Source organism: Arthrobacter sp. SPG23 (assembly GCF_000876655.1).
Lineage (GTDB): Bacteria > Actinomycetota > Actinomycetes > Actinomycetales > Micrococcaceae > Arthrobacter.
This window is the reverse complement of sequence record NZ_JYCN01000001.1, coordinates 109,815-166,792: the sequence shown is the minus strand read 5'-3', so window position 1 is coordinate 166,792 and position 56,978 is coordinate 109,815. Positions and strand designations below refer to the sequence as shown.

The 56,978-nt window shown below is 67.4% G+C and carries 50 protein-coding genes, 1 tRNA gene and 2 pseudogenes (1 of these 53 only partly in view); 19 read left to right on the top strand and 34 right to left on the bottom strand.

All coding sequences use genetic code 11. The features are described 5' to 3' along the window. Positions 1-538, top strand: the 3' portion of a protein-coding gene (locus tag TV39_RS00825) for a fumarylacetoacetate hydrolase family protein (protein WP_235347227.1). Its footprint begins 656 nt before the window's first position; only the last 538 of its 1,194 coding nucleotides appear in the window; its start codon lies beyond the left edge, outside the window; its stop codon occupies positions 536-538. Here the strand turns inward: TV39_RS00825 and efeB are convergent. From efeB to TV39_RS00805, 4 genes are all read right to left on the bottom strand, one after another. Beyond that, on the bottom strand, positions 531-1,880 hold the full coding sequence (gene efeB, locus TV39_RS00820) for an iron uptake transporter deferrochelatase/peroxidase subunit (RefSeq protein ID WP_043476925.1): 1,350 nt from the start codon (positions 1,878-1,880) through the stop codon (positions 531-533). The two genes, TV39_RS00825 and efeB, sit on opposite strands and share 8 nt — an antisense overlap. Then, positions 1,877-3,106: an iron uptake system protein EfeO gene (efeO, locus tag TV39_RS00815; protein ID WP_043476923.1), complete on the bottom strand. Its 1,230-nt coding sequence runs from the start codon at positions 3,104-3,106 to the stop codon at positions 1,877-1,879. The genes efeB and efeO overlap by 4 nt, the downstream gene beginning before the upstream one ends. Before the next feature lie 31 nt (positions 3,107-3,137). Further along, on the bottom strand, positions 3,138-3,992 hold the full coding sequence (gene efeU, locus TV39_RS00810) for an iron uptake transporter permease EfeU (protein WP_043476921.1): 855 nt from the start codon (positions 3,990-3,992) through the stop codon (positions 3,138-3,140). A gap of 131 nt (positions 3,993-4,123) precedes the next feature. After that, complete coding sequence (locus tag TV39_RS00805; RefSeq protein WP_043476918.1) at positions 4,124-5,128, bottom strand: LacI family DNA-binding transcriptional regulator; 1,005 nt, start codon at positions 5,126-5,128, stop codon at positions 4,124-4,126. A gap of 148 nt (positions 5,129-5,276) precedes the next feature. Here TV39_RS00805 and TV39_RS00800 point away from each other — a divergent pair, with 148 nt between their 5' ends. Further along, positions 5,277-6,347 carry a family 43 glycosylhydrolase gene (locus TV39_RS00800; protein ID WP_043476915.1) on the top strand — a complete coding sequence of 357 codons (1,071 nt, stop codon included), beginning with the start codon at positions 5,277-5,279 and terminating at the stop codon, positions 6,345-6,347. On the opposite strand, the gene arfA is transcribed toward TV39_RS00800, so the two are convergent. From arfA to TV39_RS00765, 7 genes are all read right to left on the bottom strand, one after another. Beyond that, positions 6,344-7,861 (bottom strand): arabinosylfuranosidase ArfA, encoded by a 1,518-nt coding sequence (gene arfA / locus TV39_RS00795; protein ID WP_043476995.1) that lies wholly within the window; start codon positions 7,859-7,861, stop codon positions 6,344-6,346. The genes TV39_RS00800 and arfA overlap by 4 nt on opposite strands. A gap of 211 nt (positions 7,862-8,072) precedes the next feature. Next, entirely contained in the window at positions 8,073-9,608 is a 1,536-nt protein-coding gene (araA, locus tag TV39_RS00790) for an L-arabinose isomerase (protein WP_043476912.1), read from the bottom strand. A 34-nt stretch (positions 9,609-9,642) separates the two neighbouring features. Then, the gene (locus tag TV39_RS00785; protein ID WP_043476909.1) at positions 9,643-10,323 is read right to left on the bottom strand and encodes an L-ribulose-5-phosphate 4-epimerase; all 681 of its coding nucleotides are present in this window, start codon (positions 10,321-10,323) and stop codon (positions 9,643-9,645) included. Beyond that, a complete protein-coding gene (araB, locus tag TV39_RS00780) occupies positions 10,320-12,092 on the bottom strand; it encodes a ribulokinase (RefSeq protein ID WP_043476906.1) in 1,773 nt (590 codons plus the stop codon). Before araB ends, TV39_RS00785 begins: the two co-directional genes overlap by 4 nt. Positions 12,093-12,216: 124 nt before the next feature. Then, the gene (locus TV39_RS00775) at positions 12,217-12,942 is read right to left on the bottom strand and encodes a class F sortase (protein ID WP_043476894.1); all 726 of its coding nucleotides are present in this window, start codon (positions 12,940-12,942) and stop codon (positions 12,217-12,219) included. Between the two features lie 113 nt (positions 12,943-13,055). After that, complete coding sequence (locus TV39_RS00770) at positions 13,056-13,892, bottom strand: DUF4397 domain-containing protein (RefSeq protein WP_043476892.1); 837 nt, start codon at positions 13,890-13,892, stop codon at positions 13,056-13,058. A 156-nt stretch (positions 13,893-14,048) separates the two neighbouring features. Then, positions 14,049-15,074 (bottom strand): LacI family DNA-binding transcriptional regulator, encoded by a 1,026-nt coding sequence (locus tag TV39_RS00765; RefSeq protein WP_043476890.1) that lies wholly within the window; start codon positions 15,072-15,074, stop codon positions 14,049-14,051. An 88-nt stretch (positions 15,075-15,162) separates the two neighbouring features. Between TV39_RS00765 and TV39_RS00760 the strand changes: the two genes are divergently transcribed. Beyond that, positions 15,163-15,966: a dioxygenase family protein gene (locus tag TV39_RS00760; RefSeq protein WP_043476888.1), complete on the top strand. Its 804-nt coding sequence runs from the start codon at positions 15,163-15,165 to the stop codon at positions 15,964-15,966. Positions 15,967-16,004: 38 nt separating this feature from the next. Here TV39_RS00760 and TV39_RS00755 read toward each other — a convergent pair whose 3' ends face one another. Genes TV39_RS00755 through arsB form a run of 6 tightly spaced genes read right to left on the bottom strand, consistent with a single transcriptional unit; the run spans position 16,005 to position 21,687 of the window. Further along, positions 16,005-17,216, bottom strand: coding sequence for an MFS transporter (locus TV39_RS00755; protein WP_052500447.1), 1,212 nt, complete (start codon positions 17,214-17,216; stop codon positions 16,005-16,007). 2 nt (positions 17,217-17,218) lie between these two features. Beyond that, positions 17,219-17,665, bottom strand: coding sequence for an arsenate-mycothiol transferase ArsC (locus TV39_RS00750; protein WP_043476887.1), 447 nt, complete (start codon positions 17,663-17,665; stop codon positions 17,219-17,221). A gap of 45 nt (positions 17,666-17,710) precedes the next feature. Next, complete coding sequence (locus TV39_RS00745; protein WP_043476885.1) at positions 17,711-19,096, bottom strand: NAD(P)-binding domain-containing protein; 1,386 nt, start codon at positions 19,094-19,096, stop codon at positions 17,711-17,713. A gap of 33 nt (positions 19,097-19,129) precedes the next feature. After that, complete coding sequence (gene trxB / locus TV39_RS00740) at positions 19,130-20,107, bottom strand: thioredoxin-disulfide reductase (protein ID WP_043476986.1); 978 nt, start codon at positions 20,105-20,107, stop codon at positions 19,130-19,132. Positions 20,108-20,143: 36 nt separating this feature from the next. After that, positions 20,144-20,566 carry an arsenate reductase ArsC gene (locus TV39_RS00735; RefSeq protein WP_043476883.1) on the bottom strand — a complete coding sequence of 141 codons (423 nt, stop codon included), beginning with the start codon at positions 20,564-20,566 and terminating at the stop codon, positions 20,144-20,146. A gap of 23 nt (positions 20,567-20,589) precedes the next feature. After that, complete coding sequence (gene arsB / locus TV39_RS00730; protein ID WP_043476882.1) at positions 20,590-21,687, bottom strand: ACR3 family arsenite efflux transporter; 1,098 nt, start codon at positions 21,685-21,687, stop codon at positions 20,590-20,592. A gap of 107 nt (positions 21,688-21,794) precedes the next feature. Between arsB and TV39_RS00725 the strand changes: the two genes are divergently transcribed. Next, positions 21,795-22,145, top strand: a complete 351-nt coding sequence (locus TV39_RS00725) for an ArsR/SmtB family transcription factor (RefSeq protein ID WP_043476880.1) — start codon at positions 21,795-21,797, stop codon at positions 22,143-22,145. Positions 22,146-22,178: 33 nt separating this feature from the next. Continuing rightward, on the top strand, positions 22,179-22,415 hold the full coding sequence (locus tag TV39_RS00720) for a hypothetical protein (RefSeq protein ID WP_043476878.1): 237 nt from the start codon (positions 22,179-22,181) through the stop codon (positions 22,413-22,415). Here TV39_RS00720 and arsA read toward each other — a convergent pair. Both arsA and TV39_RS00710 read right to left on the bottom strand, forming a co-directional pair. Further along, positions 22,396-24,171, bottom strand: a complete 1,776-nt coding sequence (gene arsA, locus TV39_RS00715) for an arsenical pump-driving ATPase (protein ID WP_043476877.1) — start codon at positions 24,169-24,171, stop codon at positions 22,396-22,398. The genes TV39_RS00720 and arsA overlap by 20 nt on opposite strands. Before the next feature lie 116 nt (positions 24,172-24,287). Further along, positions 24,288-24,360 (bottom strand) — tRNA-Lys (locus tag TV39_RS00710). A 241-nt stretch (positions 24,361-24,601) separates the two neighbouring features. On the opposite strand from TV39_RS00710, the gene TV39_RS00705 reads away from it, so the two are divergent. The 3 genes from TV39_RS00705 (at position 24,602) to TV39_RS00695 (ending at position 27,233) form a co-directional block, all read left to right on the top strand. Continuing rightward, positions 24,602-25,261 (top strand): hypothetical protein, encoded by a 660-nt coding sequence (locus TV39_RS00705; RefSeq protein WP_011690079.1) that lies wholly within the window; start codon positions 24,602-24,604, stop codon positions 25,259-25,261. A gap of 336 nt (positions 25,262-25,597) precedes the next feature. Further along, on the top strand, positions 25,598-26,215 hold the full coding sequence (locus tag TV39_RS00700) for a DUF47 domain-containing protein (RefSeq protein WP_043476874.1): 618 nt from the start codon (positions 25,598-25,600) through the stop codon (positions 26,213-26,215). Between the two features lies 1 nt (position 26,216). Then, entirely contained in the window at positions 26,217-27,233 is a 1,017-nt protein-coding gene (locus TV39_RS00695; RefSeq protein WP_043476871.1) for an inorganic phosphate transporter, read from the top strand. 70 nt (positions 27,234-27,303) lie between these two features. Here the strand turns inward: TV39_RS00695 and pstB are convergent, their stop codons facing one another. From pstB to pstS, 4 genes are all read right to left on the bottom strand, one after another. Continuing rightward, on the bottom strand, positions 27,304-28,083 hold the full coding sequence (pstB, locus tag TV39_RS00690) for a phosphate ABC transporter ATP-binding protein PstB (protein ID WP_011690076.1): 780 nt from the start codon (positions 28,081-28,083) through the stop codon (positions 27,304-27,306). A 46-nt stretch (positions 28,084-28,129) separates the two neighbouring features. Further along, on the bottom strand, positions 28,130-29,239 hold the full coding sequence (gene pstA / locus TV39_RS00685; protein ID WP_043476869.1) for a phosphate ABC transporter permease PstA: 1,110 nt from the start codon (positions 29,237-29,239) through the stop codon (positions 28,130-28,132). Further along, a complete protein-coding gene (gene pstC / locus TV39_RS00680; protein WP_043476868.1) occupies positions 29,240-30,172 on the bottom strand; it encodes a phosphate ABC transporter permease subunit PstC in 933 nt (310 codons plus the stop codon). A 194-nt stretch (positions 30,173-30,366) separates the two neighbouring features. Beyond that, positions 30,367-31,488 carry a phosphate ABC transporter substrate-binding protein PstS gene (pstS, locus tag TV39_RS00675; RefSeq protein ID WP_043476867.1) on the bottom strand — a complete coding sequence of 374 codons (1,122 nt, stop codon included), beginning with the start codon at positions 31,486-31,488 and terminating at the stop codon, positions 30,367-30,369. Positions 31,489-31,723: 235 nt separating this feature from the next. Here pstS and TV39_RS00670 point away from each other — a divergent pair, with 235 nt between their 5' ends. Then, positions 31,724-32,851, top strand: a complete 1,128-nt coding sequence (locus tag TV39_RS00670) for an FUSC family protein (RefSeq protein ID WP_043476865.1) — start codon at positions 31,724-31,726, stop codon at positions 32,849-32,851. A gap of 85 nt (positions 32,852-32,936) precedes the next feature. Then, positions 32,937-34,310: a DNA repair protein RadA gene (gene radA, locus TV39_RS00665; protein WP_043476862.1), complete on the top strand. Its 1,374-nt coding sequence runs from the start codon at positions 32,937-32,939 to the stop codon at positions 34,308-34,310. Positions 34,311-34,313: 3 nt separating this feature from the next. Here the strand turns inward: radA and TV39_RS00660 are convergent, their stop codons facing one another. Next, positions 34,314-35,075 (bottom strand): SDR family NAD(P)-dependent oxidoreductase, encoded by a 762-nt coding sequence (locus tag TV39_RS00660; RefSeq protein ID WP_043476859.1) that lies wholly within the window; start codon positions 35,073-35,075, stop codon positions 34,314-34,316. Positions 35,076-35,235: 160 nt separating this feature from the next. Here TV39_RS00660 and TV39_RS00655 point away from each other — a divergent pair, with 160 nt between their 5' ends. The 4 genes and pseudogenes from TV39_RS00655 to TV39_RS00640 all read left to right on the top strand — a co-directional run bounded on the left by TV39_RS00655 (position 35,236) and on the right by TV39_RS00640 (position 40,091). Next, the gene (locus TV39_RS00655) at positions 35,236-35,556 is read left to right on the top strand and encodes an SHOCT domain-containing protein (RefSeq protein ID WP_043476845.1); all 321 of its coding nucleotides are present in this window, start codon (positions 35,236-35,238) and stop codon (positions 35,554-35,556) included. A 125-nt stretch (positions 35,557-35,681) separates the two neighbouring features. After that, positions 35,682-37,178, top strand: a complete 1,497-nt coding sequence (locus TV39_RS00650) for a multicopper oxidase family protein (protein ID WP_043476983.1) — start codon at positions 35,682-35,684, stop codon at positions 37,176-37,178. An 80-nt stretch (positions 37,179-37,258) separates the two neighbouring features. Next, positions 37,259-39,434, top strand: a pseudogene (locus tag TV39_RS00645) (heavy metal translocating P-type ATPase). A 15-nt stretch (positions 39,435-39,449) separates the two neighbouring features. After that, positions 39,450-40,091, top strand: coding sequence for a class I SAM-dependent methyltransferase (locus TV39_RS00640; protein ID WP_043476842.1), 642 nt, complete (start codon positions 39,450-39,452; stop codon positions 40,089-40,091). 97 nt (positions 40,092-40,188) lie between these two features. Here TV39_RS00640 and TV39_RS00635 read toward each other — a convergent pair whose 3' ends face one another. Both TV39_RS00635 and TV39_RS00630 read right to left on the bottom strand, forming a co-directional pair. Beyond that, positions 40,189-41,427: a fatty acid desaturase family protein gene (locus TV39_RS00635; RefSeq protein ID WP_235347223.1), complete on the bottom strand. Its 1,239-nt coding sequence runs from the start codon at positions 41,425-41,427 to the stop codon at positions 40,189-40,191. Between the two features lie 13 nt (positions 41,428-41,440). After that, a complete protein-coding gene (locus TV39_RS00630) occupies positions 41,441-42,577 on the bottom strand; it encodes a ferredoxin reductase (RefSeq protein WP_043476839.1) in 1,137 nt (378 codons plus the stop codon). A gap of 99 nt (positions 42,578-42,676) precedes the next feature. Between TV39_RS00630 and TV39_RS00625 the strand changes: the two genes are divergently transcribed. Next, a complete protein-coding gene (locus TV39_RS00625) occupies positions 42,677-43,879 on the top strand; it encodes a PucR family transcriptional regulator (protein WP_043476837.1) in 1,203 nt (400 codons plus the stop codon). Positions 43,880-43,887: 8 nt separating this feature from the next. Here the strand turns inward: TV39_RS00625 and TV39_RS00620 are convergent, their stop codons facing one another. Next, positions 43,888-45,333, bottom strand: coding sequence for a GAF domain-containing serine/threonine-protein kinase (locus tag TV39_RS00620; protein ID WP_043476834.1), 1,446 nt, complete (start codon positions 45,331-45,333; stop codon positions 43,888-43,890). A gap of 77 nt (positions 45,334-45,410) precedes the next feature. Next, complete coding sequence (locus TV39_RS00615; RefSeq protein WP_043476831.1) at positions 45,411-47,024, bottom strand: peptide chain release factor 3; 1,614 nt, start codon at positions 47,022-47,024, stop codon at positions 45,411-45,413. 358 nt (positions 47,025-47,382) lie between these two features. On the opposite strand from TV39_RS00615, the gene disA reads away from it, so the two are divergent. After that, positions 47,383-48,459 carry a DNA integrity scanning diadenylate cyclase DisA gene (gene disA, locus TV39_RS00610; protein ID WP_043476829.1) on the top strand — a complete coding sequence of 359 codons (1,077 nt, stop codon included), beginning with the start codon at positions 47,383-47,385 and terminating at the stop codon, positions 48,457-48,459. Positions 48,460-48,473: 14 nt separating this feature from the next. Here disA and TV39_RS00605 read toward each other — a convergent pair whose 3' ends face one another. Continuing rightward, a complete protein-coding gene (locus TV39_RS00605) occupies positions 48,474-49,154 on the bottom strand; it encodes a membrane protein (RefSeq protein WP_043476826.1) in 681 nt (226 codons plus the stop codon). Positions 49,155-49,409: 255 nt separating this feature from the next. Here TV39_RS00605 and TV39_RS22810 point away from each other — a divergent pair. From TV39_RS22810 to TV39_RS00590, 3 genes and pseudogenes are all read left to right on the top strand, one after another. Further along, positions 49,410-50,229: pseudogene (locus TV39_RS22810) on the top strand (A/G-specific adenine glycosylase). A gap of 64 nt (positions 50,230-50,293) precedes the next feature. Beyond that, positions 50,294-50,728, top strand: coding sequence for a DUF3592 domain-containing protein (locus tag TV39_RS00595; RefSeq protein ID WP_043476823.1), 435 nt, complete (start codon positions 50,294-50,296; stop codon positions 50,726-50,728). A 69-nt stretch (positions 50,729-50,797) separates the two neighbouring features. Further along, positions 50,798-51,295 (top strand): hypothetical protein, encoded by a 498-nt coding sequence (locus TV39_RS00590; RefSeq protein WP_043476820.1) that lies wholly within the window; start codon positions 50,798-50,800, stop codon positions 51,293-51,295. 1 nt (position 51,296) lies between these two features. Here TV39_RS00590 and dhaM read toward each other — a convergent pair whose 3' ends face one another. The 5 genes from dhaM to TV39_RS00565 all read right to left on the bottom strand — a co-directional run bounded on the left by dhaM (position 51,297) and on the right by TV39_RS00565 (position 56,771). After that, positions 51,297-51,971 carry a dihydroxyacetone kinase phosphoryl donor subunit DhaM gene (dhaM, locus tag TV39_RS00585; protein ID WP_043476817.1) on the bottom strand — a complete coding sequence of 225 codons (675 nt, stop codon included), beginning with the start codon at positions 51,969-51,971 and terminating at the stop codon, positions 51,297-51,299. Further along, positions 51,968-52,600 (bottom strand): dihydroxyacetone kinase subunit DhaL, encoded by a 633-nt coding sequence (gene dhaL / locus TV39_RS00580; protein ID WP_043476814.1) that lies wholly within the window; start codon positions 52,598-52,600, stop codon positions 51,968-51,970. The genes dhaM and dhaL overlap by 4 nt, the downstream gene beginning before the upstream one ends. Before the next feature lie 2 nt (positions 52,601-52,602). Further along, entirely contained in the window at positions 52,603-53,604 is a 1,002-nt protein-coding gene (dhaK, locus tag TV39_RS00575) for a dihydroxyacetone kinase subunit DhaK (RefSeq protein ID WP_043476811.1), read from the bottom strand. Positions 53,605-54,069: 465 nt separating this feature from the next. Then, positions 54,070-54,588, bottom strand: coding sequence for an amino-acid N-acetyltransferase (locus tag TV39_RS00570; RefSeq protein WP_043476808.1), 519 nt, complete (start codon positions 54,586-54,588; stop codon positions 54,070-54,072). Between the two features lie 32 nt (positions 54,589-54,620). Then, positions 54,621-56,771, bottom strand: coding sequence for a S9 family peptidase (locus TV39_RS00565; protein WP_200890918.1), 2,151 nt, complete (start codon positions 56,769-56,771; stop codon positions 54,621-54,623). Positions 56,772-56,978: the final 207 nt, after the last annotated feature.

The window sequence follows — 56,978 nt, the reverse complement described above, 5'->3', positions numbered from 1 at the left end:
GGTTGTTGGCGCGACACTCGGCAACGATGTGAACCTCCGCGATGTTGAAGGACGAAGTGCGCTGCTGCTGGGCAAGGCCAAGGACAACAACGCCTCCAGCTCGCTGGGGCCGCTGATCCGGCTGTTCGACGGCGGGTTCACGCTCGAGACCCTGCGGCAGGAAGAGATCCTGCTCCGGGTGGAGGGCTCAGACGGGTACCTGCTGGAAGGCAGGAACACCGTGGCCCGGATCAGCCGGCCGTTCGAGGAGCTGGTGGCCGCGACCTTCGGCGGGCACCACCAGTACCCGGACGGTTTCGCGCTGTTTACGGGCACACTGTTCGCGCCCACGCAGGACCGGGACGAACCCGGGCAGGGCTTCACCCACAAGATGGGGGACGTGGTCACCATCCGCAGCCGCCACCTCGGGGCCCTCATCAACGCGGTGGGTGCCGCCGAAGAGCTGCCGCGGTGGCGCTTCGGGCTGCGTCAGCTGTTCGCCTACCTCGCCGCGCAGGAGCGCTCCGCTTCGGCTGTGGGCGCCGCCGGCGTCAGCTGAAGAGGCCTTCTCCGATGAAGCCGCCGGGCCCCGTGCCCGGCGGCACCGCGGCCAGGGCGGAGCCGGTGTGCTTGAGGTACTCCACGGCCAGGGTGTCCTGCTTGGCCATCGCCATCTGCATGGGCACGTAGTGCGTGCGTGGGTCCTTGACGAAGGCGATGAAGAACAGCCCGGCGTCCAGGTGCCCCAGCCCGTCTGACCCGTCCGTGTAGTTGTACCCGCGGCGCAGCATCCGGATGCCGCCGTTCTGGTCGGCGTGGGCCAGCCGGACATGTGAATCCATGCCCATCAGGGGCTTGCCGTCCTTGCCCTTGATGCTGAAGTCCGGGGCGGTGAATTCCTTGCCGCCGGACAGCGGGGCGCCCTCGGCCTTGGTCCGTCCGATCAGGGATTCCTGCTCGCCCAGGGACGTCCGGTCCCAGATCTCGATGTGCATGCGGATGCGGCGGGCCACCAGGTAGCTTCCGCCCTCCATCCAGGCCTCCCCGGGACGGTTGCCCGCCTCAGCCCAGACATGGTTCTCCAGCAGCTCAGTGTCTTCGACCTTGAGGTTGTTGGTGCCGTCCTTGAACCCGAACAGGTTGCGGGGCGTCTGCTGCGCCCGCGATGTGGAGGCCGTGCGTCCGAAGCCCAGCTGGGACCAGCGGACGCGGACCTTCCCGAACCCCAGCCGGGCCAGATTGCGGATGGCGTGCACGGCAACCTGGGGATCGTCGGCACAGGCCTGCACAAGGATGTCTCCGCCGCTGCGTCCCGCCTGCAGGTCATCGCCCGGGAAATGCGGCAGGTCGATGAGGGCATCCGGCCGCCGGCCCTGAAGTCCGAACCGCACTTTCCCGTCCTTTTCGAACAGGCTGGCACCGAAGCCGAAGGTCACGGTGAGCTTGCCGGCGCTAAGGCCCATGGCCTCGCCGGTGTCCTGCGGCGGGGCGTCATAGGAGCCGCCTGCCGCCCCGGTTTCACCCGTTTCGCGGCCCTGTGTCATGGCCTCCGCGGCGGAGGTCCAGTCTTTGAGGAGCCGAATCAGCTCGTCGCGGTCCTCGGTGATGACATCGAAGGCGGCCATGTGCAGGCGGTCCTGCGCCGCCGTCGTAATTCCCGCCTGGCGTTCCCCGTGGAAGGGGACGGTGTCAGCGGCCGGTTCCACGGCGGCAGGTTCCGCCGCGAAGACGGCGTCGCGGCCCCACAGCCCGGCGGCGAGGCCGGCGAGTGCCCCGGCGCCCCCGACGCCGGCGAAGGAGAGCAGGCCACGCCGTGAAACCCCGCGCCCGGCAACCGGATTAGCTTGGGACGCGTCCCGTTCAACCCCGTCCTGGCCGCCGCTGAAAGGGCAGCCGCTCACAGTACGACTGCCGCGGTGAGGTTGGACAGCGGCTCGCCGAGGGAGTCCACCAGGGCGGCGAGGCGCTGCACCTGCTCGGGGCTCAGCTCGTTGTAGTAGGCAAAGCCCTCACCCTGGGCATGGGTCTTAAGTTCGGCCTGCAGCGCAGCGAATTTGGTGTCGAGGCTCTTGGCAAGCTCCGGGTCTTTCTGCTCCAGCACAGGCGTGAGGTTTTCGAAGGCGATCCGTGCGCCGTCCACGTTGGCCTGGAAGTCCCACAGGTCGGTGTGGGACCAGATTTCCTCTTCACCCGTGACCTTGCCGGTGGCCACTTCGTCCAGCAGTTCCTTGGCGCCGTTGCCCAGCTTGTCGGCAGTGAGCTCCACGGTCCGGGTGCGGGTGGCCAGCTCTTCCGTGTCAGCCACCAGCCGGGCCGCGAGCTTTTCGCGGTCCGCTGCGCCCAGGGCCTGGAACCCGGCCGGCGGGAACAGGTCCTTTTCGGCGCGGTGCCAGCCGGTCCATTCTTCGCCTTCGGCCAGGTCCGCTTCGCGGGCGTCCAGCTTGGGATCGAGGTCGCCGAAGGACTCGGCCACCGGCTCGATACGCTCCCAGTGCATGCGCGTTGCGGCGTAGAGATTCTTTGCGGTGGCCGTATCGCCTGCCGCGTAGGCTTCGGCGAACTTCCTGGTGCCGGCCAGGAGCTGTTCCGCCTGGTCCTTGACGTAGGCCACGTACTGGGCCGTCCCCTGGTCGCTGAGCGCCTTCAGGTCGCTGTCCACCGCGGGCTGGCTGCCGGATTCGGTCACGTCGAAGCCGGCCCGGATGCCGTCACCTTCCATGCCGGGCTTGCAGGCGGTGGTGTACTTCCCGGCAGGAACGGTGACCACCAGGTTGCGGGTCAGCCCCGGCCCGATGTTTTCCACCTCGCCCAGGATCCGCAGCCCGTCTTCCGCCAGCAGGTAGAACTCGGTGACCTGGTCGCCGTCGTTCTGGACCGCGAAGGTGAGGTTGCCGCTCTTCGCGGACGCCGTGGACACCTTGCAGGCGTCGCCGGTACTGGTGACCTGGATGGGACCTGCGGCGCCGGCCGAGGACGACGGCGCTGCGTTGTCCGTGCAGGCGGCCAGTGTCAGCGGAAGGACGGCGACGGCGGCTGCCGCGGCCAGGCGGCTGGCCGCACCGTTGCGGCGCCGTGGCGTGCGGGCCGATGCTGAGGGGTCGAATTCGGGCAGGCTGGGGCTGGGCATTGGGTGGTCCTTTGGGGTGTGGGAGTGGGGGTCAGGAGGCCGCGACGGCAGCCCGGGCGGCTGTGTCCGGCTGCGATGATGCGCGGCCGCGGCGGTTGGAGCGAAGGTAGAAGAACAGCACGGCCGGGACGTACAGCAGCCATGCCGCCGCTTCCAGCCACGTGGTGGCAGGTGAGAAGTTCAGGGTGCCCTTAAGTACGGTCCCGTACCAGGACGACGGCGGGATGGCCGCCGAAACGTCGAAGGCCAGGCTGTGGAGTCCAGGGAGGATCCCGGCCTCTTGGAAGTCATGGACGGCGTAGGCAAGGACGCCGCCGGCGATGACGACGAGCGCGGCGCCGCTCCAGGTGAAGAACGCTCCGAGGTTGACCCTGAGGACTCCGCGGTGGAGCAGGAATCCGAGCAGGACGGCGGTGGCCAGCCCCAGCAGCGCGCCGAAGAGCGGTGTTGCCGACTCTCCGGTGGCCTGGGCGGCCGCCCACAGGAAGAGCGCAGTTTCAAGGCCCTCCCGGCCCACAGCCAGCGCGGCGACGACCGCCAGCCCCCAGCCGGCGCCGCCTGCCGCCCTGTCCACTTGCGAGCGGAGTTCGGTACCGAGGGCGCGGGCGGTACGGGCCATCCAGAAGACCATCCAGGTCACCAGTGCCACGGCCACCACGGAGAGGCTGCCGCCGATGGCTTCCTGCGCCTCGAACGTGAGACCGCGCGGACCGAAGGTGAGCAGCGCCCCGAACCCTGCGGACACGGCGACGGCCACTGCGACGCCCGCCCACAGCCTGGGCAGGAGGTGCTGCCGCCCGGTCTTGAGGAGATATGCCATCAGGAGCACAACGATGAGTGTCGCCTCAAGGCCTTCGCGCAGGCCGATCAAATAGTTTGCTGTCATGAACGTAGAGCCTCAATTATCGGAGCCAAGGTTAGGCTTGCCTCATACGAGGATCACCCAAGCTCGAGAATTAAGCAAACCAAACGTGCGCTAATTCGCCGAACGTTACGCTGGGCCGGCCGGGCCTTGCCCTAAGGCGCCGAATCCCGGATCTTCAGCTCGAAACCGGCCTCGATGCGGAGGCCTTCGGCGGCCGGCTCCGCGCCTTCGATCCTGTCGATGAGCAATGCGATGGACCTCTCGGCGATTTCCGCCATGCCGGGCGACACCGTGGTGAGGGATGGCGACGCGAAGCGGGCTTCCTCGATGTCGTCGAAGCCTGCCACTGCAACGTCGTCAGGTACTTGAATACCGCGGATCAGGAGTTCGTGCAGCGCGCCCAGCGCTATGGCATCGTTCAGGCCAAAGACCGCGTCGAACGGGACGCCGCTGCCGAGCAGTCCGCCCACAGCCGAGGCGCCGCCGTCGCGCCGCCAGTCGCACTCCACCACCAGGGCGGGATCGAATTCCACTCCCGCCGCTTTTAGTGCCTGACGGTAGCCGTTCAGGCGCAGGCCGGGACTGTCCGCGGTGTCGCCTGCCGCGGCGCCGAGGACGGCGATGCGGCGCCGGCCGCCTGAGAGGAGATGGGCGGTGATTGCAGCCGCCGCCTCGGCGTTCTTCATGGTCACCAGGTCGAACCGCAGGTCCGCGATGTGCTCCCCCAGCATCACCACCGGCTTGGCGCCCCGGTGCGCGGCAATGGTCCCGGCATCAAGGGTCAGCGGGGTGAACAGCAGCCCGTCCGTGAGCTGCCGAAACGGACCCTGCAGGGCGCTCAACTCGTGCGCGGCAGTGGCCCCGGACTGCTCCACCAGGACACGGTACCCGCGGCCGGCTGCGACATTCATCAGCCGGGACGCGAGCTCAGCGTAGTAGGGGATGGAGAGGTCGGACAATACCAGCCCCAGCATGCGGGTCTTCCCGGAGCGCAGGCTGCGCGCCGTCAGGTTGGCTTCGTAACCCAGTTCCGCGATGGCATCCAGCACCTTTTGCTTCGTGGCCGGCCGGATGAACTCGTACTCGTTGAGCACGTTGGACACGGTCTTCAGCGAGACGCCGGCCGCGCGCGCAACGTCGTTCATGGTCACAGCCACAGGTGATTCCCTTCCCGGCAACACTTTCAGCTACATCGTTGCAGACCAGCGCGGTTTTTGCCCTGTCCATAGCTTGTACAACGTTATAGGCTAGGCCCGGCCGTACCGTCCCACCCGGCCTCCGCCAGCGAGCCCCGAAGGAACAGCCATGCCGCTTGCCCATTCCCCTCTCTTCCGCTGCCCGGTGTTCGACGGCGCCGCCGATCCCACCGTCATCCACCGCCGCGGCACCGGCGAGTGGTGGATGTTCTACACGGCCCGCCGCGCCACCCTCACCACAGGCGGCGTGGACTGGATCACCGGCACCCGGATCGGAATTGCCGTCTCCAACGATGCCGGAGCCACCTGGCAGTACCGCGGCGCGGCGGAGGGGCTCGATCCGGAAGACTCCCCCGGGCTGAATACGCACTGGGCGCCGGAGGTGGTGTGGCATGACGGCGAATATCACATGTTCCTGACCTGGGGCGCGGGCGCTCCGGGCACCTGGGCCGAGCAGACCAGGCGTCGCCTGGTGCACTTCACCAGCCCCGACCTGGAGCAGTGGGAGTTCGCGGGCCGGGTGGACGTCGGCTCCGAAAACGTCATTGACGCTGCCTTCGCCGTGGTGGCGGACGGCCGGCTGCGCCTGTGGTTCAAGGACGAGGTGGACGGCTCCACCACATGGTCGGCGGTGTGGGAAGAAACGGCCCTCCGGGAAGAAACGGACGACGACGACGACGGCGGCAGCAGCGGCAGCACCGCCGTCGGGCGCGCCGGACGCATGGGTTCCGACGGTCATTGGCGGGCCGAGGGCCAGGTGATCGGGCTGCCCGCCCACGAAGGTCCCAACGTGTTCCGGCTGGGCGGCTGGTACTGGATGGTGGTGGATGAGTGGCGCGGCCAGGCCGTGCACCGCTCGGCAGACGGCCTCACGTGGACCCGGCAGGAAGCCAACGGCGGCCTCATCCTGGACACCCCCGGCACCGGAGCGGACGACGCCACCTACGGGCGGCACGCGGATGTGGTCACCCAGGGCCACCACGCCTACATCTTCTACTTCACGCATCCGGAGTGGCAGGACACCGAGATGGCCAACGGCCTGGCGGATCCGGCCCGGGCGGTCCGGGAGCAGCGCACCAGCATCCACGCGGCGCGGCTGCATGTGGAAGGGGACGTCCTGGTCTGCACACGCGACCTGGACGCCCCCGTTCACCTAGACCCGGCGCTGCTTGGGCACTAGCTGCCCGCCCTGTCGACAGCGAGGCGGATCATGCTCCACGACACCGCAGGGAGCTCGGCGGTGAGCCGGCCGCCGTCGAGCTTTACACTGACGTTTTCGCCGGGCAGCACCGAGGTGGAGTCATCCGCCGTCGCCTGCCAGTAGGGGTCCTTGTTGGCGTAGGTGACTGCCTCGACAACCTTCGCGTTCCCCAGCCCGGCGACCGCGGCGTCCAACGCGAGCGGTTCCGTCGCCGAGCGGTTCACGGCAAACACCACGGCCTCCCCGGAAGCCTCATCGAAAGTGGCCACGGCGGACAGCGCGGCGAAGTCCGCGGTCTTGCCGCCGCTGAGGAGCGGGGATTCGACGGCGAGCTGCAGCACCGTGCCGCTGGCGTGCTCCGAGGTCAGGGCAAACGGGTGGAAGGTGGTCTGCTTCCAGGCGCGCCCGCCGGGTTCGGTCATGATCGGGGCGATGACATTGACCAGCTGCGCCAGGCTGGCGGAGTGGACGCGGTCGGTGTTGCGGAGCAGCGTGATGAGGAGGTCGCCCACAACCACGGCGTCCGCCACGGTGTAGCGGTCCTCGAGCAGCACGGGGGCCACGGGCCAGTCCTTGCCGGTGGGCGCCTTTGATTCGTCGCGGCTCATGTGCCAGACGTTCCATTCGTCGAAGGAGATGTTCACCTGCTTGGCGGACTTCTTGACCGACTTCACATGGTCGATATGCGCCACGATGTCCTTGATGAACGCCTCCATCCGGTGCCCGGACGAGAGGTGCTCCTGCAGGTCGCCGAAGTCCTCGAAATATTGGTGGGCGGAGATCATGTCCACGAGGTCGTAGGTTTCGGTGAGGACCACGCGCTCCCACTCGCCGAACGTGGGCATGCTCGGGGCGGAGCTGCCGCAGGCCACCAGCTCCAGGCCGGGGTCCACCATCCGCATGGCGCGGGCAGTATCGGCAGCGAGCCGGCCGTATTCGGTGGCGTTCTTGTGGCCGATCTGCCAGAAGCCGTCCATCTCGTTGCCCAGGCACCACATTGTGATGCCATAGCCGTTTTCGGCCCCGTTGGCCCGGCGCTGGTCGGAGAACGCCGTCCCGCCGTCGATGTTGCAGTACTCCAGCAGGTCCAGGGCTTCCTGCGTACCGCGCGTGCCCAGGTTCACGGCCATCATCGGTTCGACGCCCGCTTTGGCGTACCACTTGGCGAACTCGTCCACGCCCACATGGTTGGGGTCGGTGGAGTGCCAGGCCAGGTCCAGCCGCGCCGGCCGCTGCTCCACCGGCCCCACGCCGTCCTCCCAGCGGTAGCCCGAGACGAAGTTCCCGCCGGGGTAGCGGACCGTGGACACGCCCAGTTCGCGGGTGAGCTCCAGGACGTCGGTCCGGAAGCCGTCGTCGTCGGCTTTCGGGTGGCCCGGCTCGAAGATGCCGGTGTAGACGCAGCGGCCAAGGTGCTCCACGAACGCGCCGAAGGTGCGGCGCCGGACCGGGCCTACGGCGAAGGCGGGGTCCAGGGTGATCTTGGCGGTCATTTTGCCTGCGGCAGATTCGGTAGTGCCCACGTAAACATCCTCGTTTTCTTGTTCTCTACAACGTTATAGAAACTAATTGTTAGCGTTCATCCGGGATCCGTCAAGGGCGGTCCGGGCATCGTCCGGCTTTAGCGCGCAAAGCCCGCATCCGTTACTGGATGCGGGCTTGCTGCGCGGCCGCCGGGACGGCAGCCGTGTCGAGCTGGGCCCCTTAGAGCCCGCCAGCCAGCTTGTAGTAGGCCGCGTTCCAGTTCAGTTCCTTTTTGAACTGCCGGATGGTGGTGCCTTCGTCGATGGTCAGCAGCTCTGTCTTCGCTATCTCCGCGAAGTCCTCGAACACGTCCATGCCCACGGCGGTGGACAGCACCGTGTGGTGCGCGGCTCCGGCAGTGAGCCAGGCCGCGGCGGACGTGGCGAAGTCCGGCTTGGGAGACCATAGCGCCCGGGCCACCGGCAGGTTGGGCAGCGGTTCGGCCAGGTCCACCACGTCGACGGCGTTCGCCACGAGGCGGAAACGGTCGCGCATGTCGGACAGCGCCACCACCACTCCGGGGCCGGCGTCGGTGTCGAACACCATGCGGACCGGATCCTCCTTGCCGCCGATGCCCAGCGGGTGGATCTCGACGCGCGGCCTGGTGGCGGTCAGCGACGGGCAGACCTCCAGCATGTGCGCACCGAGGATCTTCTCCTGCCCGGGAGCAAGGTGGTAGGTGTAGTCCTCCATGAGCGAAGCGCCGCCGGGCAGGCCCGCGCCCATCACCTTGGCGGCTCGCACCAGGATGGCGGTCTTCCAGTCACCCTCGGCACCGAAGCCATAGCCGTCCGACATCAGCCGCTGTACGGACATGCCGGGCAGCTGGCGCAGCTCCCCCAGGTCCTCGAAGGAGGTGGTGAACGCGGCCGAGCCGTTGGCCTCGAGGAAGCTGCGCAGGCCGAGTTCGATCCGTGCGCTGTAGCGCAGCGATTCGTGCCGCGCTCCCCCGGCCTTCAGCTCGGGGACCACGTCGTAGAGGCGCTCGTACTCCGCAACGAGGGCATCGACGTCGGACGCCGCGGCGCCGTGCACGGCGCCGGCGAGCTCGTTCACGGACCAGGTGTTCACCGAGACGCCGAAGCGGAGCTCGGCCTCGGTCTTGTCACCTTCGGTGACGGCCACGTTGCGCATGTTGTCGCCGAAGCGGGTCAGTTTCAGTGTGCGGACGGCGGCCCAGCCGGCGGAAGCGCGCTGCCAGACGCCCACTTGCCGGGAAACCTCCGGGTTGGACACGTGGCCCACGACGGTCTTGCGGGGAATGCCCAGGCGTGACTGGATGTAGCCGAATTCACGGTCGCCGTGGGCGGCCTGGTTGAGGTTCATGAAGTCGAAGTCGATGTCCGCCCAGGGCAGCTCGACGTTGGCCTGGGTATGCAGGTGCAGGAGCGGTTTGCGCAGCAGGTCCAGGCCCTGGATCCACATCTTGGCCGGGCTGAACGTGTGCATCCAGGCCGTCACCCCGATCACGGAATCGTCGGAGTTGGCCTCCAGCGCGGTGCGGCGGATCGCCTCCGAATCCGTGAGGACGGGCTTCCACACCACCCTGACCGGAACGTCCGAGGATCCGTTCAGCGCATTGGCAATCTCCTGCGACTGCGCCGCGACCTGCTTGAGGACGTCCTCGCCGTACAGGTGCTGGCTGCCGGTGAGGAACCAGACCTCGTATTGCTCGAGCGACGTTGTGTTGGCGGACGTGCTGTGGGCTGTGCTCATGGGGGTTCTCCTGGAGAAGTGTGGGTGGCCGGCGCTACTGGCCGTAAACGTTCTGGTAGCGGGCATAGAGGGATTCGATACTGGCCTGGTCGATGGGCAGCGGCTCGCCCAGCTGACGGGAGACGTGGACGGTGCGCGCCACTTCCTCGCACATCACGGCGGCCTTCACCGCGGACCGGGCATCCTTGCCGATGGTGAACGGCCCGTGGTTCTGCATCAGGACCGCCGGCGACGTGGAGTTCCGCAGCGTCTCCACAATTCCCTGGCCGATCGAGTCGTCGCCGATCAGCGCGAACGGGCCCACCGGGATGCTGCCGCCGAACTCATCGCTCATCATGGTCAGCACGCAGGGAATGGCCTCGCCGCGGGCCGCCCACGCTGTGGCGTAGGTGGAGTGCGTGTGCACTACCCCGCCCACTTCCGGCATATGCCGGTAGACGTATGCATGCGCAGCCGTGTCCGACGACGGCGAGAACGGCGGATTGCCCCACTCCCCGTCCGCCGGGGTGCCGTAGAGGTCGGTGACAACCATGCTCGCCGGTGTGAGGTCGGCATAGGAGACTCCGGACGGTTTGATGACCATGAGGTCGTGGCCGGGAACGCGGGCGGAGACGTTGCCGGCCGTCCACACCACCAGTTCATAGCGGGTGAGTTCGGCGTGCAGTTCGCAGACCTCGCGGCGGACCTGCGCAATGGTTTCCAGAAGGTGGCTCATGCGGACACCTCCTCTGCAGCTGGTTCATTGGAGGCCGGTTCAGCAGCGGCCGGTTCAGCGGCGGCGGCAAACGACGGCCTGGCCGCACGCTGGATGGCCTTGAGCCGGTGCATCACGCTGTTCGTACCGCGGCCGAAGTAGTCGTGCAGCGTCCGGTATTCCCGGAAGAGTTCCTCGTAAGCGGCAACATTTTCCGGAATCGGAATATAGATCCCCCCGGGCTCTGAGCCCATGGCCGCGGCAGCCACACGGATATCGGCGTATTCACCAGCGGCCACGGCGGCGTGGATAGCCGAGCCCAGCGCCGGGCCCTGGGCGGAGCCGATGGTGGACAGCGGCAGGCCGGTGATGTCCGCGTAGATCTGCATGAGCAGCTTGTTCTTCAGCAGGCCGCCGGCCACGATGAACTCCTTGACCGGCACTCCCGAGTCGCGGAAGGCGTCCACGATGGTGCGCGTGCCGAAGGCCGTGGCTTCCAGCAGGGCGCGGTAGGTGTCTTCGGGGCGGGTGGCGAGGGTCTGGCCCACCACCACGCCGGACAGTTCGTGGTCCACCAGCACGGAGCGGTTGCCGGAGTGCCAGTCCAGGGCAATGAGCCCGTGTTCGCCGATGGCCTGGCGGGAGGCCAGGTCGGTGAGGTATTCGTGGATGCCCAGTCCCTGCTCGGCGGCGGCCCGGTGGTATTCGGGCGGGACCCCGTTCGCGGTGAACCAGCCGAAGATGTCGCCCACCCCGCTCTGGCCCGCTTCGTAGCCCCACAGTCCGTCGACGATTCCGCCGTCCACCACGCCGCACATGCCCGGGACTTCCCGCAGCTCGGCACCGTTCATCACGTGGCAGGTGGAGGTGCCCATGATGGCCACCAGCTGCCCGGGCTCCACCGCCTTCGCCGCCGGCGCCGTGACGTGCGCGTCCACGTTGCCCACTGCCACCGCTATGCCTTCGGACAGCCCGGTCCAGGCCGCGGCCTCGGCCGTCAGGTAGCCGGCAGCGTCGCCGAGCCTGCCGATGGCGTGCTCCAGCTTGGTGCTGACAAAATCCTTGAAGTCCGGGTTCAGGGCCGCCAGGAACTCCTCGGACGGGTAGCGGCCGTCCTGGTAAATGCCCTTGTAGCCGGCGGTGCAGGCGTTGCGGACGTATTTGCCGCAGAGCTGCCAGACGATCCAGTCGGCCGCTTCCACCCAGTGGTCCATGGCGGCATAGGCGCCGGGGTCTTCCTCCAGCAGCTGCAGCCCCTTGGCGAACTCCCACTCGGAGGAGATGAGCCCGCCGTAGCGCGGCAGCCAGGCTTCACCGCGCTCGGCGGCCAGGGCGTTGATCCGGTCCGCCTGCGGCTGGGCGGCATGGTGGCGCCACAGCTTGACGTACGCATGCGGCCGGTTGGCGAAGCCGGGAAGTTCGTTCAGCGGTGTGCCGTCGGCCTTGACCGGGACCATGGTGCAGGCGGTGAAGTCGGTGGCGATTCCCACCACGGCGGCGGGGTCGATCCCGGCGTCGGCAATGGCAGCGGGCACCGCACGGCGCAGCACGTCACGGTAATCGTTGGGCACCTGCAGGGCCCATTCCCCGGGAAGCCGCGCGGCTGTTCCATTTTTTGCGCCCGCGAGGTCCGCCGGCAGGGAGTCGGTGACCACAGCGTGGGGGTATTCGAACACTCCACTGCCCAGTTCCTTGCCGTCCCGGACGCGGACCACCACGGCCCGCCCGGACAGCGTGCCGTAGTCCACACCGATCACATAGCTGTCTGAACCGTCTGCTGTGACGCCCATCAATTCCTCCAATAGTTTCCGCCGCTCTGCGGTGCTCTTAATTGTTAGCGCTAACAAATAGAAAGTCAACAGACTCGGGAGATCCGCTGCGGAGTTGGTTCCGGAACCGGGAATGGAGCACCGCTCACTCCAGGACCGCAGTGACAATCACGTTGTCGCTGTAGTCCATTCGTTCCTGCAGCCACCTGCCGCCGCAGGTGACCACCTTGAGTTCGTGCGGACCTGAACGGCGGAACAGCGAATCGCCATCGAAGCTGTCTTTGGCCATCAGTTCCACGCTGACCACCCGGTAGTTCAGCGCGGGCGCGCCCAGGCGTCCCACCTGGACCGACGCTCCCGCTCCCAGTGTTTTCAATTGCGAAAAGGGCGCCCGCTCGGAGGTTGTGTCCACGTGCCCGGCGATCACGGCTGTCCCGGCAGCGGCTCCGGGAGCGGGCCCGAACCTGTACCACCCGGCCTGGTCGAATGCCTCCGGGATCTCCATGGCCTTATCAGGCGAGACCCCCACCGGCACCACTGTCATGTCGATGGACGTTCCGGCCACAGTGAGCGATGCCGGAACCGGCACCGCCGCGGCAACTGCCGGCAGGGTGGCCGGCCGCTGCGGGATGGATCCCTCCCTGCGGGCAGGGCCCTGCGGGGCATCGGGCGTTGCGGGAGGAGGGGACGGAGCAGCAGGCGGCGAAGTACCTTCGCCCGTGGCCGCCGCCGTCGGTGGTTGAACCGGCGCGGAGGGAATCGCGGGAGCGCACGCCGTGAGCAGCAGCGCGGCTGCGGTCACAGCCGCAGCCTGCTTCAAAGAGGATTTACGACGGCGGGGTGCCGCCGCCGTCGTGGTGCCCGGTTTCATGTCCGGCCTTCCCCGCGGCAAGCGCCGGCCGGGCTTGCAGCGTTGGTTGCTGGGGAAGGGGCCCTGCCGCCGACTCGCATCGGACGGCCGGCCCCCTTGCTGATGTCCCTGCCTTACCGGCCTGCGCGCCGAGCGGCCACGGTGCGGGCTACACCCAGGCCGCCCAGGAGCAGGGCGAGGGCGGCAGCTCCGAACCCGACCGTGACGACGGCCGGTCCTGCCGGCGATGTCCCGGACGAGCCGTCACGGGCTCCCGGCACCGAACCCGGCGAGGAATGCAGCCCCTCGATGGTCTGCACGGCCAGCTGGAGATTGTTGTCCGCCAGGCTGCCCCAGGCGTAGACAATCGTGTGTGTGCCTTCGGCGACAGTGAGGTCAGCAGGGCCGATCACCGGTGCGGTGGTGCCGGTCGCCGCCACTGCCGCGGAAATGGTTGCGGGGTCCAGGCTGAGAGTCTGTTCGGCGGGGTTGGCCAGGTTGGACACAACGGCTGCATCGCCGGCCAGAACATCTACCGCGGGCGCCGCAGCGGCATGCCGGACGGTCAGCTTGCCCTTGCCCGCCGCGATCTGCGAGACGTCGTTGGTAAAGAAGTTCGCGGTGGGCTTGCCTGCCGCATCGAGGTTGGCCACGGCGGTGTAGTTTCCGCTCGCGGCGAGCGTCACGGTGACAGGACCGATGACGGGAGCCGACGCATCGGCGGCATCCGAGGCGGTGATGGCGAGTTCGTAGGCACCCGCCGGTAGCGAGAGTGGCCCGGCGAGGGTCCCGGGAGCGAAATCGTCAAGGGTACGGTCGCCGTTGACCCAGACATCCACGGTGAGCCCGGGAACGCCGTGCAGCACTGCAAGCTGGGCGTCCCCTTCGGCCGCCTGGGCCGGGCCGGCCAGAGCGAGTGCTGCCGCGATTGCCGCTGCTCCGGCGCCGGCTGTGAAAATGCTTCTGCGCATGTCCTTCTCCTTCATCGGCCCGGCTGGCGGGCAATTTTGCTTACACCCCTAACTACCGGCGCAGCATCGAATCTGGATGCAGATGCATGGAAATTTCTTCCGAGGTTTTGTGGCAGGCCATGACACAGTGCCCGGCCTGCCGTCGGGAAAGGGCTGTTAGCCGGGATGAGCGACCGGCCGGGCAGTGCTTGCGCGCAGCACCATCCCGGGCTCCACTACAGTGGTTCCCGCTGCCGCACCGTCTTCCAGCAGCGCCAGCATCATGTCCATGCAGCGACGGCCCAGCTCTTCGAAGTCCTGGCGGACCGTGGTGAGCGGCGGCGTGAAATAGCCGGCTTCCGGCTGGTCGTCAAACCCCACTACGGACACGTCCTGGGGCACCCGCACACCGGCCTCGCCGAAGGCCCGCAGCAGCCCCAGCGCCATCTGGTCGTTGCCCACGAACAGCGCCGTGGCCGTTCGCTCGACGGCGAGCTTCCGGCCGATGCCGTAGCCGCTGCCGGCGCTCCAGTCGCCCTCAACGAGAAGGTCGTCCGCCAACCCGGCCTGCGCCAGGGCCTCTCGCCAGCCTTCGGCCCGCTCGGAGCCGTCAATCCAGTCCTGCGGCCCGGATATGTGCCCGATTCGCCTGTGGCCCTGCTCGATTAAATGCTCGACGGCGAGCCGCGCGCCCATCCGCTGGTCCACCATGGCGCCGCTGAACCTTCCTTCACCACTGGAACCCACCACCACCACGGGCACGTCCGGGTTCAGCTTCTCCAAGGCCTGCAGGGTTCCGGCGTGCGGTACCAGGGCCACAATGCCATCAACGCCCTGGTCCATAAAATGGCGCGCGGCGTCGGCGATCGATTCCGCGCTGACCTCGCGGATGGCCGCGATGCTCACGAAGTAGCCGGCATCGCGGGCGGCCTGCTCCACTCCCAGAAGGGTGTTGGCGGGCCCGTACTGGGACAGTTCGCTGGCCAGGACGCCGATGGTGTGCGAGCGCCGCGTCACCAGGCTGCGGGCCGCGGTATTCCGCCGGTACCCCAGCTCGGCAATGGCCGCCTCAACGCGCTCCCTGGTCGGCTTGCTGACGTTGGGGTGGTTGTTGATGACACGGGATACCGTCTGGTGCGAGACGCCGGCGCGTTCCGCTACATCTTCAAGTCGCGGAAGGCGCCGCTCGCTGCTGTTGGCCATGAAGCTATTGTGCGCGAGCCTGCGGCCATCCACGAACGCACTCAAATTAATGGTTGAAGATTCAAGTAAAAGCTTCTAGAATGAAGTCATGACACAAACACTTGAACGCCCGCCGGTTCTCTTCCTCAGCCACGGCGCCCCTCCCCTGGCCGACGACGCCCGCTGGACCAGCGAACTGAGCGCCTGGTCCGGCACCTTCGGCAAGCCCAAGGACATCCTGATGGTGTCCGCCCACTGGGAAAACGCGCCCGTGACCCTCAGTGCCACGACGCGGAACCCGGGCCTGGTTTACGATTTCTGGGGCTTCCCGCAGAAGTACTACGACGTCAGCTACGACGCTCCCCGGGCGGCGGAACTCGCCACCGAAGTGGAGAAGCTTGTTTCCACCCACGGCCACCACGTGGAACGCGACGAAGACCGCGGGCTTGACCACGGCGCCTACGTGCCGCTGGTGGAGATGTACCCGGAAGCCGACATCCCCGTCCTCCAGATGTCCATGCCCACCCTGGATCCGCAGGGCCTGTTCAACCTGGGCAAGACGCTGGCGCCGCTGCGTGACCGCGGCACGCTCATTGTTGGCTCAGGCTTCACTACGCACAACCTGCGCTGGTTCAACCCCGCCGGCGGCCCGGACACCACGCCACCCTCAGTGTCGAGCGAATTTGACCACTGGGCAGAGGAAACCATGGCGGCCGGCGACGTCGACTCCATCCTGGATTTCCTGCACAAGGCCCCGGCCGCCCGCGAGGCACATCCGCGCAGCGAGCACTGGGCACCGCTCTATGTAGCCCTCGGTGCGGCCTACGAGTCCGGCGATCTCGCCGCAAAAACAGCCATCGACGGCTTCTGGTTCGGCCTGTCCAAGCGGTCGTGGACGCTCACGTCTAAGTAGCAGGTGCCCGCGGCGGGGCCGGCTCACCCGCAGCGGACTTAGGCGGGGATTGTCGGTGTTCGTCGAAAAGCGACGACGGCGATGACTGCGGCGGTCCCGGTGGCGGCAGCCGTGGCGTAGGCCATGTTCGTATAGGTTCCTAGCCAGGCTGCGAGCGCAGGTCCGGCAACCGGGGCGATGGCGGTGACTGCCGTCAGCGGTGCCGCGAACAATCCCTGCAAAGAGCCGAGATGCTGTGTTCCCCACCGCTCAGCCACGACGGTGGCCTGGAGGAGGGTCTGGCACCCGCGGACGGCGCCGGCGAGCATCCCGGCGGCCACCAGTGCGGGCGCGGGTCCGGGAATGGCGGCGAGAAGCAAGGCGGAGGCGGCGGCGGTACCGGTGATGACCGGCAGCCGCGCACCGGCGGGGATGGCGGAGAATACCAACCGTCCGCCCACCTGCCCGGCACCCACGAGGCCGAGCCCGAGCGCGGCCGTGGCGTAACCGACCCCCTTTTCCATCAACACCGGGATGATATTCAGCGTCACGGTGTAAAGAACGAGGCACAGCAGGACCATGAGTGCCTGCAGGCCAAGGAATTCACCACTGCGGCGGATGGTGCGCACTGCATCCCGCTGGTCCGTCACAAGTGGCCCGGTAGCGGCCGGAGCCCAGTCCCGGTTCAGGTACCGGGCGTGCAGCGGCACCGTAATGAGTCCCATGACGCCGGCGAGGACGATGAAGGCGCCCCTCCAGCCGAACGCGGACGTCAGGGCTGCGGTGACCGGCGCGAAAATGGTGGAGGCGAATCCGGCGACGAGAGTCAGTACAGTCAGCGGCCGCAGACGGGCGGGCCCGTACCAGCGGCTGATCACCGTGAAGGCCGGCTGGTACAGCACGGCTGCCTGCGCGATGCCGGCAAGAAGCCAGGCCGCAAAGAACACGGGCAGGTTCGGCGCCGCCGCAACTATGCCCAGGGCCAGCACTCCGATGATGGATCCGCCGATCATCAGTGTGCGCGGCCCGGACCGGTCGAGGATCCTGCCGACGAAGATCCCGGCCATGGCGGAGACCAGCAGCCCGGCGGAAAAGGCCGCCGTCACCAGGGCCGCGCCCCAGCCGGTGTCCTGGCTGATGGGGCGGACCGCAGCGATCAAAGCGTAATAGAGCACGCCCCATCCGATGGTCTGGGTGATGCACAACGCAGCGAGGCCGCCGCGTGGTGCACCCTCCGCGACCAGGACCCGGGCGGGAGCGGGCGCGGTCACTGTCAGTTCCCGGTGAGCTCCGCGTACAGCTTCCGGACACGGGCCCTGATGTCGTCCCGGACCAGGCGCATGCGCTCCATGCCTTCGATTCCGCGCTCCGAGGGCTCGTCCGTATCCCAGACCTCGAGCCGCTTTCCCTCTGGGGCTTCGACTTTTGCCTCGTTGCCCAGGACGATGACGACGTCGACCGCGTCCAGTACTTCGTCGGAGACGGGCTTGGGGTGTTCACCTGAGATGTCGATGCCGAGTTCTGCCAGCGAGTCCACGGACTGGGGGTTCAGCGACTTGCCAGGTTTGGTGCCGGCGGAGTACACCGTGACGGTCCCGGCAGCGAGCTGGTTCATGAGCCCGGCGGCAAGCTGCGATTTTCCGCCGTTCTTGCTGCAGACGAACAGGACGCTGGGCTTCTTGTCCTGCAGGTGCAGGCCGTGTTCAGGGTGGTCAGTCATGTTTGCACTCCGGTGGGGTCGGTTGACGAAAGCATGGGAAGGAGGTCAGTTTTCGCCGGAACGGCCGTGGGCCAGGCCCGTGGGGAATCCGACGAGGACCGGCTCGGGCGTTCCGCAGCAGCCGCCGGAGGTTTCGGCCACAAAACCTGCGGGCTGGGCCGCGGGGATGTCGCAGCTGGTGCCGATATCGGAGGAGCAGACACCCGTTTCGGGGAGCTCGAGCTGGACGGTGTCGGCCGCCTTCCGGTCCCCTGCCAGGGCAGCGGCGACGGAGCGTACCTGCTCGTAGCCGGTGGCGAGCAGGAAGGTGGGGGCACGGCCGTAGGACTTCATGCCGACGATGTAGAAATCTTCCTCCGGGTGGGCCAGCATCCTGGCGCCGTGGGGTTCCACCGTGCCGCAGGAATGAAATTCGGGGTCGATCAGCGGGCCGAGCTCACGCGGGGCTTCAACACCGGGGTCGAGTTCCAGCCGGAGTTCCCGGAGGATGCCCAGATCGGGGCGGAAGCCCGTGGCAGGCACCACGACGTCGGCCTCGAGGGTGCGGCCGTCCGTGGAGGTCAGGGTGACGGCGCCGCCGGCAGCTGCGAGGGCGGCGATGCCGAACCCCGTGTGAAGTTCCACGGCGCCGGACTCGACGAGGCTGCGGAGCCGGCTGCCGAGCTGGCCGCGGGCGGCGAGGCCGTCGGCGTCGCCGCCGCCGTACACCTTGGCGGCGGAGGAACCCCGGATGGCCCACACGATTTTCGTGCCGGGCGCCCGGACCGCAAGTTCGGAGAGGTTGAGCAGCGTGTTGGCGGCGGAGTGGCCGGCGCCGATGACGACGACTGTGCGGCCCTCGAAAGTTTCGCGGTCGCGGCCCAGGACGTCCGGCAGCGGAGACGAGATGCGGGCAGCCGCCTCAGCCTCGCCAAGGGCGGGCAGTCCGGAGGTTCCGAGCGGGTTGCGGGTGGACCAGGTGCCGGAGGCGTCGATGACACCGGCGGCCTGGTAGTCGCGGACTTCCCCGTCGGCATGTTCCACCCGGACCAGGAAGGGTGTGGCGTTCCGGTGACGGCTGTGGGTTTTATCCATGCCCTGCCGGGTTACGGCCACGACGCGGGCGCCGGTGTGCAGGCGGGACGCGATCGCGGGCAGGGAAGCCAGCGGGGTGAGGTACTGGTCGATGAGTTCGCCGCCGGTGGGCAGCGCCGTCGGCTCCGGCGCTTCCCAACCGGCGGTGTCGAGCAGGCGGACGGCGGCAGCGTCGGTGTTGTACTGCCACGGGGAGAAGAGCCGGATGTGGCGCCACTGCTCGATGGCTGCGGCGGGGGTGGCGCCGGCCTCGAGGATCAGCGGCTCCAGGCCGCGTTCGATCAGGTGGGCTGCCGCGGCGAGGCCGATGGGCCCGGCTCCGATGACAGCTACGGGAAGGGGTGTGGTTACAGCCATGGTGTCCTCTGTTTCATCCGGTGGGGTGGCGGTTCAGGCGTGGGTTGGTTCTTCGACCAGGGCGGTCGCGATACTGTCCGCATCATCCAGGGCGGCGAGGTAGCGTTCGGCGTCAAGGGCGGCGGCGCACCCGGTGCCGGCGGCGGTGATGGCCTGGCGGTAGCGGTGGTCCACGGCGTCCCCGCAGGCAAACACACCGGTCAGGTTGGTGACGGTGGTGGGCGAATCCACCTTGATGTAGCCCTCGGCGTCGAGGTCAACCTGGCCCTCGACAAGTTCGGTGCGCGGCACGTGTCCGATCGCCACGAAGATGCCCGTTGCGGAATGTTCGCGGGTTTCGCCGTTCCGCGTGTCTGTCAGTGTGACGCCGGTGACCTTGGGGTCGCCGTGGATGGCGGTGACGGCGGAGTTCCAGGCGAAGCTGATCTTCGGGTTGTCCTTGGCGCGCTGCGCCATGATGCGGGAGGCGCGGAGTTCGCCCTTGCGGACCACCACGGTGACGGTCCGCGCGAAGCGGGTGAGGAAGGTGGCTTCCTCCATGGCGGAGTCGCCGCCGCCAACCACGATGATGTCCTGGTCGCGGAAGAAGAAACCGTCGCAGGTGGCGCACCAGGAGACACCGTGGCCACTGAGCTTCTTCTCCTCGGGCAGGCCGAGCTCTTTGTACGCAGAGCCGGTCGCGAGGATGACTGCGGGTGCCTCGTGGATGTCTCCGGCGCCGGTGACCACCTGCTTGAGGTGTCCGGTCAGCGTCACTTCGGTGACGTCGTCGAACACTACCTGCGCGCCGAACCGCTGCGCCTGCTCCTGGAGCCCGTCCATCAGTTCAGGGCCCTGGATACCCGCGGGGAAGCCCGGGAAGTTCTCCACTTCGGTGGTGTTCATCAGGGCGCCGCCGGCTGTTACCGAGCCGGCAAGGACCAGGGGCTTCAGGCCTGCGCGGGCGGCGTAGATGGCCGCTGTGTAGCCGGCAGGGCCGGATCCGATGATGATCAGCTGTTGGGTGCTCACTTCGGTGCTCACGGAAGGTCTCCTAGGTTCGGGCGGTTACTTGGCGGCGGGAGTAAGGGAGGCGATGAGGTCCTCGATGCGGGCCTTGATGTCGTCCCGGATGGGGCGGACGGCAGCCACGCCCTGTCCGGCCGGATCTTCGAGTTCCCAGTCTTCATAGCGCTTGCCGGGGAAGATCGGGCAGGTGTCGCCGCAGCCCATGGTGATCACCACGTCCGATTCCTTCACGGCCTCCGTGGTGAGGACCTTGGGGATCTCGGCGGACATGTCGATTCCCAGTTCGGCCATGGCCTCGACAGCGGCCGGGTTGACCTTGTCCGCGGGCTGGGAGCCGGCGGAGCGGACCTCGATGGCGCCCTTGGAGAGGGTGGTGAGGAACGCCGCGGCCATCTGGGAGCGGCCTGCGTTGTGGACGCAGACGAACAGGACGGAGGGCTTCTTGGCGGCTTCGGTGCTCATGGGGTTCTCCTGAAGTGTGTGGGTTAGACGGAAAGGGGGCTGGGCGTGAAGTAGCGTTTGCGGGCCCAGAGGGCTGCATAAACCAGTGCAACAAGGACGGGGACCTCAATCAAGGGGCCGACGACGCCGGCCAGGGCCTGCCCGGAGGTCACTCCGAAGGTGCCGATCGCCACGGCGATGGCGAGCTCGAAGTTGTTGCCCGCGGCGGTGAAGGCCAGGGTGGTGGTTTTTGCGTAGCCCAGGTCCAGCCTCTTTCCGATCAGCATGCCGGCGCCGAAGACCACCAGGAAGTAGACCAGCAGGGGCAGGGCGATCCGGACCACGTCGAGCGGGCGGGAAGTGATGGTACCGCCCTGCAGGGCGAAGAGCAGGGTGATGGTGAAGAGCAGCCCGTACAGCGCCCAGGGGCCCAGCCTGGGCAGGAAGCGGTCTTCATACCAGTCGCGGCCTTTGGCCTTTTCTCCGATCGTGCGGGTGAGGAAGCCGGCCAGCAGCGGGATTCCAAGGAAGATCAGCACCGACGCGGTGATGGCCCAGAAGGAGAAGTCAGCGCTGGTGGTCGGCAGGCCCAGCAGGGATGGCAGCACCTGCAGGTAGAACCAGCCCAGCGCGCCGAATGCGATGACCTGGAAGACGGAATTGATGGCCACCAGCACCGCGGCGGCTTCCCGGTCGCCGCAGGCGAGGTCGTTCCAGATCATCACCATGGCGATGCAACGGGCCAGGCCCACGATGATCAGGCCGGTCCGGTATTCCGGCAGGTCCGGGATGAAGATCCAGGCCAGGGCAAACATGAATGCCGGGGCGAGGACCCAGTTGAGAACCAGCGAAGTGATCATGAGTTTGCGGTCCGCGACGACCCGGTGGGCCTGGTCGTACCGGACCTTCGCCAGCACCGGATACATCATCACCAGCAGGCCGATGGCGATCGGCAGCGACACCTCACCGACCTTGACTGCCTCAAGTGCGGTGTTCAGGCCCGGAATGAAGCTGCCCAGGAGCAGGCCCAGGACCATGGCGGCGATGATCCATACCGGCAGGAACCGGTCCAAGGTGGAGAGTTTGCCGACGACGGCGGCCTCGCCTCCACGAGTGGGCGACGGGATGGTCTGGGTTCTCACGGGACTCCTGTGCTGCGTTTGTGCTGCTCTGCGAAAGATTGATGTTTGTCGATATGAAGTATTCCCAACTATATCGATGAATGTCAATCTGTGTGCATAATAGACGCATGAATTCTCTGCAAACTGTTGAGCCGGCCCTCGACGAGGCCTGCTGCGCGCCGTCCGGTCAGCCTGTCCTCAGCGCTGAGGATGCCCGGCGCAAGGCCCTCGTGTTCAAGGCCCTGTCCGATCCCAATAGATTGCGGCTGCTTTCCATCGTCAAGAGCGGCGGGTCCGGGGAGGCCTGCGTCTGCGATCTCACTGAGCCACTGGACCTGGGGCAGCCCACCGTGTCCCATCACCTTAAGATCCTGGTCGACGCCGGCCTGCTGCATCGCGAGAAGCGCGGCACGTGGGCCTACTACTCCATCGTTCCGGGCGCCCTGGAGCAGGCGGCTGGCCTTCTGGCGTCCCTGTGAGCTGACGACGCGACCGCAACCAAGGAGGAAACCATGAACGCCGAGACCCCCGCCATCGAGGACCGGTTGCACGCGATGCTGGAAAACATCAGGATCGCGACAGCCAACACGCGCCAGGCGATGGATTCACCCGGAGACGAGGACTGGGTGCAGGACGGCGAGTCGGACGCCGAGTACCTGCGGTCGATCCAGCGCGATACGATCGCCCGGCTGGACGCCACGGCCCGGGACATCGAAGCAATGCTGACCCTCAGGCAGGCTGGGAGCTGAGGGCGGTCAACCCCGCCAATTTACCTTCACCAACGGGTTCTTCGGGCAGCAACGGAATGAGGGCCACCCGGTCCGTGAGGGTGTGCACTTTCGTGATCTGTTCGATCTCGTTCGCGGCGCGGGCCCGAAGGAACGGTGTTTGCGGGTGTGCGGCGGCGATCGAGTTGTTGATCACCCAGGCCCACGGGTGAATCCCGGCCCTTTCCAGGTCATCCTGCAGCTCCACGGCTTCCAGCACAGGCGTCGTTTCGGCCAAGGTGACCAGGACAACCTTCGTCTGCGCCGGGTCCTGAAGCCGCATGAGCGGGGTAACGAACCCCATTGTGGCGCCAACCTGACGGGCAATCTCCCGGTGGTACGAACCCGTTGCATCCAGGAGCAGCAGCGTGTGGCCGGTCGGCGCCGTATCTATCACCACAAAGTTCCGGCGGGATTCCTGCACCACCCTGGAGAACTGTCGGAACACAGCCACCTCGTCCGTGCACGGGGACATCAGGTCCTCGGCCAGTGCAGCGCGTCCGTCATCGTCCAGGTTCCGGCCCTTGGTCTCCATCACGTGGTTGCGATATTCCTGGATGGCCGCTTCCGGATCGATGCGGGAAACTTTCAGGCCCGGAATGGAGCCGTGGAGCGTTTCGGTAAGGTGCGCCGCCGGGTCAGTGGTGGTGAGGTGGACTGCATGACCCCGCCTGGCCAGGGCCACCGCGATGGCGGCCGCCACCGTGGTCTTCCCGACGCCGCCCTTGCCCATGCACATCACGAGGCCGTGGCCATCCAGCTCTATTTCGTCCACCAGCGCAGCAAGAGGGGCGTCCTCAACCTCCGGGACCCGCGCTGCGTCACCGGTGCCGGAACCTGTGACGCCGGCACCGAAAGTTGCCGCAAACAGTGTCTCCAGCGCCGGAATGCCGACCATATTGCCCGGCTTCAGGTCCAGGACATCGCGGGGCAGGCCGGCGACCGCCTCGGGAATGGCCCCGATGGCCGCAGCCTCCCGCGCCCGCAGGGCCAGCGCCAGTTCCTCCTCGCCGGCCGCTTCCGGCAGGACGCCGTTTAAGACCACGTAGCCGCTACCGATCCCGATCTGGTTGAGCTCCAGGTAGGTCCGCTCGATCTCGCCCAGCGACGATGTCTGCGCACGGCTGACCAGCACAAGCCTCGTCCTCGCCGGGTCGGTGAGGGCCCGGACCGCCTTGGCATATACCTGCTTGTGCTTCTCGAGCCCCGACAGCGGGCCCAGGCAGGACGGGTCCCCCTTGCCGGCCGCCAGGAAATCGGTCCACGAGCCGGGCAGCTGCAACAGGCGGATCGTGTGGCCGGTGGGTGCAGTATCGAAGACGATGTGGTCATACTCGCCGTAGAAGCTGTCGTCGGCGAGCAGGTTGGTGAATTCGTCGAAGGAGGCGATCTCCGTGGTGCACGAACCTGAGAGGCTCTCGGCGATGCCAGCCAGTTCACTCTCGGGCAGCAGTCCGCGGACGGGCGCGATGATGCGTTCCCGGTAGGCTTCGACGGCCTGCTCCGGGTCAATTTCCAGCGCAAAGAGACCCGGTACATCCGGGATGGCAGTGACGGTGTTCCCAATGGTCACGCCGAAGACCTGCCCCACATTGGACGCGGGGTCGGTGCTGACCAGCAGGACCCTCTGACCGGCCTTGGCGAGGGAAAGCGCTGTTGCACACGCCACGGAGGTTTTGCCCACGCCGCCCTTGCCGGTGAAAAACAGGAAGCGGGGGGCGTTCTCGAGAAACTTCACCCGGCCAGCATATCGACAATGGTCGATGCGGATAAGGGCCAACCGGCCCGGACAACAAAAACCCCCGGCCTCCTGTCACCAGGAAGCCGGGGGTTTTCCACTCTTCGCTAAAAGAGTGGGCCCTGTGGGGATCGAACCCACGACCCACGGATTAAAAGTCCGATGCTCTACCAACTGAGCTAAAGGCCCCAGCTGACTGCCGCGAATGTGCGCGAAAGCGCACAAAACTAACTGTCAGCCCAGTCCATTTCTGGACGTTAAATACTGTACCCCACGCCGGGGGCAGCTTTGACACAACGGCGCGCGGCGCCGTCGTGCCTTACACCCGGCGCCCTCACGCGAACAATGGCGCTCAAGCGTCCCCCTAATACTCCATAAGCCGCCGGGCGGCAAGCTCGATAACAGAACTGCACAGGAGTAGCGTGGGGGCATGAGCGAGCAAGCTGGATCCAAGCCCTACGGCGGTGCAAACCGGCATCACAAGCCCAAGCCATTTGCGCCCATCGACTTTGAGCCGTTCGCAGGCGGCGCAGACCCTGCCCGGGTCTCCGAGGCTGCGCACCTTGCCGCCCAGGCGCTGGTGCGCCACGGCCGTGACAGCGACGATCCCAAGGTGACCAAGCGCCTGGTCAAGCTGGCGGACGAGCAGGGCCTGGAAGCCATCGCCGAGATGTGGGCGGAAAGCCCGGCCCGGTCGCTGCCCGGCGCCCTGTGGCGCCTCTACGCGCTGCGTGCCGCGACGATCCAGGACCCCGAGCGGATCTCCGTGTACTTCAAGGCCGGCAAGGACACGGCGCAGGTGTCCAACGTGGTGGCCGGCGCTGCCGAGCCGCCGGGAGCGGACGAAATGAAGACGATGGCGGACGCCATCCTCTCGGGAGCGTTCGACGGCGAATTCGACGTCGCGCTGGAACGTTCCGCCGCTTTCTGCCGGGTGGTTGCCCTGGGCCAGGCCACCCTGGCGGACGGCGCCGAACACAGCAACGAGAACCACGCCAGCAAACTGACCCGCAATTCCCACCTCCTGGTGAAGACCGCCGAGGACCTGGAGCACGCGGCCAACGCCTGGCGGCTGGGCGAACTGGACTGAGGCACCCCGCGAGGCATCCGTGCCCGCCACGCATCCGTGCGGACAGAGCCCGCTGCGCAAGTCTTCCACTGTTACGCACGGAGCTGCCCGGCTGTCAATGTTGACTTGGTTCAGCCAAAGTAGAAAACTGAAACCGGTGCCGAACCGCGAAACCCCCGGGCTTCAACATTTAGCCGCCTAGAGCGGCCTACCGCCGAGAGGCGTATCCGGTTCGGCACCACTTTTATGCCCGCATGGATCTGCCGGTAAAGTAATCCCCATGTGCGGGTCAACGTCAAGTCACATGGCCCGAGGGCCACATTCCCTGCCGCTCCCTGCCGTCGCCGGAACCCGAAGGTGAAGCTCCGCCTCTTCCCGCAGGAGCCCGCAGGGCTGCACCTGCTCTCGCAGATGGCCCGCCAGATCGTCCTCGCCACCGGGACCCTGGCCGAAATCCTCGGCGTCCCGGCCGCCGAACACAACCGCCTGGTAGAAGACATGCACGATCACGAGGCCAAATCGGCTGAGCTGCAGTTCGCGCTGCTGACCCACATGCGCACCAGCTTCGTGAATCCGCTCCCCCGCGAGGACATGTACGCCCTCTCCCGCTACCTCAACGAGGCCATGGAGAAGCTGGACGCCGCCGCGGAACTGGTGGCCCTGTACAAGCTCGAGCGCCTCCCCAAGCGCGCCGCCGACCAACTGGAGATCATCAGCCGGCAGGCCGAGCTCACCGTGGATGCCATGCGGCAGCTGAACAACCTGGACGATCTGGAGGACTACTGGATCGAGATCCTCCGCCTGGCCAAGCGCGCGGAACGGACCCACCGGGTGTGGGTTGCGGACATGATCAAGGACATGAAGTGGGCCCAGTACGCCCGCAACCGGGATATCGCCAACCAGTTGGTGGAAGTCACCAAGGACATGCGGCGGATCGCCACCCAGGTAGGCAGCATCATCGTCAAGGAATCCTGACGTGACCCTGTTCTTTTTCGTCGTGGTGGTGCTGTTTGCCTCCGCATTCGCCTTCCTGAACGGTTTCAGGGACGCGTCGACGTCCGTGGCCCTGGCCGTGCGTACCCGGGCCCTGACGCCCACGGTCGCCGTCCTGCTGGCCGCCCTCTTCAACTTCGTCGGCGCCGGGCTGAGCGGGCTCCTGGCGCTGCAGGTCAGCCGGACCTGGATCTCGCTGCCGCCGGGCGAAAACGGCCTGACGATCCTCCTCGCCGGCCTGCTCAGCGCCGTCGTATGGGGCATTTACACCTGGTGGCGCGGCATTCCGTCCTCCTCCACGCACGCCCTTGTGGGCGGGCTGGCCGGCGGAGGCCTTGCCAGCGTGCTGGTGGGCGGCAACGCCGTGGACGGAGTGAACAACTCCCTGTTGTTCCAGGTGGTGCTGCCCCTCCTGCTGTCCCCCGTCATAGCGTTCGTCGGCGCCTATCTGCTGGTGTGGCCTGCCACCTGGGCGGCCCGCTACACGCCGCCCAACGTGGTCAACAGCCGGTCGCGCCGCACCCAGGCCATTGCTGCCGGAGCGGTGGCCTTCGGCCACGGCCTGCAGGACGGGCAGAGGACCGGCGCGGTGCTGCTCCTGGCGCTCCTCGCCGCGGGGCTGTCCGACGGCGCGGGCCTGCCCGGCTGGGTGCCGCTGCTTACCGCGGCGATGCTCACGGCCGGAACCCTGGCCGGCGGCTGGCGCATCTCCTACACCATCGGCTACAAGCTCACCCGGATCGACCCGCTGCGGGGCTTCGTGGCACAGCTCTACAGCTCCGTTCTCCTGCTGCTCGGGGCTATCGGGCTGCAGTGGCCGGTTTCCACCACGCACACGGTGACGGCGGCCGTGCTGGGGGCCGGCAGCAACCAGGGCTTCCCGGTCACCAACCGCAGGCTGGTGCTCCGGATCCTGGCCTTCTGGGTCCTCACCCCGGTGGTGACGGCGGCGGCGGCCTTCGTGCTGGAGCTTTCGCTCTCGCCCCTCACACGGCTTTAGGTTTCGACAAGCTCAACCACCGGGGGCCGGGGCTTATCCGAAGCGGGGCTCAACCACCGGGGGCCGGGGCTTATCCGAAGCGGCCTGAGACGTAGTCTTCCGTGGCCTTCTGGGTGGGGTTACTGAAGATGGTGTGGGTGTCGCCTACCTCGATCAGCTTGCCCGGCTTGCCGGTCCCGGCGATGTTGAAGAACGCGGTCCGGTCCGAGACGCGCGCGGCCTGCTGCATGTTGTGGGTGACGATAACCACCGTGTACTGGTCCTTGAGGTCGTTGATGAGGTCCTCAATGGCCAGGGTGGAAATGGGGTCCAGCGCGGAGCAGGGCTCGTCCATCAGGATGACCTGCGGTTCCACGGCGATGGCGCGGGCAATGCAAAGGCGCTGCTGCTGGCCGCCGGAGAGTCCGGATCCGGGCTTGGCCAGGCGGTCCTTCACTTCGTTCCACAGGTTGGCGCCCTGCAGGGAGCGCTCCACGAGGGCATCAGCCTCGCCCTTGGAGATCTTCTGGTTGTTCAGCTTGACGCCGGCCAGGACGTTGTCCCGGATGGACATGGTGGGGAACGGGTTGGGCCGCTGGAACACCATGCCGATCTGCGAACGAACGGTCACAGGGTCCACGCCGGGGCCGTAGAGGTTGTCCCCGTCCAGCAGAACTTCGCCTTCCACCCGGGCGCCCGGAATCACTTCGTGCATGCGGTTCAGCGTCCGCAGGAACGTGGACTTGCCACAGCCGGACGGGCCAATGAATGCCGTGACGGACTTGGCTTCGATGTTGATGTTGACGTCCTCAACGGCCAGGAACTTGCCGTAGTAGACGTTCAAATCCTTGACGTCGATGCGCTTAGACATGGTATTCCTTCACTTGCTGGATACGAATTGTATTTTACCGGCGGAGCTAGCGGCCGGTCTTGGGTGCGAAGATCCTGGCGATGAGCCGTGCGCCGAGGTTCAGCAGCATGACCAGGATGATGAGCACCAGCGCGGCACCCCAGGCCCGCTGCGAGGACGGATCCGGGTTGGACGGCGAGGTGGGGTTCAGGATCTGGGTGTAGATGAACGTGGGCAGCGAGGCCATCCAGCCGCTGAACACGTTGCTGTTGATGTTGGTGGCGAAGCCCGCGGTCACCAGGATCGGGGCGGTTTCGCCGATCACGCGGGCAATCGCCAGGGTGACGCCGGACGCGATGCCGGAGATCGCCGTCGGAATGACCACTTTGAGGATGGTGCGCCATTTGCGGACGCCCAGGGCGTACGCCGCTTCACGGAGTTCGTTGGGGACGATCTTGAGCATTTCCTCGCTGGAGCGCACCACCACCGGGATCATCAGGACGGAAAGCGCGACGGCGGCCACAGCCCCCGTTTTGGTACCGGGCCCCACCACGGCGAAGAAGAAAGCGGCGGCAAAGAGGCCGGCCACGATCGAGGGGATGCCCGTCATGACGTCCACGAAGAACGTGATGGCGCGGGCCAGCGGGCGGTCCTCGCCATATTCCACGAGGTAGATCGCGGTCAGCAGGCCCACCGGAACCGAGATAACCGTGGCCAGCAGGGTGATCTGGATGGTGCCCAGAAGGGCGTGGTAGATGCCGCCCACAACGGGTGCGCCTTCCTCCACGCTCTTGTTGTCGAAGGCGCCGGTGACACCGTTCATGGAGGTGGTGAGGAAGCCCGGGTCCAGGAGGCCGGGGAGCCCGTTGACCAGGACGGTCCAGATCACCGAGATCAGCGGCAGCAGGGCCACCAGGAAGGAACCGACCACCAGGCACGTGGCCAGTTTGTCCTTGGCCTTGCGGCCTCCTTCGACGGCGGCGCTCCAGCCCACCAGCCCGGCCGTGAACAGGATGGCGGAGACGATGCCCCAACCGAACGCATTGAAGCCGATCACGGCCATGATGGCGGCGCCGACCACCAGCGCGAGGGCCAGGACGACGTACGGCGCGAACTTGGGCAGCTGGCCCTTGGTGAGCGCGGAGCGCTTCCGGACCGGGGTGAGGGTGGAGGTCATTTAGTTGGCTCCCGAGAATTCTTTGTGCCGGCTGATGATCCAGCGGGCAATCATGTTGACGCCGAGCGTGATGACGAACAGGACCAGGCCCGCCGCGATCAGCGTGCTCACCTTCAGGCCGCTGGCCTCCGGGAAGTTCAGGGCGATTTCGGCGGCGATGGTCTGGTTGCCGGACTGGATCAGGCTGGCGGTGAGGGCGCCGGAGGACAGTACCAGGGCAACGGCCATGGTTTCGCCGAGGGCCCGGCCCAGGCCCAGCATCACGGCGCTGACGATACCCGGGCGGCCGAACGGAAGAACGGCCATCTTGATCATTTCCCAGCGGGTGGCGCCCAGGGCAAGGGCGGCTTCCTCGTGCAGCTTGGGGGTCTGCAGGAAGATTTCGCGGCTCAGGGAGGTGATGATGGGAAGGACCATCACGGCCAGCACGATGCCGGCGGTGAGGATGGTCTTGCCGGTGGCGGACGCGGGGCCCTGGAAGATGGGCAGCCAGCCCATGTTGTTGGCCAGCCAGTCATAGGCCGGGGAGATTTCCCTGGCCAGGAACGCGGCGCCCCAGGCGCCGTAGACCACCGACGGGATGGCGGCCAGGAGGTCGATGACGTAGCCCAGGCCGGAGGCCAGGCCGCGCGGCGCGAAGTGCGAGATGAAGAGCGCGACCCCGATGGCCACGGGGGTGGCAATGACCAGGGCAATGACGGCTGCGATCACAGTGCCGATGACGATCGGCCAGATGTAGGCGAAGAAGCCTTCGCCGCCTTGGATCTTGTCCGGCGAAGCCACCAGGGCAGGGATCGCCTGGACTACCAGGAACAGGGCCACGCCGAAGAGCACGGCAAGGATCAGGCATCCTGCGGCCAGGGCGGCTCCGGAAAAGACCTTGTCTCCGGCGCGTCCTGCGCCCCGGGACTGTGTCAGGGAGGTGGTGGTCACAAACGATCCTCTGGGTTCGAATAGAACCGACTGCCTGGTCCGGGCTGACCCGGCAAGCAGCGGTGAAACTGGCTGTACTTCGGACAAACACCGAGGTTCCCCGCCCCGCGCGACGGTCTGTGACCGCCCCGTCCGGGACAGGGAACCTGGCTCAGGCTCGTGTTTCCACTATGCCTTGCTGTGCAGTGAAAACCCTAGGACTTGACCTTGATGGAGTCGATGGCCTTGGCAGCCTTCTCTTGGAGGTCCTTGGAGAGGGGAGCGGACTTCGCCGCGTCCGCTGCGGCCTGCTGGCCGGCGTCGGACACTACGTAGTTTTCGAAGGCCTTCACCAGGTCAGCGGTTTCCTGGGTGGCGTAGGTGGAGCACACCACGTGGAAGGAGACCAGGACAACCGGGTAGGCGCCTTCGATGGTGGTTTTGCGGTCCAGCTTGATGGAAAGGTCGTTGGCGGAACGGCCTTCCACCGGCTTGCCGGCGTCGACGGCCTTGGCAGCAGCTTCGGCGGAAATCTTGGTGAAGGTTTCGCCCACCTTGATCTGGGCGATGCCGAGCTTGCCGCTGACGGCCGAGTCATCGGCGTAGGTTACGGCGCCCGGGGTGTCGGTGACGGTCTTGACCACGCCGGAGGTGCCCTTGGCGTTCTCACCCTTCAGGGATGCCGGCCACACGCCGGAAGCCTTGTCGGTCCAGGCCTCCGGAGCTGCGGCGGCCAGGTAGTCGGTGAAGTTGCTGGTGGTGCCGGAGTCATCGGAACGGTTGACCGGCGTTACCTTGAGGTCCGGCAGCTTGACGTCGGGGTTCAAAGCCGCGATCGCGGGATCGTTCCAGTTGGCGATTTCGCCGCGGAAGATCTTGGCCACGGTGGCGGCGTCCAGCTTCAGTTCCTTGACATCCGGGATGTTGAAGGCAATGGCGATCGGGGAGATGTAAACCGGGATGTTGATGGCGCCCTCGGGGCCGCACTTTTCCTTGGAGCTGGCGAGCTCCTCATCCTTGAGGTAGGCGTCGGAACCGGCGAACTGGGCCGAACCGTCGATGATGGCCTTGCGTCCCGCGCCGGATCCATCCGGGGAGTACTGCACGGAGGCACCCTGGTTGGCGGACGCGAAGTTGGTCTTCCATACGTCCATGGCCGCACCCTGGGCGGAGGAACCGATGCCGGTCAGCGTGCCGGTGACCTTGGCGCCCGTGGCAGAGGGAGCGCCGGACTGTGCCGTGTTCGTGGCGTTGTCTGAGCCACAGGCGGTGAGCGCGAGTGCGCCGGCTGCGATGACAGCGATAGCCGCGTGGCGGCCGAAGCGGAGTGCCTTCACTAGATGTACCCCTTCCAGGGATTTCTGATGCGTAGCGGACCGGAGACGTCCGAACATAAGAAGTTGCGTACTTTTTGTACCTTTATTGAAGTTATGGGCCTCAGGTAACGGGATGTGGGGACCAAGGTGAACGGAAGGTTAACGACGGCGGGACATCGGCTTACATGTGCAGCGTCGCCATTGCGCACATCACATCTCCGGCCGTAGTGCAACGCCAGTGAATAGACTGGAACGCATGGCCATCCCAGCAGGACTTTCAGCAAGCGGGCGTTTCCTGCGCGGCCGCATCCGCACCGGCCTGGTCCGGAGCCGCAACTCTCTGATCCCCGCCGTCCAGATGACCGGGTGCGCCGTGGGGGCCTACGCCTTCGCCGAGTACGTACTGGGGCATTCGGGTCCCCTGTTCGCGGCGACGTCGTCGCTGATCGCGCTGGGATTCTCGCGGGAGCCCCGGCTGCGCCGGGTGGTTGAGGTGGGCCTGGGCTGCACCATCGGCATTGCGGTGGGCGACCTGCTCCTGCACTGGCTGGGCGACGACATCTGGGTGGCCGCCGTCGTACTACTCACCTCCATCCTGCTGGCGCGTTTCCTGGACAGCGGCAACATCTTCACCACGCAGCTGGGGCTGCAGTCGCTCTTGGTGGTGCTGCTGCCGGCGCCCGCCGGAGGCCCGTTCACCCGCAGCATCGATGCGATAGTGGGCGGTCTGTTCGCGCTGCTGGTCACCATCCTCATCCCCAAGGATCCCCGGCGGGAACCGCGCAAGGACGTCCGGAAACTGCTGCACGAGCTCGCCGAGGTGCTGCGCGAATGCGCCCAGGCCCTGCTTAAAAGCGACTCCACCCAGGCATGGCATGCCCTGATCCGCGGCCGGAACTGCCAGCCCCTGGTGGACGCGATGCGCCATACCCTCCGCGCTTCCGGTGAGGTGGCCACGCTCGCACCGGCGTACCGCAGGCACCGGGATGAGCTGGACCGGCTGGAGCAGTCACTGGACTTCATCGACCTCGCGCTCCGTAACAGCCGGGTTTTCGCCCGTCGGCTGACCAGCGCCATCAACCATGCCGCATTGTCCGACGAAGCCACCGAAAACATCGCCGAGGTGCTGCAGGAAACCGCTGCCGCCATCGACGAACTGTCCCTGGGCCTTGCCGAAACGCACGACGGCGCGCGGCGGGCCCATCTCCGGACGGCCCGGCAGGACCTGAGCGCGATCGCACTGCGCCTGCACCCGAAGCTGCTGGAAGTCCAGCGCCTCGAGGGCGAAACGGTGGTCATGCTGTTCCGCCCGCTGATGGTGGACCTGCTCGAAGCCAGCGGAATGGACTCCCGGGAGGCCCGGGACATCCTCCCGCCACTGTAACAAGGTCCCGGTGGTTGGGCTCGTCGGAACCAGGATCCCGACAAGCTGGCGCCGGGATGTCACTGCCCCCGGATAGTGTGGAGCAATGGCAACCAAGACTTCCCGGGCGTCCAAGGCCCCGGCCTACAAATGCGCCGAATGCGGCTGGACCACCGTCAAATGGGTGGGGCGCTGCGGCGAGTGCCAGGCGTGGGGCACCGTTGAGGAAACCGGCGCCGCCGTTGCGCGCACGACGGCGGCCACCACCGTTTTGGAGCCCGCCCGCCGGATCGCCGACGTCGATGCCACCACCGCGGCGTTCCTCCCCACGGGTGTGGACGAACTGGACCGCGTGCTGGGCGGCGGACTGGTTCCGGGCGCCGTGATCCTGCTGGCCGGCGAACCCGGCGTGGGCAAGTCCACGCTGCTCCTGGACGTTGCGGCCAAGTTCGCCCGCACGGCGCAGGACGTCCTCTACATCACGGGTGAGGAGTCCGCTGCGCAGGTCAAGCTGCGGGCGGACCGGATCGATGCTGTTGCGGAGTCCCTCTACCTTTCGGCTGAAACAGACCTGGGCCAGGCCCTCGGGCAGGTGGAGAAGCTGGAGCCGCGGCTGCTGGTGGTGGACTCCGTCCAGACGCTCAGCAGCGCGGACGTCGATGGCAGCGCCGGCGGCGTCTCCCAGGTGCGCGAGGTGGCCGCCTCCCTGATCGCCGCGGCCAAGCGCCGCAACATGACCACGCTCCTGGTGGGGCACGTGACCAAGGACGGCTCCATCGCCGGCCCCCGCCTCCTGGAGCACCTGGTGGACGTGGTCTGCCAGTTCGAAGGCGAGCGCCACTCGCGGCTCCGGCTGCTGCGGGCCGTGAAAAACCGGTACGGGCCCACGGACGACGTCGGCTGCTTCGACCTCAACGAGGACGGCATCGTGGGCCTTGCCGATCCCAGCGGCCTGTTCGTCTCACGGACCAAGGAGCCCGTGTCCGGCACGTGCATCACGGTGACCCTGGAAGGCCGGCGGCCGCTGCTGGCAGAGGTGCAGTCCCTTCTGGCCGAGAGCGCCAGTTCGCAGCCCCGGCGTGCCACCAGCGGCCTGGACAGCTCCCGGGTGGCCATGCTGCTGGCCGTGCTCCAGCAGCGCGCCGGCTGCCTGCTGCACAAGGATGACTCCTACGTGGCAACGGTGGGCGGCGTGAAGCTGAGCGAACCGGCAACCGACCTTGCCGTGGCCCTGGCAGTGGCCTCGGCCAAGGCGAAAAAGCCGCTGCCCATCCGGCTGATCGCGTTCGGCGAAGTGGGACTGGCCGGGGAAGTGCGTCCCGTTCCGGGCATCAACCAGCGCATCCAGGAAGCCCACCGGCTGGGGTTCACCCACGCTGTGGTCCCGGCAAGCCCCAACGGCCCGGGGCCTGTTCCGGCCGGTTTCTCCGTCCGGGAAGTGGGGCACCTGACCGAGGCCCTGAGCCTGCTCATCAGCTGAGCGTCAGATGGTGGACCAGCCCCCGTCGCTGGGCAGGATCGCGCCGTTGACGTTGGCCGAGTCCTCGCTCAGCAGCCAGGTGATGGCTGCGGCGAGCTGGGCGGGCTGTGCCACAGAGCCGACAGTGGCCTGGAGGATGGGGCCGATCCGGCCGGCCGCGAAGTCCGACTTCCAGGGAGCCTCGATATTGGTGGCAACAGCCCCCGGTGCCACCGCGTTCGCCCGGATGCCCTGGGGTCCGTAGAAGAACGCCACGCTCTTGGTGAAGCCCACCAGCGCATGCTTGGACGACGTGTAGGCAACGCCGGAAGCTGATGCCCGGAGCGACGCCTCGGACGCAACATTCACGATGGTTCCCGTTCCGGCCGCCAGCATCATGGGCAGGACCGCGCGGGTCAGGCGCATGGGGCCGGTCAGGTTGACGCTGAACACCCTGTCCCAGGTGGCATCGTCCACCTCGGCGGGCGGCAGGAAGGCGTCCATGATCCCCGCGACGTTCGCCAGGCAGTCCACCCGGCCGTCGGCCGCAGCCACAATCGCAGCGGTGGTCTCCGGTTCGGCAACGTCTCCGGCGACCGTGACGACGTCGAAATCCGGCAGACCGGCGGCAAGGTCCGTGAGCCGCTGCCGCACAATGTCCGTGGCGATGACCCTGGCGCCTTCATGGACCAGCCGGGTGGCGGTGGCCAGTCCGATGCCGGAGCCCGCTCCGGTCACGATGACAGTCTTGCCCGCGAAGCGGGACGGGTACGCGGCTGGCGGCATGGCCTGCTCCTCGGCGAAGGTTGGCCCCCGGCAGGGGCGCGGCTATGGTTACAGGCTCCGCCCTGAAGACAGTCCTCCACAAGCGACTTAGGACCCTAGTGGTGGCTCGCGCCCGGGCGCACCCTAGGGATATGGACTGCAGGCCACGGAGGGAACAGCGATGATGTGGGGTTATGGTCCGGACATGGGCTGGATGTGGCTGTGGGGATTGCTGATGCTGGTGGGCATAGCCCTGCTGGTGCTGGTTGCCGTGCGGGTGTTCTCCGGCGGCGGCCGCGGCGGGTACCAGGGGGGTGGATTCACCCCTTCCGGCCACCCGGGAGCGGGAGGTCCCTGGCCGGGACCCGGCGGTCCCGGGCAGGGCGGTCCGGGGTTTGGCCGCAGCAGGGCCCGGCAGATCCTGGACGAACGGTTCGCGAGAGGGGAACTGACCGCTGACGAGTACCGCGAGCAGGTCAGGGTACTGGGCGAGGAACCCTAGTGGCTCCTGCCAGCACGCCGCCTGCGGGACCCCCACCGGGCCCGCAGCCGGACAGGGAACCGCGCCGCCAGTCCGGCCCCGAACCAAGCCGCGAACCAGTGGCCGGCCGTCCCGCCCGCCGCCCCATGAGCCGGCGCGGCGCGCTGCTCCTGGGCGGACTCGGAGCGGCGGCCACCGCAGCCGGCGGAGCCGGGCTGTGGTGGTCGCTGGCTTCCCGGTCATCATCCCGGACCGCCCCGGCAGCAGGAGCTGAACTGTCGCAGCCTTCTGAGCTGCGCAGCACCGGCGGCCGGCTGGAGGTGCGGCTCGAAGCTGCCGCAGCCCGGATTCAGCTGGCCGGGCAGCAGGCCTGGGCCCTGGGCTACAACGGCGGGATTCCCGGCCCAACCCTCCGCCTGCGGCGGGGAGATGTTCTGAGCGTCCGGCTGGCCAACAACCTTGACCAGCCCACCAACCTGCACGTCCACGGACTCCACGTCTCCCCCGAGGGCACCGGGGACAACCCTTTCGTTGTGGTAAATCCGGGCGCCGCCTATGACTACGAGTACCGGCTCCCGGCGGACCACCCTCCCGGAGTGTACTGGTACCACCCGCACCACCACGGCATGGTTGCCGACCAGGTCTTCGCCGGCCTCTTTGGCGCGATCATCGTGGAGGACCCGGAACCCGTTCCGGCAAGCACCGAACGCGTCCTGGTCATTTCCGACACCACCCTGGACGGCGGCGGGAACGTTGTCCGCGTGTCACAGATGGAGCGGATGCTGGGCAGGGAGGGCGAACTCATCCTGGTCAACGGCCAGAGCAATCCCGGGTTCACCGCCGTGCCGGGCCAGCGCGAACGGTGGCGCATCATCAACGCCTGCGTGGCCCGCTATCTCGCGCTGCGGCTTGACGGCCAGCAGCTTCAGTTGCTGGGGATGGATTCGGGTCGGTTCCGCACGCCGTCGGCGGTGGAGGAACTCTTCCTGGCACCGGGCAACCGGGCGGACGTGCTGGTCACCACAGCGGCCGGAGATTCCATCCTGCGTGCCGCGTACTACGACCGCGGCAGCATGGCCGGCATGATGGGCCCGGGACCCGGTCCCCGGCGGACGGAACAACCGGACGCGGCCGGTGCGGCGCTGGCCACCCTTCGCGTTGCGGGAAGCCCCGGAACGTCCCCGTCGCCGCAGCCGTCCCCGTCGTCGTCGCCGCTGCCGTCGGTCCGGGAACCGGACGACCTGCGGACGGCCGCAGTGGCAGCGCACCGGCAGCTTACGCTCTCCTCCGGCGCAGGCATGGGAATGGGCGGGGCCATGATGGGCTTCACCATCAACGGCCGGGAGTTCAGCGAGGCGAGGACGGACACCACGGTGGCGGCAGGAAGCGTGGAGGAATGGACCCTGACCAATCCCAGCCCCATGGACCACCCGTTCCACCTGCACGTCTGGCCGATGCAGGTCATTGAGGAGGGCGGCCGCGCCCCGGACCGGCCAGAGTGGCGGGACGTCGTCAACATTCCGGCGCAGGGCCGGGTGAAGGTCCGTGTGGCTTTCAACGACTTCGTGGGCCGGTCCGTCTACCACTGCCACATCCTTGACCATGAGGACCTCGGAATGATGGGCGTCATCGAAGTCCGCTAGGCCCTTGCGGTTTATACCCCCTGGGGGTATGTTGACGGTAGATCAACGCCAACCAAGGTGACGTCTCAAAGGAGCACATCATGGACCCCCGCCACGGTGCAGGCCAACTGCACACCGGGCAAACAGATCCGGGCCGGGAACACGCCGGCCACTCCGCGCTGCCGGATCACGGCAACCACCAGGTGCAGGGCCAGGGCGGGCACCCCGCCGGCCACCAGCCCGGCGGCAGCGGGCCGGTTGACGATGAACACATGGTCCACAGCCACGGCCAGCATGCCGGGCACAGCGTGGCGATGTTCAAGAACAGGTTTTGGCTGACCCTTGCCCTGGCCGTGCCGGTGGTCTACTTCAGCCCGATGTTCGGACACCTGCTGGGCTACATGCCGCCGGTATTCCCTGGCTCCAACTGGATCCCGCCGCTCCTGGGCACCGTGATTTTCGTCTACGGAGGCCAGCCGTTCCTCCGCGGCGGGCTCAACGAGCTCAAGTCCCGGAAACCCGGCATGATGCTCCTCATCGGCATGGCCATCACGGTGGCGTTCGTCGCGTCCTGGGCCACCAGCCTGGGGCTCGGCGGATTCGACCTGGACTTCTGGTGGGAGCTCGCGCTGCTCGTTGCCATCATGCTGCTGGGCCACTGGATCGAGATGCGGGCGCTGGGCTCGGCCCAGGGGGCCCTGGACGCCCTGGCGGCCCTGCTTCCGGACGAAGCTGAACGCATCACGGACGCGGGCACCGAAACCGTCAGCGTGTCCGACCTCCGGTCCGGCGATCTCATCCTGGTCCGCTCGGGCGGCCGGATGCCGGCGGACGGCACTGTCAGCGACGGGCAGGCGGAGTTCGATGAATCCATGATCACGGGCGAATCCAAGACCGTCCTGCGTTCGCCGGGAGACCCGGTGGTGGCCGGAACCATCGCCACGGACAACGCGGTCAGGGTTCGGGTGACCGCCATCGGCGAGGACACAGCCCTGGCCGGAATCCAGCGGCTTGTTGCCGAGGCGCAGGCGTCGTCCTCCCGGGCCCAGGCCCTCGCGGACCGGGCAGCGGCGTTCCTCTTCTACTTCGCCGCAGGTGCAGGCGTCATCACTTTCGTCGTCTGGACGCTGCTGGGCAGTATTCCCGACGCCGTGACACGCACCGTTACGGTATTGGTCATTGCCTGCCCCCACGCGCTGGGGCTCGCCATCCCGCTGGTGATCGCCATTTCCACCGAACGCGCAGCCCGGGCCGGCGTGCTGATCAAAAACCGGATGGCACTGGAGCGCATGCGGACCGTCGACGTCGTGCTTTTCGATAAAACCGGAACCTTGACCAAGGGCGAGCCCGAGCTGAAGGAAGTGGCCGCGGTTGAGGGGATGGACCGGGACGGGCTCCTGGCACTTGCCGCAGCCGTGGAATCGGACAGCGAGCACCCGGTGGCACGCGCCATCGTCGCGGCCGCCCGCGGGCGCGGGCTCACCGTCCCGGAGGCCAGGGACTTCAGCTCCATGACCGGCCGCGGTGTCCGTGCCAGCATCGATGGCAGGACCGTATACGTGGGCGGTCCCGCCCTCCTCCGCGAACTGGGTGCCGCCGAGCCGCCGACGCTCGCTGCCGTTACAGCAGCCTGGATGGACCGGGGCGCAGCTGTCCTCCATGTAGTGGACGACGCCGGGCGGGTCCTTGGCGCCGTCAGCCTCGAAGACGCCGTCCGTCCGGAATCCCGGCAGGCCGTCGCGGCCCTGCAGAACCGCGGAATCAAGGTGGCCATGATCACCGGGGATGCCCGGCAGGTGGCGCAGGCCGTCGCCGCGGACCTCCAGATCGACGAGGTCTTCGCCGAAGTCCTCCCGGCGGACAAGGACAAAAAAGTCGCCGAGCTCCAGGGCCGCGGACTCCGGGTGGCCATGGTGGGTGACGGCGTCAACGACTCCCCCGCCCTGGCCCGCGCCGAAGTGGGCATAGCGATCGGCGGCGGGACCGACGTGGCCATGGAGTCCGCCGGCGTGGTCCTGGCCGGCAACGATCCCCGGGCCGTCCTCTCCATGGTGGACCTTTCCCGGGCGAGCTACCGCAAGATGTGGCAGAACCTCGTCTGGGCCACGGGCTACAACATCATTGCGGTGCCGCTGGCGGCCGGCGTGCTGGCCTTCGCCGGGATCGTCCCTGTCCCCCGCCGCAGGCGCCGTGCTGATGTCCGCCTCCACGGTGGTGGTGGCCCTCAATGCGCAGCTGCTGCGCCGGCTGAAGCTCAATCCGGCGCAGGCACACTGACCCAAGGAGCCCCCGATGCCGGAAACCAACCGCCGGAATTCATCCTTCGGACAACAATTCGCCCGTGTGGGCCCGCGCATGGACGCGCGCGGGGCTGCGGACCACCGCCGGCGCCTCGTCGAGGCAGCGCACGGCACCGTCGTCGAAATCGGCGCGGGCTACGGTGCCACTTTCCCCTTCTACCCTTCAGCCGTGAGCAGCGTGCTGGCGCTCGAACCGGACCCGACGCTCCGGGCGCTGGCGCTGGCCGAGGCAATCCAGGCTCCCGTACCCATCACGGTCCACAACGGCGTGGCGGAATCACTGCCCGCGGCTGATGAATCCGTGGACGTGGTGGTCTGCAGCCTGGTCCTGTGCAGCGTGGCAGACCAGTCCGCCGTCCTGACGGAGACGCTGCGGGTCCTCCGGCCCGGCGGCCTTCTGCTGTTCTACGAGCATGTCCGCTCCGCACACTTTGTACTGGCGGCTGCCGAGGATCTGCTCACCCCGCTGTGGAGCCGGATGGCCGGCGGATGCCATCCGAACCGCGACACCGCCAGCGTGATCGCAGCCGCGGGCCTCACACTGCAGAATGTGGAACGCTTCGGATTTTCAGTCCTCCCGGGCAATCCCCGGGTAGCCCACATTCTCGGTGCAGCGGCAAAGCCCCCGGCGTGAGGTCGGGGTGTGAGCCCCCGGCGTGATGTCCCGGGCATGACAGAGGGCGCCTGCCGCAATGGCAGGCGCCCTCTCACGTCACACCGGGAGCCGGCGGTCAGGCCTTCTTGGGCGGCAGCGCCAGCTTGAAGACCTTGGCCCACGTGGATCCGACCTGCTTCCAGATCGGTCCTGTGGTGTACGGCAGGCCGTAGCGCTTGCAGATCTCCTGCACCTTCGGCGCCACCTCGGCATAGCGGTTGGACGGAATGTCCGGGAAGAGGTGGTGCTCGATCTGGTGCGAAAGGTTGCCGGTCATGAGGTGCATGAACTTGGAACCGGAGATGTTGGCGGAGCCGATCATCTGCCGCACGTACCAGTCCCCGCGGGTCTCCCCTTCCACCATTTCCTCGGTGAAGGTGTCTGTCCCCTCGGGGAAGTGACCGCAGAAGATCACTGCGTGGGCCCAGACGTTGCGTACCGCGTTGGCGGTCAGCGTGCCGTAGAGCGCCTGTTTGCCGGAGCCGGTCAGCATTGCGACGGCGGGGGTGGCGGCGTAGTCCTTAGTGAACTGCTTGAGCGCCTTGATGCCGAGCGCCTTGAGGTCCTTGACCAGGGCTTCCTTGGACTTGTTGCCTTCCTTGTAGTCCTGGAGCTCGAGATCGTAGATCGCGATGCCCCACTCGAAGACCGGTGCCAGGATGGCGTTGTAGAGCGGGTTGCCGAGGTTGAACGGCTTCCACTCCTGCTGGGGGTCCATCCGCAGCAGGTTGTATCCGACGTCGTTGTCCTTGCCCACCACGTTGGTCCAGCGGTGGTGCAGGTCATTGTGCGTGTGCTGCCAGGAGCGGGCCGGGGTGACGAAGTCCCATTCCCAGGTGGTGGAGTGGATGTCCGGGTCCCGCATCCAGTCCCACTGGCCGTGCAGGACGTTGTGCCCGATCTCCATGTTTTCCAGGATCTTGGCCAGGCTCAGCAGGGTGGTGCCGGTGATCCAGGCAGCCTTGTTCCGGCTGACCAGGAGCGTTGCGCGGCCGGAGATCTCCAGTCCGCGCTGGATCTTGATCATGCGGCGGATATATGCGGCGTCGGAGGATCCCCGCTTGGCCAGGATGTCGTCCTTGATGGCATCAAGTTCGCGGCCCAGCTCGGCCACCTGCTCGTCCGAGAGGTGCGCTGCGGCCGGCGGACGGACCAGCGGGCTGCCGGAAGTGGCCAGCGCCCCCCGGCGGGTTTTCGCGGCCTGGGCCCCGGAGGCTTCCGCAGCTGCATCCGCCTTCAAGGCGGCGTCGTCGCGCGAGGACGGCACAACGGCGTCTTCCGTGGTCTCGGCTTCGTGGTTGGTAACTATTGCCATGCGGTGGTGCTCCTCAAATGTCGAGGTTAACGGGTCCGGCGGCTGCCGATACACACGTCTGGATTAGTTGGCCCGGCTCGCCATGGACTTCGCCGGTGCGGAGGTCGCGGACGTGCCCCGCCCGCAGGGGGGTAAGGCAGCTGTGGCAGATGCCCATCCGGCAGCCGCTGGGCATCAGCACGCCGGCGTCTTCGCCGACGTCCAGCAGCGGGGTGCTTCCGTCCACCTCAACCTCGCGGTCGGAGGCCTCAAAGGTGACCAGTCCGCCGTCGTGCCCTGCACCGGCGGCGAGGCTGGTGGTGAAGCGTTCGATGATGAGGTTGATCGGGTCGGCTGCAAAGGGCCCCTCCGGCTGGTGGGACTCTCCGGCGGCCGAACCTTCGGTGAGCGTGGAACCCTCCGCTGCAGCAGCGGCCTCCGCGGACCACAGTGCTTCGGCGTCGTCCAGGAATCCTTCGGGTCCGCACGCATAGGCTGCGCGGTGGCGCCAGTCCGGGCAGAGTTCGTCCAGCATGGCGGCAGAGGAGAAGTCCACCCGGCCGCGTTCGCCGGTAAACCAGTGGGTGACCTTGAAGTTGGGGAACTGGTCGGCAAGCTCCGACAGTTCTTCCCGGAAGATGCTGTCTTCGGGGGTCCGGGCTGAATGGATCAGCACGACGTCGGCATCCGGACGGTGCGGAACCAGCGTTCGCACCATGGACATCACGGGGGTGATGCCGCTGCCGGCGGTGAGCATCAGCAACGGCCGGGGGTGCTCGGGAAGGACGAAGTCGCCCTGCGGCGGGGCCAGGAACAGCACGTCACCGGGGCGGGTGTTGCGCACCAGGACGCCGGAAACGGCGCCAACGTCGGTCACGGTGATGGCGGGATCCTGGCCGGCGGGGGCGCTCAGGGAATAGGAACGCCAGTGCCGCACGCCGTCGAGTTCGACGCCGATGCGGGCCCACTGGCCGGCCTGGTGGGCCTTCCAGCCGCGGCCTGGACGGAAGAAGATAGTGGCGGAATCGGCCGTCTCGGCCACCACCCTGGTGACTATGCCGCGCAACTGGCGGGCAGAGAACACAGGGTTGAAGAGCGACAGAATATCTTCTGGAGCTAGCGGGGTGGTCAGTACAGATGCGGCGCGCGCCAGCTTACGGAGCCGGATCATGTTATTAACCTTATGTTGGATCGAGGCATATTTCTTCTCCCAAGGCATACGATCGAACGTTCTAAACTGTTCCCCCGAAACAACTTATGGAAGTCTCTCATGAACCCTCCGGCCTCGAAGAGTCCTGCAGCTCCCGCATACGATCCGCCGTGGCTGGCCCTGCCCCGTGAGGTCAGCGACCTGCTGCGCCCCAAGATGCCCGGCATTGTGGAGGCCATCATCGATGCGGTCCCGCAGCTGGTTCCTGCCTACGCCAGGCCCATCGAGGGCCGCTTCGGCCGCGGCCTGCGGCGCGGGGTGGCTGCTGCCCTGGAGCGGTTCCTCCAGCTGCCCGGTACCAGGCTGCCCGCCCTGTCCGAGGAGAGCCGGCAGCTCGTGGCGGGGCTTGGCAGCGGCGAATTCCGCCAGGGCCGAAGCATGGACGCGCTGCTGAGCGCGTACCGTATGGGTGCCCGAGTGACATTCCGGGAGATGTCGCGGATCTCGATGGAAAAGGACCTGGGCCAGAGCGTGGTGGTGGACCTGGGCGAATCGATCCTGGCATACATCGACGAACTGTCCGCCGTGAGCGCCGAGGCCTACGCCTTTGAACAGTCCGAGCGCGCCGGGGCCGTGGACCGGCGCAGGACCGAACTGCTGGAGCTGCTGCTGATGGGCCAGGCGGACGAGGCCGCGCTGCGGCAGGCGGCTTCCATGGCCGACTGGTCGCTGCCGGCGAGGCTCGTGGTGGTCACCCTCCCGCTGGACCGGTCGGCAGGGCTGCGGCTGCAGCTGGGGCCGGGAACACTGGTGGTGGAGCGCGAAACGGATGCCGTGGCCTTGGTTCCGGCCCGGAAGTCCGAGGGCGCCCGGGCGGCGCTGGACAAGGCGCTGAAGGGCAGGTCCGCTGCCGTGGGGCCCGCCGGCAGCTGGGAAAAGGTGCCCGACTCGCTGCGGCTCGCCGTGCTGGCAGCCTCGGTGCTGCCGCCGCGGGAAGGCCCTGAGGATCCGCCCATCTGGGCGGATGACCACCTGGCCCAGATTGTCCTCGGTTCTGAGCCCTCCGCCATCGCCGAATTGGCGGAGCGCAGGCTTGCGCCGCTGGAAGGCCTGCGCCCGGCGCAGCGCGAAAGGCTGGCGGAGACCCTCCTTTCCTGGCTGCGGCACTGGGGGCAGCGGGCTCCGGTGGCGGCCGAGCTCGGCATCCATCCGCAGACCGTGGGTTACCGGGCGGCGCAGCTGCGCGAACTCTTCGGGGAGGCGCTTGAAGACCCGAGGGCCCGGTTCGAGCTGGAACTGGCCCTGCATGCGGGGCGTCGCTAGGCGGCGGTTCATCTGCCGGCCGCCACCGCGCTGCGGCTTTGGAGTCGCAGCTCAAGGTCGTTCATCACGATCGCGGCCAGATCCTCCAGCGTGCGGGAATCTTCCGCGGTGAACTCCCGCGGCTTGCGGTCCAGGATGCAGAACGTCCCCAGGTTGTATCCGTCGGGGGTGCGCAGCGGCACTCCGGCATAGAACTGCAGGCCGAACTCGCCCGCGACGAGCGGGTTCGCCAGGGTGCGCGGGTCCGTGACGGCGTCCGGGACCACCCAGACGTCGTCCTGCAGGATGGCGGATGCGCACAGCCCGGGATCACGCCCAATTTCGCCCACGTCGGTCCCGTGATGGGCTTTGAACCAGATCCGGTCATGGTCCACCACGCTGACGATGGCCACGGGGACGGAGAACATCCGGGCGGCCAGGGCTACGATCCGGTCGAACGTGCCGTCCGGCGGCGTGTCCAGGATCCGGTAGCGTTCGACGGCGCGCATCCGCGCCTCTTCATTCGCGGCAGAAACGTCCGACGGCGGCGCTTCCGCCACAGTTCCCGCGTCCCGCGTCCCGGGCGCTGGGGTCCCGGACGATGCCGGGCTGCTGCCCCGCCGGCGCCCGGCCGCGCTGATGACTTCCTGCCGCAGGGCAAGGGAAACGTCCCGGGCGCCGGGCCGGTCCCCCGGCTCACGGGACAGCATGGAAGTGAGCAGGGCAGCCCATTTGGGTGCCACTGCTTCGGGAATGTGCGGATCCCGCAGGAGCCGCGCCATGGCCGAGGCGATCGGCGCCCCGGGGTACACGGGCTTCCCGGTCAGCCCCTCAAGCAGGACCAGCCCCAGGGAGTACACGTCACTGGGCGGGCCCACCGGCTCGCTGGCAGCCTGTTCGGGGCTGAGGTACTGCGGGGTGCCGGAGCTTTCCGCGGGGCCGCTCCGCTGGCCTTCGCCGAGGATCATCGCCACGCCGAAGTCGCTCAGCTTGGCGCGCGGCCGGCGGTCATCGTTGTTGTAGTCCACCAGGAGGATATTGGCGGGCTTGACGTCCCGGTGGACGATGCCGTGGTGGTGGATATACGCAAGCCCGTCGGCGAGGTCGTGGCCGATCAGTGCCAGGTGCGCCGCGGAAAGGGGGCCTTGGGCCGCGCGCTGGCGCAGGTCCGGCCCGCGGACCAGTTCCATGACAAGATACGTGCGCCGGTGCCGGGGGTCGCTGAGGTCCGCGCCCGCGTCCAGCAGGGTGACCAGTGCGTGGTGGCTCATTCCGGCCAGGATGCGCGCTTCCTCGCCCTGGCGGCGCACGTGGTCCAGGTTCCCGGGGTCGTCCCGGAAGAGCTTGACCGCGACGTCGCGCTGAAGGAGCTCATCGAAGGCCTTGTAGACGCCTGACTGGCTCCCCCTGCCAACGAGGGCACCGATCCGGTATCGGCCGCTGAGGAGGTAGCCGGGTTCCATGCTTGCAGCCATGATCGGCCTCTCAGCTGTTTATTTAATAAGTATGCTTATGATATCCCGGCGATGGTCGCGGAGTTGACGGAGGCCCGCTATTTGGCGGGGTTGTGCGTGCCGATCGGCACCAGGGTCAGATCCGGGTGGTTCTTTTCGATCCGCCGAAGCGCCCAAATGTCGTTGAACAGGGCCAGGTATTCGCCGTCGGAGCGCAGCAGCACCTCGGCGCCCGGCACGTTGGCCAGGGCGGGCATGGCGTCCGCCGTCGAGATCCTTGCCATCGAGTACGGCAGCCGCTCCAGGCGCATCGGGGCGCTGAAGTCGTGCGCCATGCGGTCCTCCACCACTTCGAACTGCATGGGGCCGACGGCGGCGAGCACCGGCGCCTGGTCGCCGCGGATGTCGGAGCGGAGCACCTGGATGACGCCCTCGTGCTCGAGCTGCTCGATGCCGCGGCGGAACTGCTTGAAGCGGCTGGGGTCCTTGGAACGCGCCACCTGGAAGTGCTCCGGAGCGAACAGCGGGATCGCGGGGAACTCCACGGGTTCGTCCAGGAACAGGCTGTCGCCCACGCGCAGCGACGAGGCATTCACCAGGCCAACGACGTCGCCGGGGAAGGCTTCGTCGATCACCTCGCGCTCACGGCCGAACACCTGCTGGGCGTATTTGGTGGCGAACGACTTGCCGGTGCGCGTCTGCGTGACCACCATGCCGCGTTCGAAGACGCCGGAGCACACGCGGATGAAGGCGACGTGGTCGCGGTGGGCCTTGTTCATGCCGGCCTGGACCTTGAAGACGAAACCCGCGAACGGAGCATCCACCGCACGGGGCTCGCCGTCGACGTCGGGCCGCGGCGCCGCCGGCGGGGCGAAGTCCACCAAAGCGTCCAGGATTTCCTTAACGCCGAAGTTGAGGGCGGCGGAGCTGAAGAGGATGGGGGTTGCCTTGCCTGCGTGGAAGGCGTCGACGTCGAACTCCAGGTTGGATTCGATGACCAGTCCGGCTTCGTCCACGGCGTTGGACCAGTCGTCGCCCTGGTTGGCGGCGGCTTCTTCGGGGGTGAAGTACTCGGTGAGCGCGATGTTGGCGCCTGCGTTGTTCCTCTGGAACCGGGCGAAGCGGTCGTTGCGGAGGTCCCACACGCCGCGGAAGTCGCCCGAGATGCCCACGGCCCAGGTCAGCGGCATGGGCTGGAGTCCCGTGCGCTCGGTGATTTCGTCCATCAGCGCCAGGGCATCCAGGCCGGGACGGTCCCACTTGTTGATCACTGTGATGATGGGCAGGTTGCGCTGCTTGCAGACCTCGAAGAGCTTCATGGTCTGCGTTTCCAGGCCCTTGGCTGCATCAACCAGCATCACGGCGCAGTCCACGGCGGCCAGGACGCGGTAGGTGTCCTCGGAGAAGTCGGCGTGGCCGGGGGTGTCCAGGAGGTTGATCACGGTGTCACGGTAGGCGAACTGCAGGGCTGCGGAGCTGATGGAGATGCCGCGGTCCTTTTCCATCTGCATCCAGTCCGAGACCGTTTCCTTGCGGTTGGACTTGCCGCTGGACGCACCGGCTGTGCCGATCACCTTCGCGTGCAGCGCCAGGGCTTCAGTGAGCGTGGACTTGCCGGCGTCAGGGTGGGAAATGACCGCGAAAGTCCGACGCCGGGCCGCCTGCTTGTGAATCTCCTGGACTCGGGCGGGGCTAAGGACTTCTTGAGACACGGTGCTACTTTCGCTGCGACAGGGGGCGGGTAAGGGATGTGAATGTGATGTGAACGCAATTCAAACGTGGGGCCGGCAGGCGTTAACTGTGCAGCCAAGGTTTCCAGTTTATCGCAGGGCGGCAGGAGGCGCCGGTAAACGGCCCAACTGCCGTCTCCCGCCGCCGTCGTCCCGGGCCTTCCGGACCGCTGCCGGCAGCAGGCCAAACGGGCCACTTTGAGGCTTGTCCGTGCGGTTAATGCTCTTCTTTGCCTCTAGGATGGAGCCAGTGGGGAAATGAGTACTTTTGATCCTGCCGGCGGAATCGTAAAACCGGCATACTTGCAGGCAGCGGCCTGCACCTTTGAAGGGAAAACCTATGGCTCGGAGCCCTGAAGATTCGCTTAAGGCGACTCTGGGCAGAGTGGCTCCAGGCACCGCTCTGCGCGATGGCCTGGAACGCATCCTTCGCGGGCGCACGGGCGCGTTGATCGTCCTGGGCATCGACAAGACCATCGAGTCCATCTGCTCCGGCGGGTTCGACATCGGGATCGACTTCTCCCCCACGCGCCTTCGCGAGCTGGCCAAAATGGACGGCGCCATCATCTGCGACAAAGACGCCGGCAACATCCTTCGGGCCGCCGTGCAGCTGGTTCCGGACTCCAGCATCGAAACCCAGGAATCGGGCACCAGGCACCGCACTGCGGAGCGGGTGGCCATCCAGACCGGCGTTCCCGTGATCTCTGTCAGCCAGTCCATGCAGATCATCGCCCTGTACGTGAACGGGCTGCGGCACGTCCTGGAGGGCTCCGAGAAGGTCCTGGCCCGCGCCAACCAGGCGCTGGCCACCCTGGAACGCTACCGGTCCCGGCTGGACCAGGTCACCAGTTCCCTTTCCGCCCTGGAAATCGAAGCCATGGTGACTGTCCGGGACGTCGCGGTGACGCTGCAGCGCCAGGAAATGGTGCGCCGGATCTCCGAGGAAATCTCCCAGTACGTCCTTGAGCTCGGCGAGGACGGGCGCCTGCTATCGCTCCAGCTGGATGAACTCACGGTGGGCCGGGGACCCGGCAGCGATGTGATCATCCGCGATTACGCCGGCCCGAACGCCACCCCGGAGGACATTGACGGTGCCGTCAGCGCCCTGCTGAGCCTCGGCCCCACCGAACTGATCGACCTGAGCCGGATTGCCGGCATTATCGGCTTCGCGGGCGGCGTGGAGACGCTCGACGCCGTGGTGCAGCCGCGCGGTTACCGTCTCCTGTCCGGCCTGAAAGCGGTGCCAAAGGCCGTGGCGGACAGGCTTGTTGACCACTTCGGCGGGCTCCAGTACCTGATGGCAGCCACCATCGACGACCTCATGACGGTGGACGGCATCGGCGACCAGCGCGCCCGCACGGTCCGGGAGGGACTGAGCCGGATGGCCGAGGCGAGCCTGCTGGACCGCTTCCTCTAGCCCCCCCATCCAGCCTAGAGAAGCTGGAAGACGGCCTTCGAGCTGGCCTTGGACCCCAGCCTGGCCACAAACATGTAATACGCGCCGCCGGCGCCGGGCTTCGCGGACACTGCGCCGCAGCCCGGAATGCTGCGGTTGCGCTGCCACGGGAAGTTGGCGGTCTCGCTCTGGCCCGGAGCGATGGTCTTGACGAGGTCCCCGCTCTCAACCTGGCAGTCAACCGAGGAGAAGATCCGGTCGGAGCCGCTGGTGACGGTGTATTCCATCTGGGACGTGCCCAGGTTCACCTCGCACGCCACCTTTCCGCCGTTGGTTACTTTCAGGCTGAGCAGCGGATTCTCACCCTCCGCGTAGGCAGCCTTGTCGGTCGAAGCAGAGACGGTCACCAGGCTTTGGTCACAGGTGGGCGTGGCCGGAGTGCTGGGCGTGGCGGACGCGGACGGCGTGGCGTCCGGCTTGGCGGCCTGCCCGTCAGAACCGTTCCGGTCGGTGGAGGAAGCCTGCTCGGCGGAGCGCATGGCGCCGGATACGGCAGCAAAGCCTCCCAGCGCCACCGCGGCAACGAGAAGCAGCGCCAGGCCAACGAACAGCCTGCGACGGCGGTAGACGGCCTTCAGCGGAGGCCGTCCCGCCTGCCGGCCGGGGGTGCCCTTCGGTTTCGAACCGTTCTTTCCTGAAGTGCCTTGCCTGACCATCCTTCTAGGCTAGAGAACGCCGGGCGCATTGGGGCACCACCACGCCGGGAAGGCGGACGGCTGGCCAGTATCCACTACAGTATTTGCATCGAAGCCTTAGCCGTACCCACTGCCCCGCCCCCGGCGAGTCGCCCGGCATTGCCGCCGCTTGCCGCCCTCCACGAAGCCCTTGACGCCTGGTTCGGCGCCACCGCCCGGGATCTGCCGTGGCGCGAGCCCGGGTGCTCCCCCTGGGGTGTCCTGGTCAGTGAGATCATGCTCCAGCAGACACCCGTGGTCCGGGTCCTGCCTGTCTGGGAGGACTGGCTCCGCCGCTGGCCGTCGCCGGCGCATCTGGCGGCCGAGGCCTCCGGCGAGGCTGTCCGGCAATGGGGCAGGCTTGGCTATCCGCGGCGGGCACTGCGCCTGCATGCAGCCGCCGTCGCCATTGTGGAAAAGCACGACGGCGGCGTACCGGGCACGTACGACGAACTGCTGGAACTCCCCGGAGTGGGCAGCTACACGGCGGCCGCGGTCGCCGCGTTCGCATTCGGCCGCCGCGAAACCGTGGTGGACACCAATATCCGCCGCGTCCACGCGCGGCTCTTTTCCGGCACTGCGCTGCCGTCACAGTCGCTGACGGCGGCCGAAATGCGGCTGGCCGCCGAGCTCTTGCCCGCCGACGTCGGACTCTCCGTCCGCTGGAACGCGGCGGTCATGGAGCTGGGGGGCGCTGGTCTGCACGGCGAGGGCGCCGAAGTGCGGTGAGTGCCCGGTGCGCGGAGCGTGCGCTTGGGTTGCGGCCGGTGAGCCGCCGCCGTCGTACACGCCGAAGGGCCAGTCCTGGCACGGCACCGACCGGCAGGTCCGGGGAGCCGTGATGGCCGTCCTCCGGCTGGCGGATGCGCCGGTGGCTCCGGAGATGTTCCATCAGCCCGCCGCGGACCTTGGCTTCGAAGCCGAAGGTATCGGGGTTCCGCTGGCGGCGCTGCACCGGCTGAATTCGGCCCCGGAGCAGTTGGAGCGCGCCCTCGCAGGGCTGGTCAGCGACGGCTTGGCGGAACTGCACCCGGCCGGCCTGAGGCTACCCGCCTGACGGCGGTCCGCCATTGAAGCGAAGCGGCAGTGGCATACTGCTTGCTGACGCGAAAGGGAGAACCGTGAAAACCGTGCTGTACATCATCTGGGCATTGTTCGTTGTCGCGGCGGCCGTGTCGATCACCGCGGCGATGCGGAAGGCCAAACGCCAGGAGAAGCTCGCGGCACAGTGGCCAAGGGTCCAGGCGACGGTGACCGGCAGCACTGCCGGGTGGTCCAGCGCCGTTGGCTCGTCGGGGTCGCGCCACCGCCTCTACCGCCCCACCTACCGCTTCGCCGACCCGCGCGGAACCATGTATTTCGGGGAGTCGGACGTCCCGTTCCGGTCTGAACCGGTGCCGGGCTCAACCGTGGAGGTGGCCTACAACCCGGCAGATCCGAACCAGTCCATCCACCAGGCGTCGAAGGAGAAGGCCGGCATGGGCTGCATGATCGCCTTTATTGCCGTCTTCGTTGTTGCCGCGTTCTGGTTCATCGGCATCTTTCCGGTCAGCTAGGGTCCGCGTTCGCGGGCATCCTCCCGGCTTCCTCTGGCGGCGCGGCCCCGGACGGATCTACTGTGAAGCATGCGCACCTTGGGCGTACTCCTGGTAGCGGTCACCACCTCGCTGATCCCGTCCGCGTGCCTGCCCGAGGCAGTGCCGTGCCCGGCAATAGCGCAGGCGCCGGTGGTGGCGCTGACGGTGGCGGCCAGCTACGTCCCAACCGTCGAGGCCATCCGCCTGAAGGCCTGCCAGGACGGCACGTGCCGGGAAGCGGACCTTGAGCTGATGGCGGGCAGCACGGCCGTGGACCTGGGCTGCGAACCTTCGGCCGGGCCGGACGGCACGTGTTCGGCAACGTCCTCGCCTGACGGCACGCTCACCGGCATGCTGATGATGGATGTCCTGACCGAATCGCGCATTGATGCCACGGCCACCGGCACCTCCACGTCGGGGGCTCCGCTGCCAGGGCGCACGCTGAGCTTCATGCCCCGGGCGGAGTACCCGTACGGAGAGCACTGCGGAAAGTTCGTCACGGCCACTGTGCTGCTGGATGCCGACGGCCTCCGGCAGGCCCCGTAAGTCAGGGCTCCCCGAACCCAGCCTCCACCAGGCCGCCGACGTACTTCACAGCCTTGGCTGCGTCCGGCCCCCAGGCCTCGACGTGGAGGACGGACCCTTTGCCTGCACCCAGGGTCATCAGGCCGGTCATGGAAGCGCCGTCCATGCCGTTGACGGTCACCTCCGCGTCCAGGCCCGCAAGTCCGCCGGCGATCTTTGCCGCCGGCCGCGCATGCATGCCGGCCTGGTTGACCAGCTCGAAATCGCCTGCGGCTTCGGGCGGCCCCAGGGTCTCCGCCTCGGAGGGCGCCTCCGGCGCAGGAGCACGGCGAACCGCTTCGGCAGCCTGCTTGACCCCAATGGCGTCCGCCCCCGACTGCGCGGCAACAGCTGCCGCCACCAGCCCCTCGACCAGTGGAGCATCGGCCAACAGCACAGAGTCCGGATCCGGCTGGAATTCCACGGCCGATTCAGCCGTCATCACGGCTGAGCCGAGGTCCGTGAGCACCACGATGCCGTCTTCGCCTGCCGCTTGGTCCAGGGCTGCCATGACCTTTTCGAGACTGGTGCCGATCCGGCCGTCGTCGGTACCGCCAGCCGGGAGGATCACGACGTCGGGCGCCATTTGGGCGGCCAGCTCCGCCGCCCCGTCGGCGATCTTTTCGCTATGCGACACCACCACGAGGCTGACCGTCATTCGGCCGCCCCGGCCGCGGCGCGCAGGATGAGGGCGGTGGAGACTGCCCCGGGATCCCGGTGGCCGGCGCTGCGCTCACCCAGGTAGCTGGCGCGTCCCTTGCGGGCGATGAGCGGATCAGTGGCAACTGCACCCGCCTCGGCGGCTTCCGCGGCCGCCAGGAGGACCTTGACGACGTCCCCGTCCCCCGCAGCGGCCTGCGCTGCTGCAGCGTCGACGGCGGGCGTCCACGCGTCCACCATGGTCTTGTCGCCGGATTCGGCCTTGCCCCGGGCCACAACGCCGTCGCGGGCGGCCTGGATGGCGGCGGCGAGCGCCGCGGGATCGATGTCCTCCGCGTCGCCCAGCGAGGTGGAGGCACGCAGGAAGGCGGTGCCGTAGAGGGGCCCGGCCGCTCCGCCCACCTTGGACATCAGTGCCATGGCCGTCAGCTTCAGGGCAGCTCCCGGGGTGGCGGGCGGCGCTTCGGCGAGTTTTTCCATCACCGCCTTGAATCCGCGGTCCATGTTTTCGCCGTGATCGGAATCCCCGATGGCACGGTCCAGCTCAATCAGTTCCACCCGGTGGTCCGCCATCGCCTGCGCGGAAAGAGTCAGCCACCTTACGGCCCAGTCAACGTCCAGCCCCACGGTCAGATGCCCCAGCGCAGTGCGGCGGTGTGGACCGGGGCGTCCCAGAGGCTGGTCAGTTCGTCGTCGAGCCGAAGCACGGTGATGGAGCAGCCCTGCATCTCCAGCGAGGTGATGTAGTTGCCCACTAGGGAGCGCTCCACCGTGATGCCTTTCTCGGCGAGAACCTGCGCTGCCCGGCGGTACACGATGTACAGCTCGCTTTGCGGCGTCCCGCCCATGCCGTTCACGAACAGGAGCACCTTGTCGCCGGAGGCTACGCCGAGGTCGGACAGGATGGGCTCCAGGAGGCGGTCGGTAATGCCGTCGGCGTTTTCCATGGGGATCCGGTGCCGTCCTGGCTCCCCATGGATTCCGATGCCGATTTCGATTTCGTTCTCTTCCAGGTCAAAGCTGGGCACCCCTGCGTGCGGGACCGTGCAGGCGGACAGCGCGACGCCCATGCTGCGGACGTTCTGGTTGACGCGGTCCCCGAGGGCGGCGACGGCATCCAGGTCGTCCCCGCGTTCGGCTGCCGCACCGGCGATCTTCTCCACCAGGACGGTCCCGCCCACGCCGCGCCGGCCCGCCGTGTACAGCGAGTCCTCCACGGCTACGTCGTCGTTCACCAGCACCGTGCGGACCTGCACGCCTTCTGCTTCCGCCATTTCGGCGGCCGTTTCGAAATTCAGGACGTCGCCGGTGTAGTTCTTGACGATGTGCACGACGCCGGCGCCCGAGTTCACGGCGAGGGTCGCCGGAATGATCTGGTCAGGCGTTGGCGAGGTGAAGACGGCACCGGGCACCGCGGCGTCGAGCATTCCCAGCCCGACGAACCCGCCGTGAAGCGGTTCATGGCCGCTGCCGCCGCCGCTCACGAGGCCCACTTTCCCGGCTACCGGGGCATCCTTGCGGGTAATGTACTTCGGCTCGGCACTGACGGTCACGATGTCCGCATGGGCAAGGCCGAAGCCTTCCACGGACTCGTCCACTACAGCGCGGGGATCGTTGATCAGCTTCTTCATTGGAGTGCTCCCTGGAGTGTCCTGGCGGCTTTGTCTTGACCCTACTACCGCGGCCCGGGCAGCGGTAGCGCCCTGCCGAATCGTCCGGCTACGGTCCGGCTAAGAAGGGCAAACGAAAGGGACAGCCCCCAATTGACTGTCCCTTCCTTGCCAAGCCTTGGATCCCCCGGCCACGCTCAGCGCTTCGCCCAGGAGGCCGGCAGGAAATCCGGCCACGCGGCGGCCCCAATGTGGAATGCCGACGCCTCAGCGGGCCGGCCCAGGGACTCTCTACTGTTCAGCACCGTAGGAAGATCCATTTGAAACGCCGAAAAATCCGGAAAAATGGCGTACTCGCGCATTTCTGTCCCCTGAAGTGGTCTCGGGATTCGGGTGATACCGGGCAAGCTGATGTAATTTTATACATCGATTCGATATAAGGGAAGAGTTTAGAAGTCAGACGTAATCGACGGGCCCCACGGGCGGCTAGAGGAACCTGATCATGCGGGTGTTGCCCAGGGTGTTGGGCTTGACCCGGGCGAGGTCCAGGAACTCCGCCACGCCTTCGTCATGCGAGCGCAGCAGCTCGGAATAGACCACCGGGTCCACCGCCGTCTGGTCTGCCATGACGTCGAAGCCGTGCTTCTTGAAAAAGTCCACTTCGAAGGTCAGGCAGAACACCCGGGAGACGCCCAGTGCACGGGCTTCCTCCAGGAGACTTTCCACCAGGACATGCCCCACGCCCTTGCCGCGCCACGCATCGGAGGCGGCCAGGGTGCGCACTTCGGCGAGGTCCTCCCACATGACGTGCAGGGCGCCGCAACCGATCACTTCGCCGTCAGCCGACTCCGCGATCCTGAACTCCTGCAGGCTCTCGTAGTACGCCACAGTCTCCTTGGCCATGAGGATCCTCTTGTCCGCCAGCGGGGCCACAAGTCGCTTGATGGCAGCTACGTCGCTGGTGCGGGCAGGGCGGATGCGGAAGGTCTCAGTCACAGCCCCCATCTTACGGCCGCCCCCCTCCGGCTCGCAGGTGACTAGAGGCCCAGGTCAGCGGGCAAAGGCACGTCCTGGTCCAGCACGTTCTTTGCCAGAAAATGTTCCACCACGCCGTACCAGACCTTGGCGTGCTGCGGCTGCAGGATCCAATGGTTCTCGTCCGGGTAGTAGAGGAAACGGTGGGGTGTCCGGCCGTCGTCATCCGCCGCGAGCTGCGACTTGGACAGCAGCTCGTACCAGAGCCGCAGGCCCTCGCCGATGGGGACGCGGTAGTCCTTGTCACCATGGATCACCAGCATGGGCGTGCTGATCTTCTCGACGTGAAGGTGGGGCGAGTTCGCCAGCGCCCTCTCCGCCGTCATTTCCTTCAGCCAGTACTGCGACGCGTCCGTGGTGGGGCCGAACTGGTCCAGGGCCCACAGGCTGGCGTGGGTGACGATCGCGTCGAAGCGGTCCGTCTGCCCCGCAACCCAGTTGGCCATGTAGCCGCCGAAGGAGCCGCCCATGGCTGCCGTCCGCGACGCATCAATGTCCGGGCGTTGCACCGCGGCGTCCGTAATTTCCATGAGGTCCGTATACGGCGCCTTGCCCCATTCTCCCCAGCCGCGCTGGATGTGGTCCTGGCCGTAGCCGGTGGACAGGGCGGGATCCGGCAGGAGGACGGCGTAGCCCTTGGCCACCAGCAGCCAAGGGTTCCAGCGCCACGTCCATGCGTTCCACGAGCCCAGCGGCCCGCCGTGGATCCAGAGCAGCAGCGGCGCCGGGTTCTGCGCAGAGGCGCCGTCCGGCAGGGCAAGGTAGGCGGGAACCCGGGCGCCGTCGGCGGCGGTCGCTTCGATTCGTTCCAGTGATCCCTGGATCGCCGGGCGCCCGGCTGGAGCCTGCAGCCGGATGACCTGGCCGCTCGCCAGGTCGATCCGTACCGCCTCGGGCGGATATTCGTACGAACTCCGGAGCGCGTAGGCGCTCTGCCCGTCCGGTGAAACCACGACGTCGGTGTAGGCCGCCGCGTCGCGGGTCACGCGGGTGACTTCCTCCTCGCCGGCCCATCCGCCGGCTCCTTGCCCCGACCCCGCCGCCCCGGCGGGAGCGATCCGGAAGACCGGGGAGGCGCCGTCGTCGTCGGCCGTCACCAGGAGGGCAGAGCCGTCCGGCAACCACGCCGCCTTGATGGCCCAGCGGTCCCAGTCACGGGCCAGCGGCCGGAGGTTTGCTTCCGGCTCCCCCGGCGCGCTGACGTCCAGCAGGTGGAGCTTGACCTGGGGAGCCTGGAGCGGAGTGGTGTCGGATTCGCTGAGGACGACGAGCGTGCGGTTGTCGGGGCTCACCGGTCCGGCGAAGTAGCTCATGCCTTCCCGGTCCAGCAGGACCCTGTGCGTTGCGGTGTCCACGTCGATAGCCACCAGGACGGATCGCGAGTCTGCCTTGGCGAGGGGCTTGTCGAAGCTGGTGTAGATCGTCCTGCCATCGGGACTGACCACCGAGTCCGCGTTCCGGAGCATGCCTGCCGCGTCCGGCGTCAGGTTGCGGAGCTTCAGCGGTGGGGCCACGTCAACAGTGGCCGGCTTGCCGGGATCCGGCTCGTCTCCAGGCTCCACGGCGAAGATTCGCGGCTGGTCCGGGCCCAGGTCGGCGTCCCAGTAGCGCACCGGGTAGCCGCTGTGGAGGATCGCGGACACCTTGTTGTCCTTGCGGCCCTTTCGCCGCGCCTCGTCTGCTTCCTCGTCAGCGGAACCCGCCAGGATGGATGCAGTGACGAAGGTGGAACCTGCGTCCCTGGCCGTCATCACCTGGCTGATCCCGCCTGCGCGGGAAAGGACCACGCGCGCTTCGCCGCCGTCGGCGGGCAGCTGCCAGAGTGCGCTGACGGGATGGTCCTCAGGGTTTTCGGGATCCGGGCGCGCCGAAGTGAAGTAGAGGTCACCCGTGGCGGCAAAGGCTGCGCCGGCCTCGCCCTTGGCGCTGCGGGTGATCCGCCGGGCATGCTTCTCCCCCGCCGGATCCAGTTCCCACAGGGCAGTGACATACTCGGTGCCCTTGTCGTTGAGCGTGGAGACGGTGGTCACCAGGCGCTTTCCGTCCGGGCTCAACGCCAGGCCGCTCACCCGCGGTATGGCGAGGTAGTGGTCAATGTCGTGGAAAGGGGTCGCCGGTTGTTCGCTCAGGGTCGCTGAGTCCTCAGAAGCCATGAAGAGATTCAACACCGCCTGTGCGCCGGATCACAGCACTTTCACTACTAGTGAAACGGTGCTCTCAGATCCCGCACACCCTCCAGCGAGGGGCGGGCGACCCCGAGGCTCGGGCGCTCCGGCACCGGCACCATTTGCCGCTTGCTGCTCCTTCGTCGCTTTGACGCAAGCTACACAAATGCCACCGCCGCCTCCGCTCCGCTGGGA

Excerpts from the sequence above, each read along its gene's own strand:
- efeO (WP_043476923.1), bottom strand. The coding sequence starts at position 3,106 with ATGCCCAGCCCCAGCCTGCCCGAATTCGACCCCTCAGCATCGGCCCGC.
- efeU (WP_043476921.1), bottom strand. The coding sequence starts at position 3,992 with ATGACAGCAAACTATTTGATCGGCCTGCGCGAAGGCCTTGAGGCGACA.
- TV39_RS00800 (WP_043476915.1), top strand. The coding sequence starts at position 5,277 with ATGCCGCTTGCCCATTCCCCTCTCTTCCGCTGCCCGGTGTTCGACGGC.
- arfA (WP_043476995.1), bottom strand. The coding sequence starts at position 7,861 with ATGACCGCCAAGATCACCCTGGACCCCGCCTTCGCCGTAGGCCCGGTC.
- araA (WP_043476912.1), bottom strand. The coding sequence starts at position 9,608 with ATGAGCACAGCCCACAGCACGTCCGCCAACACAACGTCGCTCGAGCAA.
- TV39_RS00785 (WP_043476909.1), bottom strand. The coding sequence starts at position 10,323 with ATGAGCCACCTTCTGGAAACCATTGCGCAGGTCCGCCGCGAGGTCTGC.
- araB (WP_043476906.1), bottom strand. The coding sequence starts at position 12,092 with ATGGGCGTCACAGCAGACGGTTCAGACAGCTATGTGATCGGTGTGGAC.
- TV39_RS00775 (WP_043476894.1), bottom strand. The coding sequence starts at position 12,942 with ATGAAACCGGGCACCACGACGGCGGCGGCACCCCGCCGTCGTAAATCC.
- TV39_RS00770 (WP_043476892.1), bottom strand. The coding sequence starts at position 13,892 with ATGCGCAGAAGCATTTTCACAGCCGGCGCCGGAGCAGCGGCAATCGCG.
- TV39_RS00765 (WP_043476890.1), bottom strand. The coding sequence starts at position 15,074 with ATGGCCAACAGCAGCGAGCGGCGCCTTCCGCGACTTGAAGATGTAGCG.
- TV39_RS00760 (WP_043476888.1), top strand. The coding sequence starts at position 15,163 with ATGACACAAACACTTGAACGCCCGCCGGTTCTCTTCCTCAGCCACGGC.
- TV39_RS00750 (WP_043476887.1), bottom strand. The coding sequence starts at position 17,665 with ATGACTGACCACCCTGAACACGGCCTGCACCTGCAGGACAAGAAGCCC.
- TV39_RS00745 (WP_043476885.1), bottom strand. The coding sequence starts at position 19,096 with ATGGCTGTAACCACACCCCTTCCCGTAGCTGTCATCGGAGCCGGGCCC.
- TV39_RS00735 (WP_043476883.1), bottom strand. The coding sequence starts at position 20,566 with ATGAGCACCGAAGCCGCCAAGAAGCCCTCCGTCCTGTTCGTCTGCGTC.
- TV39_RS00725 (WP_043476880.1), top strand. The coding sequence starts at position 21,795 with ATGAATTCTCTGCAAACTGTTGAGCCGGCCCTCGACGAGGCCTGCTGC.
- TV39_RS00720 (WP_043476878.1), top strand. The coding sequence starts at position 22,179 with ATGAACGCCGAGACCCCCGCCATCGAGGACCGGTTGCACGCGATGCTG.
- TV39_RS00705 (WP_011690079.1), top strand. The coding sequence starts at position 24,602 with ATGAGCGAGCAAGCTGGATCCAAGCCCTACGGCGGTGCAAACCGGCAT.
- pstB (WP_011690076.1), bottom strand. The coding sequence starts at position 28,083 with ATGTCTAAGCGCATCGACGTCAAGGATTTGAACGTCTACTACGGCAAG.
- pstA (WP_043476869.1), bottom strand. The coding sequence starts at position 29,239 with ATGACCTCCACCCTCACCCCGGTCCGGAAGCGCTCCGCGCTCACCAAG.
- TV39_RS00670 (WP_043476865.1), top strand. The coding sequence starts at position 31,724 with ATGGCCATCCCAGCAGGACTTTCAGCAAGCGGGCGTTTCCTGCGCGGC.
- radA (WP_043476862.1), top strand. The coding sequence starts at position 32,937 with ATGGCAACCAAGACTTCCCGGGCGTCCAAGGCCCCGGCCTACAAATGC.
- TV39_RS00660 (WP_043476859.1), bottom strand. The coding sequence starts at position 35,075 with ATGCCGCCAGCCGCGTACCCGTCCCGCTTCGCGGGCAAGACTGTCATC.
- TV39_RS00655 (WP_043476845.1), top strand. The coding sequence starts at position 35,236 with ATGATGTGGGGTTATGGTCCGGACATGGGCTGGATGTGGCTGTGGGGA.
- TV39_RS00650 (WP_043476983.1), top strand. The coding sequence starts at position 35,682 with ATGAGCCGGCGCGGCGCGCTGCTCCTGGGCGGACTCGGAGCGGCGGCC.
- TV39_RS00640 (WP_043476842.1), top strand. The coding sequence starts at position 39,450 with ATGCCGGAAACCAACCGCCGGAATTCATCCTTCGGACAACAATTCGCC.
- TV39_RS00635 (WP_235347223.1), bottom strand. The coding sequence starts at position 41,427 with ATGGCAATAGTTACCAACCACGAAGCCGAGACCACGGAAGACGCCGTT.
- TV39_RS00630 (WP_043476839.1), bottom strand. The coding sequence starts at position 42,577 with ATGATCCGGCTCCGTAAGCTGGCGCGCGCCGCATCTGTACTGACCACC.
- TV39_RS00625 (WP_043476837.1), top strand. The coding sequence starts at position 42,677 with ATGAACCCTCCGGCCTCGAAGAGTCCTGCAGCTCCCGCATACGATCCG.
- TV39_RS00620 (WP_043476834.1), bottom strand. The coding sequence starts at position 45,333 with ATGGCTGCAAGCATGGAACCCGGCTACCTCCTCAGCGGCCGATACCGG.
- disA (WP_043476829.1), top strand. The coding sequence starts at position 47,383 with ATGGCTCGGAGCCCTGAAGATTCGCTTAAGGCGACTCTGGGCAGAGTG.
- TV39_RS00605 (WP_043476826.1), bottom strand. The coding sequence starts at position 49,154 with ATGGTCAGGCAAGGCACTTCAGGAAAGAACGGTTCGAAACCGAAGGGC.
- TV39_RS00590 (WP_043476820.1), top strand. The coding sequence starts at position 50,798 with ATGCGCACCTTGGGCGTACTCCTGGTAGCGGTCACCACCTCGCTGATC.
- dhaM (WP_043476817.1), bottom strand. The coding sequence starts at position 51,971 with ATGACGGTCAGCCTCGTGGTGGTGTCGCATAGCGAAAAGATCGCCGAC.
- dhaK (WP_043476811.1), bottom strand. The coding sequence starts at position 53,604 with ATGAAGAAGCTGATCAACGATCCCCGCGCTGTAGTGGACGAGTCCGTG.
- TV39_RS00570 (WP_043476808.1), bottom strand. The coding sequence starts at position 54,588 with ATGGGGGCTGTGACTGAGACCTTCCGCATCCGCCCTGCCCGCACCAGC.
- TV39_RS00565 (WP_200890918.1), bottom strand. The coding sequence starts at position 56,771 with ATGGCTTCTGAGGACTCAGCGACCCTGAGCGAACAACCGGCGACCCCT.